The sequence below is a fragment of the Kocuria sp. WN036 genome (assembly GCF_002287015.1).
GTDB lineage: Bacteria > Actinomycetota > Actinomycetes > Actinomycetales > Micrococcaceae > Kocuria > Kocuria rosea.
Map to the genome: position 1 here is coordinate 1 of NZ_NSKF01000001.1, position 55,627 is coordinate 55,627.

52 protein-coding genes, 1 pseudogene and 3 riboswitches (1 of these 56 cut by a window edge) are annotated in these 55,627 nt (G+C 73.3%); of the genes and pseudogenes, 28 read left to right on the forward strand and 25 right to left on the reverse strand.

Translation table 11 applies throughout. The annotated features are described in order from the left end of the window. From CK505_RS18315 to CK505_RS00020, 4 genes and pseudogenes are all read right to left on the reverse strand, one after another. Positions 1-352 (reverse strand): annotated as a pseudogene (locus CK505_RS18315) (anti-sigma factor); the annotation flags it as partial. Continuing rightward, positions 336-899, reverse strand: a complete 564-nt coding sequence (locus tag CK505_RS00010) for an RNA polymerase sigma factor (protein WP_095649788.1) — start codon at positions 897-899, stop codon at positions 336-338. The pseudogene CK505_RS18315 and the gene CK505_RS00010, both read right to left, overlap by 17 nt. Before the next feature lie 129 nt (positions 900-1,028). Further along, positions 1,029-1,715, reverse strand: a complete 687-nt coding sequence (locus tag CK505_RS00015; RefSeq protein WP_052132985.1) for a class F sortase — start codon at positions 1,713-1,715, stop codon at positions 1,029-1,031. Positions 1,716-1,816: 101 nt separating this feature from the next. Beyond that, a complete protein-coding gene (locus CK505_RS00020) occupies positions 1,817-2,635 on the reverse strand; it encodes a DUF4397 domain-containing protein (protein WP_095649789.1) in 819 nt (272 codons plus the stop codon). Positions 2,636-2,789: 154 nt separating this feature from the next. On the opposite strand from CK505_RS00020, the gene CK505_RS00025 reads away from it, so the two are divergent. Continuing rightward, positions 2,790-3,101 carry an SDR family oxidoreductase gene (locus CK505_RS00025; protein WP_342353069.1) on the forward strand — a complete coding sequence of 104 codons (312 nt, stop codon included), beginning with the start codon at positions 2,790-2,792 and terminating at the stop codon, positions 3,099-3,101. Positions 3,102-3,140: 39 nt separating this feature from the next. Here CK505_RS00025 and CK505_RS00030 read toward each other — a convergent pair whose 3' ends face one another. Further along, a complete protein-coding gene (locus tag CK505_RS00030; RefSeq protein WP_017833866.1) occupies positions 3,141-3,359 on the reverse strand; it encodes a hypothetical protein in 219 nt (72 codons plus the stop codon). A 160-nt stretch (positions 3,360-3,519) separates the two neighbouring features. On the opposite strand from CK505_RS00030, the gene CK505_RS00035 reads away from it, so the two are divergent. Beyond that, the gene (locus CK505_RS00035) at positions 3,520-4,650 is read left to right on the forward strand and encodes a Vms1/Ankzf1 family peptidyl-tRNA hydrolase (protein ID WP_017833865.1); all 1,131 of its coding nucleotides are present in this window, start codon (positions 3,520-3,522) and stop codon (positions 4,648-4,650) included. A gap of 93 nt (positions 4,651-4,743) precedes the next feature. Here the strand turns inward: CK505_RS00035 and CK505_RS00040 are convergent, their stop codons facing one another. From CK505_RS00040 to CK505_RS00050, 3 genes are all read right to left on the reverse strand, one after another. After that, entirely contained in the window at positions 4,744-6,162 is a 1,419-nt protein-coding gene (locus CK505_RS00040; RefSeq protein ID WP_017833864.1) for an LLM class flavin-dependent oxidoreductase, read from the reverse strand. Between the two features lie 78 nt (positions 6,163-6,240). Continuing rightward, positions 6,241-6,355: riboswitch (SAM riboswitch) on the reverse strand. 142 nt (positions 6,356-6,497) lie between these two features. Beyond that, positions 6,498-6,962 (reverse strand): CoA-binding protein, encoded by a 465-nt coding sequence (locus CK505_RS00045; RefSeq protein ID WP_017833863.1) that lies wholly within the window; start codon positions 6,960-6,962, stop codon positions 6,498-6,500. A gap of 84 nt (positions 6,963-7,046) precedes the next feature. Continuing rightward, the gene (locus tag CK505_RS00050) at positions 7,047-7,724 is read right to left on the reverse strand and encodes a maleylpyruvate isomerase N-terminal domain-containing protein (RefSeq protein WP_095649791.1); all 678 of its coding nucleotides are present in this window, start codon (positions 7,722-7,724) and stop codon (positions 7,047-7,049) included. A gap of 107 nt (positions 7,725-7,831) precedes the next feature. Continuing rightward, positions 7,832-7,936, forward strand: a riboswitch (SAM riboswitch). 5 nt (positions 7,937-7,941) lie between these two features. On the opposite strand from CK505_RS00050, the gene CK505_RS00055 reads away from it, so the two are divergent. From CK505_RS00055 to CK505_RS00085, 8 genes are all read left to right on the forward strand, one after another. After that, the gene (locus CK505_RS00055) at positions 7,942-8,775 is read left to right on the forward strand and encodes an ABC transporter ATP-binding protein (protein ID WP_095649948.1); all 834 of its coding nucleotides are present in this window, start codon (positions 7,942-7,944) and stop codon (positions 8,773-8,775) included. 95 nt (positions 8,776-8,870) lie between these two features. Further along, on the forward strand, positions 8,871-9,914 hold the full coding sequence (locus tag CK505_RS00060; RefSeq protein ID WP_017833860.1) for an aliphatic sulfonate ABC transporter substrate-binding protein: 1,044 nt from the start codon (positions 8,871-8,873) through the stop codon (positions 9,912-9,914). Then, positions 9,911-10,732 (forward strand): ABC transporter permease, encoded by an 822-nt coding sequence (locus CK505_RS00065; protein WP_095649792.1) that lies wholly within the window; start codon positions 9,911-9,913, stop codon positions 10,730-10,732. The genes CK505_RS00060 and CK505_RS00065 overlap by 4 nt, the downstream gene beginning before the upstream one ends. A 59-nt stretch (positions 10,733-10,791) precedes the next feature. Beyond that, positions 10,792-12,918 (forward strand): AMP-binding protein, encoded by a 2,127-nt coding sequence (locus tag CK505_RS00070; RefSeq protein ID WP_095649793.1) that lies wholly within the window; start codon positions 10,792-10,794, stop codon positions 12,916-12,918. Between the two features lie 219 nt (positions 12,919-13,137). Continuing rightward, positions 13,138-13,896: a succinate dehydrogenase gene (locus CK505_RS00075; protein ID WP_255250849.1), complete on the forward strand. Its 759-nt coding sequence runs from the start codon at positions 13,138-13,140 to the stop codon at positions 13,894-13,896. A gap of 5 nt (positions 13,897-13,901) precedes the next feature. Continuing rightward, on the forward strand, positions 13,902-14,024 hold the full coding sequence (locus tag CK505_RS18735) for a hypothetical protein (protein WP_017833856.1): 123 nt from the start codon (positions 13,902-13,904) through the stop codon (positions 14,022-14,024). Further along, positions 14,021-14,743 carry a 2Fe-2S iron-sulfur cluster-binding protein gene (locus CK505_RS00080; protein WP_017833855.1) on the forward strand — a complete coding sequence of 241 codons (723 nt, stop codon included), beginning with the start codon at positions 14,021-14,023 and terminating at the stop codon, positions 14,741-14,743. The genes CK505_RS18735 and CK505_RS00080 overlap by 4 nt, the downstream gene beginning before the upstream one ends. A 79-nt stretch (positions 14,744-14,822) precedes the next feature. Further along, entirely contained in the window at positions 14,823-16,442 is a 1,620-nt protein-coding gene (locus CK505_RS00085) for an SLC13 family permease (RefSeq protein WP_095649795.1), read from the forward strand. Positions 16,443-16,511: 69 nt separating this feature from the next. Here the strand turns inward: CK505_RS00085 and CK505_RS00090 are convergent, their stop codons facing one another. Then, positions 16,512-17,579 carry a tartrate dehydrogenase gene (locus CK505_RS00090; RefSeq protein ID WP_017833128.1) on the reverse strand — a complete coding sequence of 356 codons (1,068 nt, stop codon included), beginning with the start codon at positions 17,577-17,579 and terminating at the stop codon, positions 16,512-16,514. A 333-nt stretch (positions 17,580-17,912) separates the two neighbouring features. Between CK505_RS00090 and CK505_RS00095 the strand changes: the two genes are divergently transcribed. Together CK505_RS00095 and CK505_RS00100 are read left to right on the forward strand one after the other, a co-directional pair. Next, the gene (locus CK505_RS00095; protein ID WP_095649796.1) at positions 17,913-19,325 is read left to right on the forward strand and encodes an O-acetylhomoserine aminocarboxypropyltransferase/cysteine synthase family protein; all 1,413 of its coding nucleotides are present in this window, start codon (positions 17,913-17,915) and stop codon (positions 19,323-19,325) included. Further along, positions 19,322-19,816 carry a CoA-binding protein gene (locus CK505_RS00100; RefSeq protein WP_095649797.1) on the forward strand — a complete coding sequence of 165 codons (495 nt, stop codon included), beginning with the start codon at positions 19,322-19,324 and terminating at the stop codon, positions 19,814-19,816. The genes CK505_RS00095 and CK505_RS00100 overlap by 4 nt, the downstream gene beginning before the upstream one ends. A 66-nt stretch (positions 19,817-19,882) precedes the next feature. Here the strand turns inward: CK505_RS00100 and CK505_RS00105 are convergent, their stop codons facing one another. The 3 genes from CK505_RS00105 to ilvD form a co-directional block, all read right to left on the reverse strand. Next, entirely contained in the window at positions 19,883-20,404 is a 522-nt protein-coding gene (locus tag CK505_RS00105; protein ID WP_206539742.1) for an OsmC family protein, read from the reverse strand. 71 nt (positions 20,405-20,475) lie between these two features. Beyond that, complete coding sequence (locus CK505_RS00110) at positions 20,476-21,960, reverse strand: sodium:alanine symporter family protein (RefSeq protein WP_095649798.1); 1,485 nt, start codon at positions 21,958-21,960, stop codon at positions 20,476-20,478. 157 nt (positions 21,961-22,117) lie between these two features. After that, positions 22,118-23,950 (reverse strand): dihydroxy-acid dehydratase, encoded by a 1,833-nt coding sequence (gene ilvD, locus CK505_RS00115; protein ID WP_017833123.1) that lies wholly within the window; start codon positions 23,948-23,950, stop codon positions 22,118-22,120. A 217-nt stretch (positions 23,951-24,167) separates the two neighbouring features. On the opposite strand from ilvD, the gene CK505_RS00120 reads away from it, so the two are divergent. Continuing rightward, complete coding sequence (locus tag CK505_RS00120; protein WP_095649799.1) at positions 24,168-25,694, forward strand: gluconokinase; 1,527 nt, start codon at positions 24,168-24,170, stop codon at positions 25,692-25,694. Positions 25,695-25,939: 245 nt separating this feature from the next. After that, a complete protein-coding gene (locus tag CK505_RS00125) occupies positions 25,940-26,233 on the forward strand; it encodes a hypothetical protein (RefSeq protein WP_095649800.1) in 294 nt (97 codons plus the stop codon). A 69-nt stretch (positions 26,234-26,302) separates the two neighbouring features. Here CK505_RS00125 and CK505_RS00130 read toward each other — a convergent pair whose 3' ends face one another. The 4 genes from CK505_RS00130 to CK505_RS00145 all read right to left on the reverse strand — a co-directional run bounded on the left by CK505_RS00130 (position 26,303) and on the right by CK505_RS00145 (position 31,144). Next, a complete protein-coding gene (locus tag CK505_RS00130) occupies positions 26,303-27,670 on the reverse strand; it encodes a short-chain fatty acid transporter (RefSeq protein ID WP_035927904.1) in 1,368 nt (455 codons plus the stop codon). Between the two features lie 116 nt (positions 27,671-27,786). After that, positions 27,787-29,007: a fumarylacetoacetase gene (gene fahA, locus CK505_RS00135; protein ID WP_035927909.1), complete on the reverse strand. Its 1,221-nt coding sequence runs from the start codon at positions 29,005-29,007 to the stop codon at positions 27,787-27,789. 41 nt (positions 29,008-29,048) lie between these two features. After that, positions 29,049-29,921 (reverse strand): hypothetical protein, encoded by an 873-nt coding sequence (locus CK505_RS00140; RefSeq protein ID WP_255250850.1) that lies wholly within the window; start codon positions 29,919-29,921, stop codon positions 29,049-29,051. Further along, positions 29,918-31,144, reverse strand: coding sequence for a homogentisate 1,2-dioxygenase (locus CK505_RS00145; protein WP_095649802.1), 1,227 nt, complete (start codon positions 31,142-31,144; stop codon positions 29,918-29,920). Before CK505_RS00145 ends, CK505_RS00140 begins: the two co-directional genes overlap by 4 nt. 97 nt (positions 31,145-31,241) lie before the next feature. Between CK505_RS00145 and CK505_RS00150 the strand changes: the two genes are divergently transcribed. Together CK505_RS00150 and CK505_RS00155 are read left to right on the forward strand one after the other, a co-directional pair. Further along, the gene (locus tag CK505_RS00150; RefSeq protein WP_095649803.1) at positions 31,242-31,841 is read left to right on the forward strand and encodes a MarR family winged helix-turn-helix transcriptional regulator; all 600 of its coding nucleotides are present in this window, start codon (positions 31,242-31,244) and stop codon (positions 31,839-31,841) included. A gap of 247 nt (positions 31,842-32,088) precedes the next feature. Beyond that, entirely contained in the window at positions 32,089-33,006 is a 918-nt protein-coding gene (locus CK505_RS00155) for a type IV toxin-antitoxin system AbiEi family antitoxin domain-containing protein (RefSeq protein WP_095649804.1), read from the forward strand. Positions 33,007-33,079: 73 nt separating this feature from the next. On the opposite strand, the gene CK505_RS00160 is transcribed toward CK505_RS00155, so the two are convergent. The 3 genes from CK505_RS00160 to CK505_RS00170 are packed head-to-tail and all read right to left on the reverse strand — an operon-like array spanning position 33,080 to position 35,702. Continuing rightward, positions 33,080-34,270 (reverse strand): acetyl-CoA C-acetyltransferase, encoded by a 1,191-nt coding sequence (locus CK505_RS00160; protein WP_035927922.1) that lies wholly within the window; start codon positions 34,268-34,270, stop codon positions 33,080-33,082. Continuing rightward, on the reverse strand, positions 34,267-34,968 hold the full coding sequence (locus CK505_RS00165; RefSeq protein WP_017833114.1) for a CoA transferase subunit B: 702 nt from the start codon (positions 34,966-34,968) through the stop codon (positions 34,267-34,269). Before CK505_RS00165 ends, CK505_RS00160 begins: the two co-directional genes overlap by 4 nt. After that, positions 34,965-35,702, reverse strand: a complete 738-nt coding sequence (locus CK505_RS00170) for a CoA transferase subunit A (protein WP_017833113.1) — start codon at positions 35,700-35,702, stop codon at positions 34,965-34,967. Before CK505_RS00170 ends, CK505_RS00165 begins: the two co-directional genes overlap by 4 nt. A gap of 142 nt (positions 35,703-35,844) precedes the next feature. On the opposite strand from CK505_RS00170, the gene CK505_RS00175 reads away from it, so the two are divergent. Further along, on the forward strand, positions 35,845-36,624 hold the full coding sequence (locus CK505_RS00175; RefSeq protein WP_035927930.1) for an IclR family transcriptional regulator: 780 nt from the start codon (positions 35,845-35,847) through the stop codon (positions 36,622-36,624). A 103-nt stretch (positions 36,625-36,727) separates the two neighbouring features. On the opposite strand, the gene CK505_RS00180 is transcribed toward CK505_RS00175, so the two are convergent. Then, on the reverse strand, positions 36,728-37,492 hold the full coding sequence (locus CK505_RS00180) for a 3-hydroxybutyrate dehydrogenase (RefSeq protein ID WP_035927934.1): 765 nt from the start codon (positions 37,490-37,492) through the stop codon (positions 36,728-36,730). Positions 37,493-37,684: 192 nt separating this feature from the next. Further along, a riboswitch (SAM riboswitch) is annotated at positions 37,685-37,788 on the forward strand. A gap of 13 nt (positions 37,789-37,801) precedes the next feature. On the opposite strand from CK505_RS00180, the gene CK505_RS00185 reads away from it, so the two are divergent. The 4 genes from CK505_RS00185 (at position 37,802) to CK505_RS00200 (ending at position 43,720) form a co-directional block, all read left to right on the forward strand. Further along, complete coding sequence (locus tag CK505_RS00185) at positions 37,802-39,004, forward strand: cobalamin-independent methionine synthase II family protein (RefSeq protein WP_095649805.1); 1,203 nt, start codon at positions 37,802-37,804, stop codon at positions 39,002-39,004. 40 nt (positions 39,005-39,044) lie between these two features. Then, entirely contained in the window at positions 39,045-40,262 is a 1,218-nt protein-coding gene (locus CK505_RS00190; RefSeq protein ID WP_095649806.1) for a cobalamin-independent methionine synthase II family protein, read from the forward strand. Positions 40,263-40,508: 246 nt separating this feature from the next. Then, complete coding sequence (locus tag CK505_RS00195) at positions 40,509-41,918, forward strand: MFS transporter (RefSeq protein WP_035927938.1); 1,410 nt, start codon at positions 40,509-40,511, stop codon at positions 41,916-41,918. A 137-nt stretch (positions 41,919-42,055) separates the two neighbouring features. After that, positions 42,056-43,720 carry a thiamine pyrophosphate-binding protein gene (locus CK505_RS00200; protein WP_095649807.1) on the forward strand — a complete coding sequence of 555 codons (1,665 nt, stop codon included), beginning with the start codon at positions 42,056-42,058 and terminating at the stop codon, positions 43,718-43,720. Between the two features lie 60 nt (positions 43,721-43,780). Here the strand turns inward: CK505_RS00200 and CK505_RS00205 are convergent, their stop codons facing one another. Further along, positions 43,781-44,584, reverse strand: a complete 804-nt coding sequence (locus tag CK505_RS00205) for an alpha/beta fold hydrolase (RefSeq protein ID WP_031282842.1) — start codon at positions 44,582-44,584, stop codon at positions 43,781-43,783. Between the two features lie 86 nt (positions 44,585-44,670). Between CK505_RS00205 and CK505_RS00210 the strand changes: the two genes are divergently transcribed. Together CK505_RS00210 and CK505_RS00215 are read left to right on the forward strand one after the other, a co-directional pair. Then, on the forward strand, positions 44,671-45,984 hold the full coding sequence (locus tag CK505_RS00210) for a condensation domain-containing protein (protein WP_095649808.1): 1,314 nt from the start codon (positions 44,671-44,673) through the stop codon (positions 45,982-45,984). 103 nt (positions 45,985-46,087) lie between these two features. Further along, a complete protein-coding gene (locus tag CK505_RS00215) occupies positions 46,088-46,360 on the forward strand; it encodes a hypothetical protein (protein WP_052132991.1) in 273 nt (90 codons plus the stop codon). A gap of 24 nt (positions 46,361-46,384) precedes the next feature. On the opposite strand, the gene CK505_RS00220 is transcribed toward CK505_RS00215, so the two are convergent. From CK505_RS00220 to CK505_RS00230, 3 genes are all read right to left on the reverse strand, one after another. Continuing rightward, entirely contained in the window at positions 46,385-46,765 is a 381-nt protein-coding gene (locus CK505_RS00220) for a DUF1622 domain-containing protein (RefSeq protein WP_017833103.1), read from the reverse strand. A gap of 78 nt (positions 46,766-46,843) precedes the next feature. Then, entirely contained in the window at positions 46,844-48,553 is a 1,710-nt protein-coding gene (locus CK505_RS00225) for an FAD-dependent monooxygenase (protein WP_095649809.1), read from the reverse strand. Between the two features lie 43 nt (positions 48,554-48,596). Further along, complete coding sequence (locus tag CK505_RS00230; protein ID WP_017833101.1) at positions 48,597-49,565, reverse strand: MBL fold metallo-hydrolase; 969 nt, start codon at positions 49,563-49,565, stop codon at positions 48,597-48,599. Between the two features lie 229 nt (positions 49,566-49,794). Between CK505_RS00230 and CK505_RS00235 the strand changes: the two genes are divergently transcribed. The 4 genes from CK505_RS00235 to CK505_RS00250 all read left to right on the forward strand — a co-directional run bounded on the left by CK505_RS00235 (position 49,795) and on the right by CK505_RS00250 (position 53,461). Then, positions 49,795-51,003: an acetyl-CoA C-acyltransferase gene (locus tag CK505_RS00235; protein WP_017833100.1), complete on the forward strand. Its 1,209-nt coding sequence runs from the start codon at positions 49,795-49,797 to the stop codon at positions 51,001-51,003. Continuing rightward, positions 51,003-51,788 carry an enoyl-CoA hydratase/isomerase family protein gene (locus tag CK505_RS00240; RefSeq protein WP_095649810.1) on the forward strand — a complete coding sequence of 262 codons (786 nt, stop codon included), beginning with the start codon at positions 51,003-51,005 and terminating at the stop codon, positions 51,786-51,788. Before CK505_RS00235 ends, CK505_RS00240 begins: the two co-directional genes overlap by 1 nt. Positions 51,789-51,801: 13 nt before the next feature. Then, the gene (locus CK505_RS00245) at positions 51,802-52,671 is read left to right on the forward strand and encodes a 3-hydroxyacyl-CoA dehydrogenase family protein (protein WP_095649811.1); all 870 of its coding nucleotides are present in this window, start codon (positions 51,802-51,804) and stop codon (positions 52,669-52,671) included. 79 nt (positions 52,672-52,750) lie between these two features. Further along, positions 52,751-53,461 carry a tyrosine-protein phosphatase gene (locus CK505_RS00250; protein ID WP_095649812.1) on the forward strand — a complete coding sequence of 237 codons (711 nt, stop codon included), beginning with the start codon at positions 52,751-52,753 and terminating at the stop codon, positions 53,459-53,461. A gap of 59 nt (positions 53,462-53,520) precedes the next feature. On the opposite strand, the gene CK505_RS00255 is transcribed toward CK505_RS00250, so the two are convergent. Next, positions 53,521-53,958: a PaaI family thioesterase gene (locus CK505_RS00255; RefSeq protein WP_017833096.1), complete on the reverse strand. Its 438-nt coding sequence runs from the start codon at positions 53,956-53,958 to the stop codon at positions 53,521-53,523. Positions 53,959-54,115: 157 nt separating this feature from the next. Between CK505_RS00255 and paaZ the strand changes: the two genes are divergently transcribed. Continuing rightward, a protein-coding gene (gene paaZ / locus CK505_RS00260; RefSeq protein WP_017833095.1) for a phenylacetic acid degradation bifunctional protein PaaZ crosses the window boundary here: on the forward strand, positions 54,116-55,627 show its 5' portion. Its footprint extends 579 nt past the window's final position; 1,512 of the gene's 2,091 nt are visible here — the first part of the coding sequence; its start codon is at positions 54,116-54,118; the stop codon falls past the right edge of the window.

The following is a 55,627-nucleotide window of genomic DNA, read 5'->3' on the forward strand; positions in this document are numbered from 1 at the left end:
CGCGCCCTGCGCCGTCGTCGCCCCGCGGGCCGGCCGCGGAGCCCGTGGGGGCGCCGACGGTGCCGGCGCTGTCCTCGGCGGCGGTGTCGCCGCGGGCGCCGTCCCGGGTGCCGGCGAGCGGATCCGCCGCGACCTCGTCGGAGAGGCCCAGCTCGGCGTGGATCGCAGCCCAGACCCCGGGGCCGGGCGCCGTCACGGCGGGCGCCTCGGCCCGGCCGGCGTGCACGACGCGCTGCAGGGACGCGAGCTCGGCCGTGCAGTCCGCGCAGGAGGCGACGTGCTCCCGGCTCTGGGGGTCGAGGGCCTCACCCAGAGCCAGGAGCGTCAGCGACTCCTCACTCAGGTGTGCCATGACCGTCTCCCAATCGTGTTCGTAGGTTCGTGAGGCCGCGCCTCAGATGACTCTTGACCGTGCCGAGGGGCAGGTCCAGGTGCTGTGCGATCTGCTGGTGCGTGAGCTCCTCGTAGAACGCCAGCGCCATGATCGTCGACTTCGGGGGCCCGAGCCGCTCGACCTCCGCCCGCACCACGAGCCGGTCCACCAGCAGGTCCGACTCCTCGTGCCGCGGCTTCCGGTCGGTGCGCACCGCGTCCGCCTGGCGCCGCTCCGCCTCGCGGCCGGCGGTCCTCGCGGCGTCGGCGATGCAGTTGCGCGCGATCCCGATGAGCCAGGCGGGGGCCGAGGAGTGCTCGGGGCGGTAGCCGGACCGGTACTTCCACGCCCGGATGAAGACCTCCTGCACCACGTCGTCGGCACCCGCGTCGTCGCGCAGCGCCCGGAGGGCGAGACCCCGGATGACCCCGGCGCAGTGCCGGTACGCGGCACTCAGCGCCTGCTCGTCCCCCGCGGCGAACGCGGCGTCGAGCTCGGGTCCCCAGTCCGGGGGCGGCGGCGGCATCGTGGAAGGGCTCCTCGTGGGGCGGAGGTCGTGGTCGCGGGCGACCGGGCGGTGCCCGGGCGCACGAGTCGTGCCCAGCCTAGTGGACACCGGCCATCCGGTCATGCGCCTCTCGCCTCCCTCCGCCGCTCAGGGCACCGGGACCGCCCGCAGCACCACGTTGTCCTCGTAGTCCCCGATCTCCTCGAGCCACTCCCCGCCGCACGTCACGAGGTGGAGCACCGGCTCGCCGGTCCGGCGGAACAGGTCCGCCTCCGCGAGGGACTTCTTGTGCACGTGCTGGACGGACTCGGTGCGGTAGCGCTGGACGCTCCCGTCCGCGCGCTCCACGCGGACCTCCGCCCCGACCGGCACGTCCTTGAGCTGCGCCATCGGCGTGACCTCGGTGAGGGTGTCGACGTGGCCGGCGACGACCGCGGCGCCCTCGTCCGCCCCGGGGGACGGACCGTACCGGTACCAGCCCAGCTCCACGTGGTTGTCCGGGATGGTCATGGCCCCGTTGTCCTCGACCCCCACCGGGACCACCGGCATGTCGATCGGGGAGCCGTCCACGACCACCCGCACGGGGGCGGGTACCTTCTCGGCGGGCGCCTGGGTGGCGGGAGCGACCGGGATCTCCGCGGGTGCCGCGGCGGACTGCGCCGGGGCCTCCGCGGAGACCGGACGGTCGAGGCCGGCAATTGCCGGCACCGCCTCCTCGCCCTGGTACGGTCCCGCCGCCAGGGAGTTCGCGGGCGGCACGGCCCCGCTCTCCGGGAGAGCGGTGACGGCCGCTGCCGCGAGCAGGGACACCGAGGCGACCGCCCCGGCACCCACCGCCGCCAGACGACGACGACGGGTGCCGGGAGTTGTCGGTCCGGGCGCGCGGTGGGCCGCAGCCTGCCGCGCACCCGGACCGTGCCTGTCAGGACCGCTCACTACCGGCGGTTCCCCGCGAGCACCCGGCGGGCACCGTACGCCGCGCCGATCAGCCCGAGCGCACCGGCGGCCGCGAGGCCGGCGGTCAGCATCGTGCGCTGCTCCTGGGCCGCGAGGCCGGACCGGCCGCCCGGCACGGCCTCGGGCGCCTGCTCCATGCCCTCCAGGGTCTGGACGGCGAGGTCCAGGTTCCCGGCCTCGAGGGAGCCCCACGCGTACACGATGTTGTGGGTGCCCTCGGCGAGCTCGAGATCGGCGGGGCCGATGACGGGCTCGGTGGTGCCCGCGGCGGCCACGGACGCCGAGACCGTGCCGGCGTCGACCGGGAGGGTCTCCTCGTTCGGGTTCTCGAGCCCGGTGATGATCGCCTGGTCGCCCGCGAGGACGTCCACGGCCGGGGCCGCGGCCACGTGCCGGACGGTCAGGTGCGACTTTCCGGCCTCGATCTCGGACATGTCGTTGGTGAACAGCGCGGCCGTGGGGTTGCCCTCGGCGTCGAGGTGGGCCGCGGCCGTGTAGCTCATCCCGGTCTGCAGGTCGGCGGTGACGGGACCGATGATCGGCTCCGAGGCGTCGGCGGCGTCGGGGGCCGTGATGGCCAGGTCGTAGCTGCCGGCGGGCAGCTCCAGCGGGCCGGCCAGGGTGCCCGGCTCGAAGTCGTCGAGGGTGAGTTCACCGTTGACGTAGACGTCCACGACGGTGTCGGGGACGCCGTGGAGCACGGAGAGCTCGGCGTGCTCGGCGGCGAACGCCGGGCTCATGCTGAGGGCACCGGCACCGAGGCCGAGGACTGCTGCGGCGGAAAGGGTCTTGCGCATGGTAACTGCTCCTTGAACGGGCTCCCTGGCGGAAGCGGAATCGACCTTGCACCCGTACTACCGCCGTGGACCCATCCGTGGATGCAGCAGGTCACATTTTTTTCCGGGAAGTTTTTCCGGGCCCGTTCCGCACCACCATGAAGAGGGCGGCGCCGTGGCCCGCGCGGCGATCCCGCTGCTCCGGGCCTCCGGACGGGACGCGATCGTCAACGTGGCCTCCGAGGCGGCCCTGCGCGGCTCCGCCGCGGGCGCGGCCTACACCGCCTCCGAGCACGCCGTGGCCGGGCTGACGAAGAGCACCGCCCTCACGCACGCCGCGGACGGCATCCGCACCAACGCGGTCGCCCCCGGTGCCACGGCCACGGCAGAGCAGGTCGCCGCCGTCATCGCCTTCCTCGCGAGCGACGACGCCTCCAACGTCAACGGCGTGATCATGCCCTCGGACGGCGGCTGGTCCGCGGTGTGACGCACCGCGCGGGGTCCGTGCCCCCGCGCGGTGCGCGGCTCACTCCTCCTCGAGCGTGGAGACCTCCTGCGGCTCGTCGAGGACGACCTCCTGGTCCTGCTCCACGAGGTCGTCGGGGTTCGCCTCGAGGGAGGACGCCTCCGAGCGGTCGGGCGCGTGCACCGGAGCCTCCTCGTCCTGGTCGTCGAGATCCTGCTGATCGGCGTCGATCGACTGCTCGAGCCGGTCGGCCTCGTCGTACTCGGGTACGTCGCTCATGACTGCCTCCTGCGTCGTGGGACCTGCGGGACCACCGGCCGTGGGGCCGGTCGTGTGCCTCCGACCCTACTCGTCGGGTCGTCTGTTCCCAGCCCCCTGGTGGTCGGATAACGTGGTCTGCACCACAGGAAGCACCGCTCAACAGCAGGAGTTGTCGATCATGACGAGCCGATTCCACCGCTACGCCGAACTGTTCAAGAGCAAGGGCCCCTGGTGCACCGTGTACACGGACATCAGCACCGGCACCGTCGACTCGCTGCACGCCATCGACGTGCTTCCGGAGAACATCTGCCGAGAGCTGGAGCGCCAGGGTGCGAGCAAGGCCGACCTCGCCGCGGTGGAGGCCGCCGTGCGCCCGGCCGAGGGCGTGCCGGACCCGGTGTGCCGGTACCTGCTGGTGCGCGGAGGCACCGTGGAGATCGACGAGGTCCTCCCCGGGCCCCGGGCCGGCAGCGGTGTCGTCCAGGTGGAGGACGTCCCCGATCTCACTCCCCTGTTCCGGCACCGCCCGGACGACTTCCCGTACGTGGTCGCCGAGGTGGGCCGGGACGGCGGCGAGATCTGCCTCCAGCACGCCAGCCGCGTCCGGGCCGCGGACGAGCAGCAGATCGAGGGCGAGACCGAGCACCTGAAGAAGTTCCCCGGGGGCGGCTGGTCGCAGGGGCGCTGGCAGCGGCACACGGAGGACGTGTGGCGGCGCAACACCGAGCAGGTGGCCGAGCAGATCGACAAGGTCGTGGCCGAGAGCGGGGCCCAGCTCGTCGTCCTGGCCGGGGACCTGCGGGCCCGGGGCCTGGTCGAGGAGCAGCTGTCCAAGGCGAGCCGAGGGATGCTGAGCGTCGTGGACGCCAACACCCGGGCGGAGGGCAGCAAGTCCGCCGACTTCGACCACCAGGTCGAGGAGCGCGTGGCGGAGGTCGTGGCGCACCGCCAGCAGGCGCTGCTCGAGCGGCTCGCCGAGCAGCAGGGACGCGCGGACCCCACCGCCGTCTCGGGGATGGCGCCCGTGGTCTCCGCCCTGCAGCAGGCCCAGGCGGAGACGCTGCTGATCGACGACACCCACCTGGACACGGAGCAGCAGCTCATCGCCCTGGACGCCGAGCCGTGGATCGCCCTGGAGGAGTCGGAGGCCGTGGGCGCCGGCGTGCTGGGCCGGGTCTCCGCCGACGCCGCGCTGGTGCGCGCCGCGGTGCTGACCGACGGCCGCCCCGTCTTCGTGCCGCCGGGGGCGCTGCCCCACGGCACGGACGTCGCGGCCCTGCTGCGCTGGAGCGCCGCACCGGCGTCCTGACCCGGCACGGACGAGGGGCCCCCGCACGCGGGGGCCCCTCGTCCGTGCCCTGCCCCGTGCTCCCGGCGGAGCCGCGGGGTCAGGGGACGGGGGTCAGAGGGCCAGCTGGCGGGCGGGGGTGTCCGCGGCGGAGGGCCTGCCCGCGTAGGCGCCCCGGAACGCGGCGGCGGGGTGGGTGCCGAGCACCTTGGTCTGCCCCTTGCCGTAGAGGTTCTCGCGCAGCGTGGTGCCCTCGTAGCCGGTGCGGTAGCGGCCGCGCTTCTGCAGCTCCGGCACGACCCACTCCACGAAGTCCTCGAACGAGCCCGGGGACACGTGGTAGGCGAGGTTGATGCCGTCCAGCCCGCCCTCGTCGATCCACCGCTCGAGCTCGTCGGCCACGGTCTGCGGGGACCCGACGATCGGCACGCCCATGCCGCCCATCGAGATGTGCTTGGCGACCTCCTTGATCGTCCACTTCTTGTGCGGGTCGGCCGTGGTGAAGGGGGTCAGGAAGGACTGGATCGAGTCGGTCTTGATGTACTCCAGGACGTCGTTCTCGTCGTAGCGGCCCAGGTCCAGCCCGGACCAGCCGCCCACGAGGCCCAGCGCGCCGTCGGTGTCCGCGTACCGCTCGTAGTCGCGGCGCTTCTGCTCGGCCTTCGCGTCGGTCTCGTCGACGATCACGTGCAGCATGGCGAAGATCTTGAGGTCGTCCCGGTTCCGCCCGCCGGCCTCCGCCTCGTCGCGCAGCTTGTCGGTCACCACCCGGGTCAGGTCCGGGCGGATGCCGCCCACGAACACCGCCTCCGCGTGGCGGCCGGCGAACGCCCGCCCGCGGGAGGAGGCCCCGGCCTGGAAGATCAGCGGCGTGCGCTGCGGGGACGGCTCGGTCAGCCCGATGCCGGGGACGTCGAAGTACCTGCCGTGGTGCTGGATCGGGTGGACGAGCGCCGGGTCGGCGAAGACCCCGTTGACCCGGTCGCGCCGGACCGCGCCGTCCTCCCAGGAGCCCTCCCAGAGCTTGTAGCAGACCTCCATGAACTCCTCGGCGATCTCGTAGCGCTCGTCGTGGGAGATCTGCTCCGTCAGCCCGTGGTTCTCGGCGGCCGACTTCAGGTAGGACGTCACCACGTTGAAGCCCATCCGGCCCTTCGTGAGGTGGTCGAGGGTCGCGAACTTCCGGGCGAGTGGGTACGGCTGCTCGTAGGTGATCGCGCTCGTCACGCCGAAGCCGAGGTGCTTCGTCACGGCCGCCATCGCGGAGATCTGCATGAAGGGGTCGTTGACCGGGATCTGGGTGGCGTCCCGGATCACCGGGGCCGCGGAGTTCTGGTAGACGTCGTAGTACCCGACGACGTCCGCGAGGAACAGCGCGTCGAAGAGCCCCTTCTCCAGGACCTGGGCGACGTCCGTCCAGTACTCGATCGTGTTGTACTCGTCCGCCCGGGAGCGGGGGTGCTTCCACAGACCGGGGGCCTGGTGGCCCACGCAGGTCATGTCGAAGGCGTTCAGGGCGATGCGCTTGCTCATGGGGTGTTCCTCCCGGGTCGATGCCGACCCGCGCCCGTGCGTCGTGGAGACCTGCCCGCGGGTCCGACGCACTGGTGGGCGCCGTACTTGCCGCGGAGCACGTGCACCGCGGCCCGATGTTCATCTGGGGCACCCCGCTACGGGAGAGGGTTGCCGCCCGACCAGCCAGAGCTTCGTGTCGGGACTCGTCATCGTCGTCGGGGGACAGCTTAGCGGGTGGCCCCTGACCGGGTGCAACCCCTGTGCGGTCCCGCCGCACGGGGACGGTCCCGGCCCGCATCGGGCCTGCGCCCACCCGGTTCGGGCGGCTCCGCCGGGTCGCTCAGCCGGGTCGTTCAGCCGGGCGGGGCGAGCGGCGGGGTCCGGCCCGGGTCCAGGGTCCAGCCCCGCCGGAGCAGGGACCGGAGCTCGATCAGGGGGCAGGTGTCCATGACCACGTCGAGGCCGGCCCGCTCCGCCCGGGCGGCGGCGTCCTCGTCGACGACGCCCAGCTGCAGCCACACCGCGGCGGCGCCCACGGCGATGGCCTGGTCCACCACCGCGCCGACGCGGCGGGAGTTCACGAAGCAGTCCACCACGTCGATCGGCCCCGGGACCTCGGCGAGCGTGCGGTGGCCGGGCTCGCCGTGCACCGGCTCGCCCTTCGGGTTGACCGGGACGATCGTCATGCCGAGGTCGTCCCGGATCCGCTTCGCCACCGAGTGCGCCGGACGGGCCGTGTTGCCGGTCAGCCCCACCACGGCCCACCGGCCGGGCCGTGTCATGAGGCGGTCGATGACGGCGGGGTCGTTGCGGCTCATGCCCCCAGCCTGGCACGGAACCCGTTCCCCCTCCTTCTTCCTCCGCGGGATTGCACGTGTCGGCGACCTCGCGGAGGGGGAGGGTCAGGAGAAGAGCGGCAGGAGGTCCGCGTGCGCGCCCAGCTCCGCACGCTCCTGGGCGGTCAGCTCCGCCCGGCCGGTGCCCACGCGGGCGAAGTGCTCGTCGCTCCAGTGCTCGAGCGGTTCCCGCTCCCACAGGTCGGTGAGGACCCGGCGGACCTCGGCGAGCCCGTCCACGGCGGGACCCGGGGAGCCGTCCAGGTGCTGGATCAGGTCCAGGTGGTGGACCGTGGCCTCCACCGCGAGGGTGCTCAGCAGGTCCTCGACGCGCAGCACGTGCCCCTGGGTGCGGACCGCGCCGTCGCCGCAGTGCTGCGCGGCGTGCACGAGCGCCCGGGTGGTCTCGCGGTGGAGGGCGCGCACCGGCTCCCAGTCCAGGACCATGGACGCGGCCACGCGGGTGTGGCGCCGGGCCTCGGCGGCCCCCGCGGGATCGCCGCCCCAGTCGGTCCAGTAGGTCGCGGCGTCCCGGTCGGGGCGGGCGGTGGTGGGCGTGTGCAGCGCGACCAGCCCCCGCAGGGCGTCCATCGCGCAGTGGTGGGTGAGGTCCCGGACCGACCACCCCGGGCAGCCAGTGGCGGCCCAGGAGTCGTCGTCGCCGAGCCCGTCGAGGACCGCGCCGAACGCCGCGCAGGCGTCGCATACCAGGTCCGCCCGGGCCGGGCTTCTGCGGCTCGTCATGGGTCCATGGTGGGGCACGGAGGGCTCCCGTGCCAGCGATGTGTCGCGATCACCACGGATGCGACGGATTTGCCAGGGAACACGCCGAGGACGTTCAATTGGTGGTGTAACCATCCGGAGCGGCTGAGAGACCTGGCTCGTCGACGTCGCAGCAACCGGCACGGATCCGTCTGATCCTCCGTGCGAGGTGCTAATGCCAGGACCGATGGAGTTGATCATGAGCACTTCCCTGCTGGGCTCTGCGCCGGCCACCGCACCGGGCACCGCGAAGCGCGCCTTCTCCGTGGCCTTCGAGCACGTCGGCAAGGCCTTCCCGTCCGGCCGCGAGACCCACCACGTCCTGCAGGACGTCGACGTCACGGCCCGGCCCGGCGAGGTCCTGGCGGTCCTGGGGCCCTCGGGGTGCGGCAAGTCCACGCTGCTGCGGGCCGCCGCGGGGCTCGACACCGCCTCGGCCGGACGGGTGCTCATCGACGGCACCCCCGTGTCCGGCATCGACCCGCGCTGCGCGGTCGCCTTCCAGGAGCCCCGCCTGCTGCCGTGGCGCTCGGTGCGCGAGAACGTCCGCCTGGGCCTGCCCCGCGGACTCCCCCGGGACGAGGGGGACGCCGTGATCGACGACCTGCTGCGCCTGGTGGGGCTCACCGCGCACGCCGGCCACCGTCCCCGCGCGGTCTCCGGCGGCATGGCCCAGCGCGCGTCCCTGGCCCGGGCCCTGGCCCGCAATCCCGGGGTCCTGCTGCTCGACGAGCCCTTCGGCGCGCTCGACGCCCTGACCCGCCTGCAGATGCAGGACCTGCTGCTCACGATCCACGCGGCCCAGCCCACCACCGTCCTGCTCGTCACCCACGACGTCGACGAGGCGCTGCAGCTCGCGGACCGGATCGTGGTCCTGGGCCGGACCGGGCCCACCGCCCCGGCCTCGATCAGCACGATCCTCGCCGTCCCCGGCGAGCGCCCCCGGGACCGGGCCTCCGAGGTCCTCGCCGAGCTGCGCGTGCAGCTCCTCGGCCACCTCGGCGTCGACACCCACCACCCCGCGACCCGCTGACGCGGCCCGCCCCCACCCCGACTCCCCTCCCCGGACCAGCGGCGGCACCCGCCCGCGCCGCCCGGCACCGTCCGTCCACCACGAAAGGCTCCGCCATGCCCCTGCCCCAGCGCTCCGTCCGCACCGTCCCCGCACTCGCCGCCGTCCTGGCCCTCGGCCTGACCGGGTGCATGGCCGGTGAGGGCTCCGGTGAGCCGCCCGCGGAGGCCGCCGGGGACGGCACCGTCCGCGTGGACTGGGCCACCTACAACCCGCTCTCCGTGGTGATCAAGGAGAAGGGCTGGCTCGAAACCGCGTTCGCCGAGGAGGGCATCGAGGTGGAGTGGGTGCAGTCCGCCGGGTCGAACAAGGCCAACGAGGCGCTGCGTGCGGAGGCGGTGGACATCGGCTCCACCGCGGGCTCCGCGGCGCTGCTGGCCCGCAGCAACGGCACCCCGATCCGGGTGATCGACCTCTACTCGCAGCCGGAGTGGTCCGCCCTGGTCACCACCGCCGGCAGCGAGGTGCAGGAGGTCGCGGACCTCGAGGGCCGCACCGTGGCCGCGACCAAGGGCACCGACCCGTACTTCTTCCTGCTCCAGGCCCTCGACGAGGCCGGGGTGGACGCCGGGGACGTCACGATCCAGAACCTGCAGCACGCCGACGGCCGCGCCGCCCTGGAGAACGGCCAGGTGGACGCCTGGTCCGGGCTCGACCCGATCATGGCCGCCGCGGAGGAGAACGGCGCGGAGCTGTTCTACCGCAACGTCGACTTCAACACCTACGGCTTCCTCAACGCCCACGAGAGCTTCCTCGAGGAGCAGCCCGAGGCCGCCCAGACCGTGGTGGACGTCTACGCCTACGCCCGGCAGTGGGCGCAGGAGAACACGGAGGAGACCGCGCAGCTGCTCGCCGAGGCGGCCGGGATCGAGCTGTCCGTGGCCGAGAAGGTGCTCGAGCGCACCAACCTGGACATCGACCACGTGCCGGGCGACGAGCAGCTGGCGGTCCTCGAGAAGGTCGGGCCGATCTTCGTGGAGTCCGACGACGTGGCCGGCCAGGAGCAGATCGACGAGGCGCTCGGGAGCATCGTGGAGAGCTCCTACGCCGAGAACGCCGACGCCTCCCGCGCGGCCGAGCTGGTCGGGGCCGGGCAGTGACGCAGCCCCTGGCCCCCGCCGAGGAGGCGCAGCGTCTCGAGGACGCCCCCGCCGCGGCCCCCCGGCGGCGGCCGCTGCTGCGCACCGGGCTGGGCCTGCTGCTGCCCGCCGCGCTGCTGGTGCTGTGGCACGTGCTGTCCACCGCCGGCGTCTTCAGCGCCGTGCAGCTGCCGGCCCCGCTCGCGGTGCTCGAGGCCGGGATCGGCCTGCTGGCCGGCGGGGACCTGTGGACCCACGTGGGCATCTCGACCCAGCGCGTGCTGATCGGCTTCCTGATCGGCGCCGGGCTCGGCCTCGTGGCCGGGTCCTTCATCGGCCTCTCCCGCTGGGGCTCCACACTGGTGGGCCCCACGATCGGGGCGTTCCGCGCGGTGCCGTCCCTGGCGTGGGTGCCGCTGCTGCTGCTGTGGATCGGCCTCGGCGAGGACTCCAAGGTCACGCTGGTGGCCATCGGCGCGTTCTTCCCGGTCTACACCACCGTCTCCGCGGCCCTGCAGCACGTGGACCGCAACCTCATCGAGGCGGCGCGGGCGTTCGGGCTGCACGGGCTGCGCCTGCTCACCACGGTGCAGCTGCCGGCCGTCATGCCGTCGGTCATCTCGGGGCTGCGCCTGGCCCTGGCCCAGGCGTGGCTGTTCCTCGTGGCCGCCGAGCTGCTGGGCGCCTCCATGGGCCTGGGCTGGCTGCTCACCGACTCGCAGAACAACGGCCGCACCGACCGCCTGCTCCTCGCCATCGTGCTGCTCGCGGTGCTCGGCAAGGCGACGGACGCGCTGCTGGGAGTCTTCGAGAAGTGGGCCGCCAAGAAATGGGCCTGACACGTGCGCCTGGCACAGTGGAACCGTCGTCCGTGCCGGCCGGAAAGGACAGCAGCACCGTGAGCTTCAGCTGGAGCGACCCCTCCTCCCCCATCCCCAATCCCGCCCTGGTCTCGGACGAGGCCCGGATCGCCTTCTGGGAGGCGCAGGCGTCGCGCCTCGACTGGGCGCGGCCGTGGACCACCGCGCACCGCTTCGAGGCCCCGCGGCGGCTCGGGACGGACGAGCAGGGCGGCCCCACCTGGTCGGTCCCGGAGATCGCGTGGTTCGAGGGCGGCAGGCTCAACGTGGCCCACAACTGCGTGGACCGCCACGTCGAGGCCGGCCGCGGCGCCCACGTGGCCCTGTACTTCGAGGGGGAGCCCGGGGACCGGCTGGTCTACACCTACGCCGACCTGCAGCGGGAGGTCTCCCGCGCCGCCAACGCCCTGCTCGCCCTGGGCGTGGAGCAGGGCGACCGGGTGGTGATCTACCTCCCCGTCATCCCGGAGACCGTCATCATCACGCTGGCCTGCGCCCGCATCGGCGCGGTGCACTCCCTGGTCTTCGGCGGGTTCTCCGCCGAGGCGCTGCGCTTCCGCGTCGAGGACACCGGCGCCAAGGTCCTCGTGACCACGGACGGGCAGCACCGGCGCGGCGCCGTGGTGCCCGTGAAGGCCGTGGCCGACGAGGCCTGCAGCGGTGACAACGCGGTCGAGCACGTCGTCGTCGTGCGCCGCACCTCCCGGCCCGGGCGCACGGACCTGCCGCGGGGCACCCGGGGGACGCACTCCAAGGAGGAGGACGCGGTCCCGTGGACGCGCGGGCGGGACGTGTGGTGGCACGAGCTGGTCGCCGACCAGTCCGACGTGCACGTGCCCGAGGCGTTCGACGCCGAGACGCCGCTGTTCATCATCTACACCTCCGGGACCACCGGACGGCCCAAGGGCCTGGTGCACACGATGGGCGGCTATCTCGTGCAGACCGCCTACACCCACGCGCTGCTGTTCGACCTGCTGCCCGACGTCGAGGACGAGGACGGCGTGCTGCGCCCGGACGAGCTGGCCACCGTCAACGACCCCGCGAAGGTGGACTCGACGGTCCACTGGTGCACCGCGGACCTCGCGTGGGTCACCGCGCACACCTACGAGATCTACGGGCCGCTGGTCAACGGCGTGTCCGAGGTGATCTACGAGGGCACCCCGAACACCCCGCACTGGGGCCGGCACTTCGAGGTGGTCGAGCGCTACGGGGTCACCGCCTACTACACGGCGCCCACGCTGATCCGCTCCCTGATGGGCGCGTTCCCGAAGGGCGTCCCGCCGCTCTACAACCTCAACTCGATCCGGCTGCTCGGCTCCGTGGGCGAGTCGATCAACCCCGAGGCCTGGCGCTGGCTGCGCGCGCAGCTGGGCAGGGACGAGGTGCCGTTCGTGGACACGTGGTGGCAGTCCGAGACCGGCGCCACCGTGATGTCCCCAAGGCCGCACGACCCCCAGTTCGCGCCCCCGGGGACGTTCGACGACGGAGCCCCGCGCACCGCGCTCAAGCCCGGCTGCGCGACCCGGGCGGTCCCGGGGATCTCCACCCGCGTGGTCGACGAGGCCGGGGAGACGGTCCCGCCCGGGGTGCAGGGCTTCGTGGTGGTGGACCGGACCGGTCCCTCGATGGCCCGCACCGTGTGGGGCGACCCGCAGCGCTACCTGTCCTCCTACTGGGAGGCATACGCGGAGCAGGGCTGGTTCCTGGCCGGGGACGGCGCCCGCTACGACGAGGAGGGGGACATCTACATCCTGGGGCGGGTCGACGACGTCATCAACGTCTCCGGGCACCGGCTGTCCACCATCGAGATCGAGTCGGCGCTCGTCACCCACCCGTGGGTGGTGGAGGCCGGTGCCGCGCCGGTGCGCGACGAGCTGACCGGGCACGCGGTGCTCGCCTACGTGGTGCTGACCCCCGAGGCCGCCCGGGTCCCGGCGGAGGAGCTGACCGCGGCCCTGCGCGAGCACGTGGCGCACGAGATCGGGCCGATCGCCAAGCCGCGGGCGGTCGTGGCGGTCCCGGACCTGCCGAAGACCCGGTCCGGGAAGATCACCCGGCGGCTGCTCGCGCAGCTGTGGGAGGGCGCCCCGCTCGGCGACCGGTCCTCGCTGCAGAACGAGGAGTCCCTCGAGCGCATCGCCGACGTCCTGGCCGCACGGCGCTAGCCCCCGCCGCGAGGGGTCGCTTCCGGCGCTCCTCCGGCCGCGGGGGGTTGCTTTCGGTCGGAATGAGCTGCTCGCACCGGCGGAAAACGACCCCTCGCGCCGGCGCGGAGGCGGGCGCGGAGGCGGGAAACGACCCCTCGGCGCGGCTCCGTGACGGTCCGCGACCCCCTCCGCAAGGACGTTGAGACTTGTGACGTCTCAGCCCGCACCGCCCCTAGGATGAATGCCGTGAACGACTCCCCCCGCCCCGCAGGCACGGCCCGCTCCGCGCCGGACGGGCTGCTGCCCGCCCTGCCGAACACCGACCTCAAGCTCGCGATGGCCGCCTCCGGCGCCCTGTTCTCGGGCTACGTGCTGGTGCACATGCTGGGGAACCTGAAGGTCTACCAGGGCGCGCAGAAGTTCGACGCCTACGCCGAGCTCCTCCGCACGGCGGGCGCCCCCGTGCTGCCGCGCGGCACGGTGCTCTGGGCGGCCCGCGGCGTGCTCGCAGCCGGCCTCGTGGTCCACACGGGCGCCGCCGCGGTGCTCACCGCGCGGTCCTGGGCGGCGAACGGGACGCTGCTGCCGCGCACCGGCCGGCGTCCGCGGGGCCGTCGTCGCTCCCCGTGGACGGTGGCGAAGCGCTCGATGCGCAGCACGGGCGGCGTGCTCGGGCTGTTCACCCTCTTCCACGTGCTCGACCTGACCCTGGGCGCCCGGCCCGCCGCGGCCCGGGGCTTCGAGCACGGCAGCGCCCACGCCAACCTCGTGGCCAGCCTCTCCCGCCCGCCGGTGGCCGCCGCCTACGCCCTGTCCATGGCGGCGCTGGCCGCCCACCTGGTGCACGGCATCCCGGAGATCGCCAATGACGTGGGCGTGGGCGGTGACCGGCGCTTCCAGCGGCGGCTGCAGATCGCCGCGAACGCGTTCGGCGCCGCGGTGGCCGCCGGCAACACCACGATCCCGGTGGCCGTGCTGACCCGCGCGGTGCGCTGAGCCCCGTGGCCGCCCTTCCCCGCCTGCGGGACGACCTCCCGCGGGACGCCCTGCTGCGGGACGACGTCCTGCAGGACGACCTTCTTCGAGACGACTTTCTTCGAGACGACAAGGACCCGAGCGAGTGAGCACCTTCTCCCTGACCGTGGACGTGTGGCGCCAGCCCTCCCCGGAGGAGCCCGGGGACTTCACGGCCTACGACGTCCCGGACGCGAGCCCGGACATGACCGTGCTCGAGCTGCTCGACCGGATCAACGCGCAGCTGGAGGCCGCCGGCGAGGACCCGGTGGTCTTCGACGACGGCTGCCGCGAAGGGGTCTGCGGCAAGTGCGGGGTGACGGTCGACGGCGTGGCGCACGGCCCCGAGCGCAACGCCGCGAGCTGCATGCAGCACCTGGGGGCCTACCGGGACGGGGACCGCGTGCGCATCGAGCCGCTGCGGGCGGCGTCCTTCCCGGTCAAGCGGGACCTCTCCGTGGACAAGAAGGCGCTGCGCCTCGTGGCGAAGGCGGGCAAGTTCCCGGTGGCGATGAAGGCCCTGGCCAACGGCGGCTGCATCAGCTGCGGGGCGTGCGTGGCGTCCTGCCCCAACGGGTCCGGCCAGCTGTTCGTGGGCACGATGCTGCGGGAGCTGCCGCCGCTGGCCAAGGACGACGCCGAGCGCCGCGAGCGTTCCGCCCGGGTGATCGACGCCTCCGAGGAGCAGTTCGGGCCCTGCTCCCTGCTCGGCGACTGCGTGGAGGTCTGCCCGGCAGGGCTGCCGATCGAGAACCTCTCCGCGGTGGCGCAGGAGAACCTGCGCAACCGTTTCCCGCGCCGGAGCAGGGACGCCCCGGACCCCGGATGACCCGGCGCGGCGCGCCTTGCCGCCCGGTGACGTGACTGCTACCTTTCGGGCACGCCCCCGAGACCATGAGGTGGATCACATGAGCGAGCGCCCCGGAAAGATCGTCCCCGAACAGGGCGAGTTCGACTACGAGCCCGACGACCGCGAACCTGCCCGCCCGGCGGCGAAGACCTGGCTCTTCCGCGGCCTCGGCCTGCTGCTGGCCTTCCTGGTCTGGTTCCTGCTCGGCGGCGCGGACGTCTCGGCCGACGCCCGGGTGGTGGGTGCGGTCGCCACGCTGATGGCGGTCTGGTGGATGACCGAGGCGGTGCCGCTGTCCATCACCTCGCTGCTGCCCATCGTGCTCTTCCCGGTGCTCACGGCGCTCACCGTGGCCGAGACGACCGCACCCTACGCCAACCCGATCGTGTTCCTGTTCCTCGGCGGCTTCCTGATCGCGATCGCCATGCAGAAGTGGAACCTGCACCGCCGGATCGCGCTGCTGACCCTGCGCCGGGTGGGCACCCACCCGCGGCAGATCATCCTCGGCCTGATGATCTCCACAGCCTTCCTCTCCATGTGGGTCTCCAACACCGCGACCACGCTGATGATGCTGCCGATCGGGCTGTCCGTGCTGACCCTGGTGGTCGAGAACAGCCGCAACGCCGGCACCCGGGCCGAGACCGAGGCCATGGGCGAGGACATCCGCGGCGGCAAGGCCATCAGCGACGTCATCGACGACCGCGACGTGCGCCTGTTCGGCGTGGCCCTGGTCCTGGCGATCGCCTGGGCCGCCACCATCGGGGGCCTCGGCACCCTGCTGGGGTCCCCGCCCAACGCCATCGTGGCCGGCTACATCAGCGACGAGCTGGACCGGACCGTGGGCTTCGCGCAGTGGATGATGCTCGGCGTGCCGATCGTGGTGGTCTTCATCGGTCTCGCCTGGCTGCTCATCACCCGCGTCATCTTCCGCTTCAACCTGGCGGAGGTGCCCGGCGGCAAGGAGCTGATCAACGAGGAGATCGCCGCCCTGGGGCCCATGAGCAAGGGCGAGAAGACCGTCCTCGTCGTGTTCGTCATCGCCGCGTTCTTTTGGATCGTCCCGGGGCTGCTGTCCGGCATCGGCACCATCGGCGAGCAGCTGCCCTGGCTGGACCTCTTCGACGACACGGTGGTCGCCATCGGCGCCGGCGTGCTGCTCTTCCTGCTCCCCGGGGACAAGCAGGGCAACATGACCCTGGAGTGGAAGGACGCCGAGGAGGGCCTCCCGTGGGGCGTGCTCCTGCTCTTCGGCGGCGGTCTGTCGCTGGCCGCCGCCGTGGCCGGCACGGGCCTGGACGCCTGGTTCGGCGCGCAGGTCTCCGGGCTCGGCGCGCTGCCGATCGTCCTGCTGCTCGCGGCGGTGGTCACGATCGTCCTGCTCCTGACCGAGATCACGTCCAACACCGCCACGGCGGCCACGTTCATCCCGATCCTGGGCGGCGTCGCCGTCGGCATCGGGGTGGACCCCATGACGCTGCTCATCCCGGCGGCGCTGGCGGCCACGTGCGCGTTCATGCTCCCCGTGGGCACCCCGCCCAACGCCATCGTCTTCGCCACCGGCCAGGTCAAGATCGCCGAGATGGTGCGCGGCGGCATCGTCCTCAACATCGTGGGCGTCATCCTGATCACGATCTTCACCGTGCTCATCGGGCCCTTCGCCCTGGGCCTGGTGATCTAGCCCGTCCTCGTCCCGGCACAGGGGGGCCCGTGGGTGTCCACGGGCCCCCCTGTCGTGCCACCTCCTGCGTCAGGGGGCGTCGGTGCACCGGGCCAGCACGGCCTGCGTGAACTGCTCCGTGCTCGCCGTCCCGCCGAGGTCCCCGGTCAGGGTGCCGCCGGCCATGGTCTGCTCGAAGGCGGACTCCAGGTGCCGGGCCGCCCCGGTCTCCCCGAGGTGGTCCAGCATCATGGCGGCCGCCCACATCGTGCCCACGGGGTTGGCGATGCCCTGTCCGGCGATGTCGGGGGCGGAGCCGTGCACCGGCTCGAACATGGACGGGTGGGTCTTCTCCGGGTTCAGGTTCGCGCTGGGGGCGACACCGATCGAGCCGGCCGCCCCGGCGGCGAGGTCGGAGAGGATGTCGCCGAAGAGGTTGGAGGCGACGATCACGTCGACGCTCCGCGGCTTGAGGACCATCCGGGCGGCCAGCGCGTCGATGAGGACCTTCTCGACCGTCACGCCCGGGTACTCGGCGACCGTGGCCTCCACGACCTCGTCCCAGAACGGCATGGTGTGGATGATGCCGTTGGACTTCGTGGCCGAGACCAGCCGGCCCGTGCGGCGCTGGGCCAGCTCGGCGGCGTAGCGGGCGATCCGGGTGACGCCGGCGCGGGTGAACACGGACTCCTGGACGGCCATCTCCTCGGGCCGGCCGCGGTAGAGCCGGCCGCCGACCTCGGAGTACTCGCCCTCGATGTTCTCGCGGACGACGACGAGGTCCAGCTCGTCGAGCCCGCGCAGGGGCGAGGTCACGCCCGGGAGGATCCGGATCGGCCGGAGGTTGACGTACTGGTGGAACTCGCGGCGGATGGGGATCAGCAGGCCCCACAGGGTGACGTCGTCGGGGATGTCCGGGGCGCCCACCGCCCCGAGCAGGACGCCGTCGCCGGAGGCGAGCTGCTCGATGCCGTCGACGGGCATCATCCGGGAGTGGGCCCGGTAGTGGTCGGAGCCCCACCCCCGCTCGCGCCAGTCGACGGTGAAGCCGTGCGCCTGCGCCAGCGCGTCGACGCAGCGCAGCGCGGACGGCATGACCTCCTGGCCGATGCCGTCACCGGCGATCACGTCGATGGTGTAGTGCCGTGTCCTCGTCACCAGGTCCTCCGCAGCGTCGTGGGCGCGGGAAAGGCGGGCGCCTTCCGCGCATGGCGCAGATCATAGCGCCCCGGCCGGCCCGCCCGGGGTGCGGGCGGCGCCGCCCCGGGCCGGCGGTTGGCGCGGGGCGGCCCCGGGCAGCACAATGGGAGGCAGCCATCCCGAGCGGCCGAGGGACCTGGACCGACGACGCCGCAGCAACCGTGGTCGACGTCGCAGACCGCACGGTGCTACCGCCAGGACCGATGGGGCACCGCACCCCCGGCACCCCCGCCGGGACCCTCCTGACGCCCGGGACCGTCCAGCGGCACCACTCGCACGAGGAGCTTCCCCATGGCCGACCACCAGTTCGGGTTCCGCACCCGCGCCCTGCACGCCGGGGGCACCCCCGACGCCGAGCACGGCGCCCGCGCGGTCCCGATCTACCAGACCACCTCGTTCGTCTTCAAGGACGCCGACGACGCCGCCAACCTGTTCGCCCTGCAGAAGTACGGCAACATCTACTCCCGCATCGGCAACCCGACCGTCGCGGCGTTCGAGGAGCGCATCGCGTCCCTCGAGGGCGGCATCGGCGCCGTGGCCACCGCCTCCGGCATGTCCGCCGAGTTCCTCGTGTTCGCCGCGCTCGCCCAGGCCGGGGACCACATCGTGGCCTCCGCCCAGCTCTACGGGGGCACGGTCACCCAGCTGGACGTCACCCTGCGCCGTTTCGGGATCGAGACCACGTTCGTCCCCGGCACCGACCCCGCCGACTACCGGGCGGCGGTGCGCCCGGGCACCAAGGCCGTCTACACGGAGGTCGTGTCCAACCCCTCCGGCGACGTCGCGGACCTGGAGGGCCTGGCGGCGGTCGCGCACGAGGCCGGCGTGCCGCTGGTCGTCGACTCGACCATGACCCCGCCGTACCTGGTCCGCCCGATCGAGCACGGGGCGGACATCGTCATCCACTCGGCCACCAAGTTCCTGGGCGGGCACGGCACCACGCTGGGCGGCGTCGTCGTCGAGTCCGGCCGCTTCGACTGGGCGAACGGCAACTTCCCGTCCATGACGGAGCCGGTGCCCACGTACAACGACGTCACCTGGTGGGGGAACTTCGGGGAGTACGGATTCCTGACCCGGCTGCGCACCGAGCAGCTGCGGGACATCGGCCCCGCCCTGGCGCCCCAGTCCGCCTGGAACCTGCTCCAGGGCGTGGAGACGCTGCCGCAGCGCATGGACGCGCACCTGGCCAACGCGCGGGCCGTCGCGCGGTGGCTGGAGGAGGACCCCCGGGTCTCCTACGTCAACTGGGCCGGGCTGCCGAGCCACCCCCATCACGAGCGGGCCCGGCGGTACCTGCCCCTCGGCCCGGGCTCCGTGTTCGCGTTCGGGGTCTCCCCCACGGACCGGCTCGGAGGGCGGGAGGTCGGCGCTCGCTTCATCGAGAACCTGCAGCTGGCCAGCCACCTCGCCAACATCGGGGACGCCCGCACCCTCGTCCTGCACCCCGCCTCCACCACGCACCAGCAGCTGAGCGCCGAGCAGCTGGTCGGCGCGGGGGTGCGGGAGGACCTCATCCGCCTGTCGGTGGGCCTCGAGGACGTCGAGGACATCCTCTGGGACCTCGACCAGGCCCTCACGGCGGCCACCGGCCTGCCCCGGGAGACCCCCGGCCGCGCGGCCGGCGCCCCGGCCGGCGCCACCGCCGACGACACCGCTGCTGCCGACGCCGACGCCGACGTCACGACCGAAGGAGCGCTCCGATGACCGCCGAGACCCGCACGTGGACTGGGCCGAGCGCGCCCGAGCGGCTGAGCATCCTGCACGGCACCGAGTCGATCGCCGTCGTGGGCGCGTCCGACAAGCCGTCCCGCGCCTCCTACTTCGTCTCGACCTACCTGCTGTCCTCCTCGCCGTACCGGGTGTACTTCGTCAACCCGGCGCTGCGGGAGATCATGGGCCGGCCCGTCTACCCGTCCCTCGCGGACCTGCCGGAGACGCCCGATGTCGTCGACGCGTTCCGGCGCCACGACGACCTCCCCGGCGTGGCCCGCGAGGCCGTGGCCGTCGGGGCGCGGACCCTGTGGCTGCAGCTGGGGTCCTGGCACGAGGAGGCCGCCCGGATCGCCGAGGAGGGCGGGCTCTCCGTGGTCATGGACCGCTGCCTGAAGATCGAGCACGCCCGCTTCCACGGCGGGCTCCACCTGGCCGGCTTCAACACCGGGGTCATCTCGTCGAAGCGCCAGGTCCTGTCCTGAACGCGGAACGGCTCCGTGCGCCCTGGGGCGCACGGAGCCGCTCCGCGTCCGGCGAGGATGCGGCCGCTACACGCGCTCGACGACGAACGCCACGTCCGTGTTCAGGCTCTGGCTGACCACGCAGTACCGCTCGGTCGACTTGGCCAGCCGCTGGAGGGTGGCGTCGTCGGCGTCGGTGTCGAGGCGGACAGTGAGGACGACGTCCTGGACCCCCACGGCCACGGACCGGTCCAGGCCCAGCGTCCCGCGGGCGTCGAACATGCCCTCCGCGCGGAGCTCGGCCGACCGGATCGGCACGCCCATGGCCGTCGCCACGCTGCGCAGGGTCACGCCCGCGCAGGCCGCGAGCGCGTCGAGGAGCATGTCCCCGGAGCAGGCGTCGCTGCCGTCACCGCCGGTGGCGGCGTGCAGGCCGGCCCGCACCGGCCCGGCCCACGAGTCGACGGTGGTCGTGAGCCCGGGATCGCGGAAGTCGCCGCGGGCGTGCAGGGGTGTGCGGGCCTCCTCGGGGTGCTCCCGGTAGCGTTCCTTGAGGGGGGCCTGCAGCTGCCGCAGGGCCGAGGCGTCGATGTCCGTACGAGATTCCATGACCTCACTGTAGAGGGGCCGGGGCCGGGGCCGCCACGCGGTCCCGGCCCCGGCCTGCTGCTCCGTGCCCGTCAGCGGGTCCTCGTGGGCTTCTGCGCCAGCTCGTCCCAGTAGCCGCGGGTGGTCACCACGTCGGTGCCGTCCCACGCGCCGAGCCCGGACAGGCCCGGGACGTCGCCGCTGTGGAAGATCGGCTCGAGGCCCTGCTTGCGCTGGGCCTCGTAGTTCCGGAGCACCCGGACGGCCACGCCGGCGAGCAGCACCAGGGCCACCAGGTTGATGGTGGCCATGACCGCCATGAACAGGTCGGCCAGGGACCAGACGAGGTCCAGGGCCAGCACGGCGCCGCCGAAGACGAACACCAGCACGAGCACGCGGTAGGCGGTCATCGCCGCGGGCGAGCCCGTGAGGAAGCGGACGTTGGACTCGCCGTAGTAGTAGTTGCCGATCACGGAGGTGAACGCGAACAGGAAGATCGCCACGGTCAGGAAGTGCACCGCCCAGTTGCCCAGCTGCAGGGCCAGCGCGGACTGGGTCAGGGACGCGCCCTCCCGGCCGCCGAACTCGGGGTTGGAGAGGAGCACGATGAACGCGGTGATCGAGCAGATCAGCCAGGTGTCGAAGTACACGCCGAGCGCCTGCAGGAAGCCCTGCTTCGCCGGGTGGGACACGGACGCGGTGGCGCCGGCGTTGGGGGCCGACCCCATGCCGGCCTCGTTGGAGAACAGGCCGCGCTTCATGCCCTGGATGATGACGCCGATCAGCCCGCCGGTGACGAACTCGCGGATGCCGAAGGCCCCCTCGAGGATCTGGCCGAGCACGGCGGGGACCTCGCCGAGGTTCAGGAAGACCACGAGCAGGCCCAGCAGGAGGTAGAGCACCGCCATGATCGGGACGACGATCTCGGAGACCGCGGAGATCCGGCGGATGCCGCCGAAGATGATCGCGGCGGTCAGCCCCACGAGCACGGCGCCGACCAGGATCCGGAACCACAGGGCCTCCGCCGCCGCGATGTCCACGCCCAGGGAGCCGCCGAGCGCGTCCACGATCGAGTTGGACTGCACGGAGTTGAACACGAACCCGTAGGTAAAGGTGATGACGACCGCGAAGAGCAGCCCCATCCAGCGGGCGCCGAGGCCGCACTCCATGTAGTAGGCGGGCCCGCCCACGTAGCCGGTGGGCGCCTTGATCTTGTAGAGCTGGCCCAGCAGGGACTCCGTGAACGCGCTGGCCGCGCCGATGCCGGCGATCACCCACATCCAGAACACGGCGCCCGGCCCGCCCAGGCTGATGGCGATCGCGACGCCGGCGATGTTGCCGGTGCCCACCCGGGACGCGGCGGAGACGGTGAAGGCCCGGAACGCGGAGATGCCCTTCTGGCCGTCCTCGGCCAGACCGGGCTTGTCGTTGAGCACCCGGAACATCTCCGGGACCAGCCGCAGCTGCACGACGCCGGTGCGGACGGTCAGGTAGAGGCCCACCCCGATGAGGATGGTGAAGACCACGTTCCACACCCAGCCGCCGAGGGTGCCCACGAGATCGGTGACGAGTTCCATTGCAGCTCCGAACTGTGACGGACGCGGGTCCCCGGCGTGGGGTCTGCGGGGCCCGCGTGAAAGACCGGGCGCAGCGGTTGCGCGCCCCGACGGAACTCTAGTGGAAGTGACCCGCGTCTCGGTGCCCTGCGGGCGCCGGAATCACGGCCGGAGGGGGTCAGATCACGCGCACGGCGCCCTTGTCCGCGGAGGTGACCATCGAGGCGTAGGCGCGCAGGGCCTTGGAGACCTGGCGCTCGCGCGGCTTCGTGGGGTACCACGGGGCCGGCCCCCTGGCCTGCCGCCGGGCGGCCAGCGTCGCGTCGTCCACGTTCACGCGCAGCACGCGCCGGGCGACGTCGATCTCGATCTCGTCGCCGGTCTCGATGAGGCCCACGGCGCCGCCGGCGGCGGCCTCCGGGGAGATGTGCCCGATCGAGAGGCCGGAGGTGCCGCCGGAGAAGCGGCCGTCGGTGATGAGCGCGCACTCCCGGCCGAGGCCGAGGCCCTTGAGGTAGGAGGTCGGGTAGAGCATCTCCTGCATGCCCGGTCCGCCCTTGGGGCCCTCGTGGGTGATGACCACGATGTCGCCGGGCTCCACGTTCTTGGACAGGATCTCGAAGACGGCCTCGTCCTGGGACTCGACCACGAAGGCCCTCCCCACGAAGTGGAACAGCTCCTCGTCGATGCCGGCGGTCTTGATGACCGCCCCGTCCTCGGCGATGTTGCCGTAGAGGATCGCCAGGCCGCCGTCCCGCGTGTAGGCGTGCTCCACCGAGCGGATGCAGCCGTCCTCGCCGTCGAGGTCCAGGGACTCGAACGTGTTGGCCGTGGAGAACGCCTGCGTGGTGCGCACGCCGCCGGGCGCGGCGTGGAAGAGCGCCCGGGCGCGCTCCGAGGACCGCCCGCTGCGGACGTCCCACTCGTCCAGCCAGGTGGCCAGGTCCGGGGCGTGCACCGAGTGCACGTCCTCGTTGAGCAGGCCTGCGCGGCGCAGCTCGCCGAGGAGCGCGGGGATCCCGCCGGCGCGGTGCACGTGCTCGATGTGGAACCGCGTGGAGTTCGGCGCGACCTTGCACAGGCAGGGCACCCGGCGGGACAGGGCGTCGATGTCCGGGAGGGTGAAGTCGACCTCGCCCTCCTGGGCCGCGGCGAGGATGTGCAGGATCGTGTTGGTGGACCCGCCCATGGCGATGTCCAGGGCCATGGCGTTCTCGAACGCGGCCTTGGTGGCGATGTTGCGCGGGAGCACGGACTCGTCGTCCTGCTCGTAGTACCGGCAGCACAGGTCCACCACCCGGCGGCCGGCCTCGAGGAAGAGCTCCTTGCGGGCCACCTGGGTGGCCAGCGTGGTGCCGTTGCCGGGCAGGGACAGGCCGAGGGCCTCGGTGAGGCAGTTCATGGAGTTGGCGGTGAACATGCCCGAGCAGGACCCGCAGGTGGGGCAGGCGTTGCGCTCGATCTGGCCCAGCTGCTCGTCGGTGACGGACTCGTCGACGGCCATGGACATCGCGTCCACGAGGTCCAGGCGGTGCTCCACGACGCCCTCGACGGCCTCGCCGGACTCCATGGGCCCGCCGGAGACGAAGACCACCGGGATGTTCAGCCGCAGCGCGGCCAGCAGCATGCCCGGCGTGATCTTGTCGCAGTTGGAGATGCAGACCAGGGCGTCGGCCCGGTGGGCGTTGACCATGTACTCCACGGAGTCCGCGATGATGTCGCGGGAGGGCAGGGAGTAGAGCATCCCGTCGTGGCCCATCGCGATGCCGTCGTCGACCGCGATGGTGTTGAACTCCTTGGCCACGCCCCCCGCCTCCCGGATCGCGGAGGCCACGAGGTCGCCCATGTCCTTGAGGTGCACGTGGCCCGGCACGAACTGCGTGTAGGAGTTCGCGATCGCGACGATCGGCTTCCCGAAGTCGTCGTCGCCCATGCCGGTGGCGCGCCACAGGGCGCGGGCGCCGGCCATGTTGCGGCCGTGGGTCGAGGTGCGGGAGCGGAGGTGGGGCATGGCGGAGCTGGGTCTCCTCGGTCGGGGATGTCCGGTGGCGGGGCGGGCGGCGCACGGGCCGTGGGGCACCCGGGCCGGCCGCCGGCGGTCCGCCGTCCAGAATACGCTTTTCGACCGCAACGTCCTGGTGGGCGGACCCGCGTCTCACGATGTGACCGTCGCGCCGCGCCGCCTCCTACACTGGGGCCAGCCGCGCAGCCCCCAGGAGGAGCCGACCATGAGCCACCACCCGACGCCCCCACGGCCGGACGACGGCGCCGCGTTCAGCGTGGACCTGCGCGAGGCCCTCGATCCGCTGGTGATGGCCCTGGACGTCGGCTCCACGGGCAGCCGGGGCGGTCTGCACGACGCCACGGGGACCCCCGTGCGGGGCTACCGGCACAAGATCGAGCACGAGTTCACCACCGCGGCGGACGGGACCTCCGTGATCGACCCCGACCAGGTGACGGAGGAGCTCGCGGCGGTCCTCGACCTCGTCCTGGCCGACCCCGCACTGGCCGGCCGGGTCGCGGGCGTCGCCCTGGACACCTTCGCGTCCTCGCTGGTCGGCGTCGGGGCCGACGGCGCCGCGGTCACCACGTGCTTCACCTACGCCGACTCCCGGTGCGCCGAGCAGCTGGCCGGGCTGCGCGGCGAGCTCGACGAGCCCGCCGCCCTGCAGCGCACGGGCGCCCGCCTGCACACCTCGTACCTGGCCCCGCGGCTGCGGTGGCTCCGGGAGACGGACCCGGAGGCGTGGGGGCGGGCCCGGCGGTGGATGTCCCTGGGCGAGTACGTGCACCTGCGCCTGCTGGGCACCGCGCGCGCCGGGACCGCCACGGCCGCGTGGACCGGGATGCTGGACCGCCGCACGGGCCGGTGGGACGAGCCCCTGCTCCTGGCCTGCGGGCTGGACGCGGAGCAGTTCAACCCGCTCGCCGACCCGCACGAGCCGATCCCGGACGTCGCCGCGTCCGTGGCCGAGCGCTGGCCGGTCCTCGAGGGCGCGGCGTGGTTCGCGCCGGTGGCCGACGGGCTGAGCGCGAACCTCGGCACGGGCGGCACCGACGCCTCGACGATGGTCGTCTCCACCGCCACCTCGGGGGCCGCGCGCGTGCTGCTGCACCGGATCCCCGAGCGGGTGCCGCCGGGGCTGTGGTGCTACCGCGTGGACGGGGCACGGTGCCTGCTGGGCGGCGCCCTCAACGACGTCGGCCGGGCGCTCGCCTGGCTCGAGCGCACGGTGATCCTGCCGGAGAGCACCACGCTCGCGGACGTCGCCGCCGCGGACGTGTCCGGATCCACCCCCGTGGCCCTGCCGTTCTTCACGGGCGAGCGCTCGACGGGCTGGGCCGGCGGCGCCCGGGCGGTGTTCGCCGGCGTCTCGGCCTCCAGCACCGGGGCCGACCTGGCCCGCGGGGTGCTCGAGGGCGTCGCGGTCTCGTACGCCCGGGTGGCCGAGCAGCTCGAGGACGCCGCCGGCGGCGTGGACCGCGTGGTGGCCTCCGGCAGCGCGTCGCAGGACGTGCCGGAGCTGCTGCAGCTGCTCGCCGACGCCCTCGGCAAGCCGGTGGCGCGGGCCGAGTTCAAGCGGGCGACCCTGCGCGGCACCGCCCTGCTCGCCCTCGAGAGCCTCGCCCCGGACGTGGAGCGGGCCTCCCCGCCCTACGGGCCGGAGCACCGGCCGGTGCCCGGACGCGCGGAGCACTACCGCACCGCGCGCGCCCGCTTCGAGGAGCTCTACGGGGCGGTCGTCGGCTCCTGACCCGGCCGGGCGGCTCGGCGTCGCCTGGGTGCCGGCCGGGTGTTCCCTCACACTCGGACACAATGGTGTACCTCCGCTAATACCGTGGTCCCGGCACGGCCGCTTTCCTACCGTGGAGCCTGTGGGTGCGGGTGCGTGCTCCCTCCGGAGCTCGGGCACCCTGCTTCCGCACCCCCTACCCCCGCACCCCCGCACCCCCGCACCGCCGCACCGCCGCACCGCCGCACCGCACGGAAGGAACCACGATGGAGGACTCCCTGGGCCGGGAACAGACCGTCGGACTGCACCAGGCGCTCGAGCGGGCGTCGATCGGGCACCGCCGGCTCTGGGTCCGCTACCTGTACCTGGGCGGGACGGCCGACGAGCTCGAGGTCAGCGCGTACCTGCACCAGTGCCTGGACCTGCCGGTCCGCGAGCGGGACCTGCTGAGCTGGGCGGCCAACACCCTCCTCGACCGCCGGTACCACCCGCGCGTGCCCTCGAGCGCCGACTTCCTGCGCCACGGCACCGGCCGCGGCGCCCCGGAGCGCACCGCCTGAGCACACGCTCCCCGGCCGCCGCGGCACGGATCCAGCGGCACGGAGCCGGCGGCGCGGGCCGAGGCCCGTTCAGCCCGCGCCGACGAGCAGCAGGGTCGCCCCGAACACCAGGCCCGAGACCACGAGCACCACGGTGGTGTAGCCCAGGATGTCGCGGATCTTGAGCCCGGCGATGGCCAGCAGCGGCAGCGCCCAGAACGGCTGGATCATGTTGGTCCACTGGTCGCCGTAGGAGATCGCCATGATCACCACGGCCGGGTCCACGTCGAGGCGGGCGCCGGCGTCCAGCAGGATCGGGGCCTGCACGGCCACCTGCCCGCCGCCGGAGGGGACGAAGAAGTTCACGAGCCCCGCCGAGAGGAAGGCGAGCAGCCCCAGCGTCTGGGGCGTGGCGACGGCCACGACCGAGTCGGAGAGCACCTGGATCAGGCCGGTCGCCGCCATCATCCCCATGATCCCGGCGTAGAGCGGGAACTGCAGGAGGATGTCGCCCACGTTCGCGGCGGCGTTCTTGATCAGCGCCATGACCTCGAAGGCGTTGCGCGCGAGCAGGAAGATCAGGCCCAGGAACATCCAGTTCACGACGTCGAGCGTCACCGTCCCGCCCTCGGCGAAGTGCAGCACCAGGTAGCCGGCGAGCGCCAGTCCCACGACCAGGGTGGGGACGCGGCTGGCGTCGAGCCGGTCGGCGGGGGTGACGACCTCCTCCTCGGTGACCGTCTGCTCCGAGGCGGCGAGGGCGGCTGCGGTCATCCGGTGGGCGGGGTCCACGGCCCGGGGCGCGATGAGCCACAGGGCCAGCGCGACGAGGACCACGGTGGCGACGACGGCGGTGAGGTTCCAGGCGGAGAACGTGGTCTCGGTGATGGGCACGGTGCGTCCGAGCTGCTCCTCGATGAAGGAGCCGGGGGTGGCCGCGGTGAGCGGCCCGGACCCGGAGTAGCCCATGTGCCAGACCACGAACCCGGAGAAGCCGGAGGCCACGAGCATCGGGAAGCTCAGCTCCAGGCCGCGTCGGTCCCCCGCGGCGGCGACGTCGCGGGCGAGCAGGGCGCCGACGACGAGGCCGAGCCCCCACGTGATGAGGGAGGCGACCGCCGCCACCAGGAACACGAACACGTACGCCTGGAGGGGCGTCCGGGGCACCTGCGCCAGGGCGCCGAGCAGCCGGCGCACAGGACGGGTGTTGGCGAGGGCGTGGCCCAGCAGCAGGATCAGCGCCATCTGCGTCATGAACGCGAGCAGCCCGGCGAGCCCCTCGCCCCAGCCGCGCAGCACGTCGGCGGGTCCGGCGTCGGTGAGCAGCAGGGCCATGAGCCCGACGGCGACGCTCAGCAGGATGGCGAAGTTGAGCGCGGACGGGATGTACTTCTCGACGACCGAGTTGACGGGCCGCATCGCCCGGGCGATCGCGGGTTCACGGGTGCCGGTGCTCATGGCGGGGACTCCTGCTGTCGGCGGGCGCTCGGGCGGCCACGCCCTCCCCCGCCGGCCGCGGCGCGGCGGGGTCGGCGGGGGTGATCGTGGTCACCGGCGGGGGACGGGACCAGTATTCAGGTGGCGGGCAGGATCGTGGCGGTGCACTCGCCGAAGTCGATGACGGAGCCGCCAGGGCCGGGCGCGGTGCCGGTGAGGGTCACGCTCTGGCCGTCGGCCAGGAACGTCATCTCGGTGCCCCCGGGCAGGGCGAACGGCTCCTTGCCGCCCCAGGAGAGCTCCAGGAAGGACCCGCGCTGGTCCTTCTCCGGGCCGGAGACGGTGCCGGAGCCGAAGAAGTCCCCCGGGCGCAGGGACGCGCCGTTGACGCTCATGTGCGCGACCATCTGGGGTGCGGTCCAGTACAGGGTGGACGCCGGGGGGTGCGAGACGGTCCGGCCGTCCACGCTCACGCCCAGGGTGATGTCCAGTCCCCACGGCTCCTTGCCCTCGTCGTCGAGGTAGGGGGCGAGCTCGTGCTCGCGCGCCGGGGGCGCCACGCGGGCCGCGGTCAGGGCCTGCCAGGGCACGACCCACAGCGAGATCGAGGACGCGAAGGACTTGCCCAGGTAGGGGCCCAGGGGGACGTACTCGTAGGCCTGGATGTCGCGGGCGGACCAGTCGTTGAACAGCACCACCCCGAAGAGGTGCTCTGCCGCCGCCTGCTCCAGGGAGACCTCCCCGGCCGGGGCCGCCCCGCCGAGGACGAAGCCGAGCTCCGCCTCGATGTCCAGGCGGCGGGAGGGGCCGAAGCTGGGCGGCCCGTCCTGCTCGGGGCGCAGGCCCTTGGGCCGGGGGAAGTCCTTGCCGGAGGGGATCACGGTGCCGGCCCGGCCGTGGTAGCCCACGGGCAGGTGCTTCCAGTTGGGCAGCAGCGGGGCCTGGTCCGGACGGAACATCCTCCCCACGTTGGAGGCGTGGTGCTCGGAGGCGTAGTAGTCGACGTAGTCGGCCACCGTGAACGGCATGTGCAGGGCGATCCCGTCCACCGGATGGGAGGCCTGCTCCACCGTGTCCGCGAGCCCGTCGGCGGTCACGACCTCGACGAGCCAGGCCCGCAGCGCGGTCCAGGTCCCGTGGCCGGCCGCGAGCAGCGCGTCCAGGTTCGGGGCCGACACCGCCGTGCGCGCGGCGTCGTCGAGCCCCTCCACCGTGGCGGCCAGGGCTGCGACGTCGATCGCCCGGTCCCCCAGGCGCACCCCCAGGCGCGGGTCCCCGCCGGTGGGCGAGAAGGAGGCGTAGGGCAGGTTCTCGGGGCCGAAGCCCTCGGCGGCGAAACGGTCGGCGGCGGTGCTCACGGGGTGGATCTCCTTGGACGTGGGGGGACGGTGGCGCCGTGTCAGGTGAGGCCGTGCGGGAAGAGGCCGAGGCGCTCGAGGCTCGCGGCGGGCTCGCCCACGCTGCACGTCCCGAAGGACGTGAAGGACCCGCGCCAGGACCCGTCGGAGGACCGGGCGAGCTCGACGAGCGGTGCCGGGTCGGTCTCGGTGAGCAGCCGGGCCACCCGCTCGGCGGGCTCGTGGGCGCGGGCGGCCTCGGTGGCCATCGCGACGTTGAGGAAGCCGTGGTGGGTGAACCCCGTGGCGGGGTTCGTGTACCGCACGGCCTCGTGCAGCCCGGCGGTGAGCTTGAACGGGATCCGGGCGGCCACGGCCTCGGTGAGCACCGCGGCCAGCTGCTCGGGGCTGGGGAACAGGTGCGCCTCGATCCCGCCGGTGCGGTGCTTGAGGCGCAGCCCGGTGCCCTCCAGCAGCTCCAGCGCCCCGCCGCGGACCTGGTCCGCGGTCAGCTCCACGTAGACCGGGACGTCCTGCACCCGGGCCGCCTCGGTGATCTGCGCCTGCCAGGCGTCGGTGTCCGACGGGTCGGTCCTGAGCTCGACCGAGACGACCCGCAGCTCGGGCCCGGTCTGCTCGACGGCGTCCAGTGCGGCCTGCAGCTGCCCGGTTGGCGTCACGACGGAGACCTCGACCGCCCGGCCGCCGCGGTCCAGGCCGGCGGCGATGCGCCGGGCCTCCGGCAGGTCGTCGAGCTTCAGCACGGCCGGACCCACGGCGGCGACGAGCGGGTCCGCCCACCGCGCCACGTGGTCCGTGACCGCCTTCTCCAGCGGGGCGAGTCCCGGCGGGAAGGTCGCGGCGTCGTCGAAGAACGCAACGAACTGGGCCGGGACGCGCCGCTCGGCGGTCTCCGTGGTCGGGGCGGCGCTCACGAGTTCGACCAGAGCCCGCCGGTCCACTCCCGGCCGGGGGTCCAGGACGTGACGTACTTGCCGTCGTCGCCGGCCAGGCCTGCCTCGCCCAGCTCCAGCGGGGCGAAGGTGTCGACCATGACGGCGGTCTCGTCGAAGTACTCCACGCCCAGGGACTTCTCGATCGCCCCGGGCTGCGGGCCGTGCGGGTGCCCGCCCGGGTGCAGGGAGATCGACCCCCTGCCGATGCCCGAGCCCTTGCGCGCCTCGTAGTCCCCGTCCACGTAGAACATGACCTCGTCCGAGTCCACGTTCGAGTGGTAGTAGGGCACCGGGACGGCCAGCTCGTGGTAGTCGACCTTCCGCGGCACGAAGTTGCAGATCACGAAGTTGCGCCCCTCGAAGACCTGGTGCACGGGCGGCGGCTGGTGCACCTTGCCGGTGATCGGCATGTAGTCCTTGATGTTGAAGGTGTACGGGTAGAGGCACCCGTCCCAGCCCACCACGTCGAAGGGGTGCTGCGGCAGGACGTGGACCGTCCCGTCCAGGCCCGAGGGGCCGCGGCCGCGGTGCTTGACGTAGACGTCCACGTCGGTCTCGTCCCGCAGGAGCACTCCGGTGGGACCGTGCAGGTCGCGCTCGCAGTAGGGGGCGTGCTCGAGCAGCTGCCCGTACTTGGAGAGGTAGCGGTGCGGCGGGGTGATGTGGGAGTTCGCCTCCACGAAGTAGAGCCGAGCCGTCTCGCCCTCCCGCAGCACCCAGCGGTGGATCGTGGCGCGCGGGATCATGACGTAGTCGCCCTCGACGGCCTCGAGCGGGCCGAACTGGGTCTCCACCAGGGCGGAGCCGCGCTCCACGTAGACGCACTCGTCGCCCACGGCGTTCTTGTATAGCGGGGACGTCTTCCCCACCCAGGCGTAGGAGAGCCGCACGTCCGCGTTGCCCATCACCAGCCGGCGGCCGGTCACCGCGTCGGTTCCGGCTGCCTGCTCCTCGGTGAACAGCTCGTGCAGCTTCAGGTGCCGCGGCAGCAGGGGGTCGTTGGGGGTCAGGGTCTGTTCGGGCAGCTCCCAGCCGCGGGTCCCGACGATCGCCGAGGGGATGTGCCGGTGGTAGAGCAGCGACGAGTCGGAGGAGAAGCCCTCCTCGCCCATGAGCTCCTCGTAGAGGATCCTGCCCTCGTCGTCCTTGAACAGGGTGTGACGCTGCCGGGGCACCGGGCCCAGCTGCCGGTAGTAGGCCATGGCCGTCTCCTTGCGTGTGGCGGTCTGTGATCCAGCTCTCCCCCAGATAGTAAAGCGTTGTATTATATGGGGCAACCCCTCCCCTAGAATCGACGCCATGCCCCTCGCCGACCGCACCGAGCCCCCAGCGACGCCCACCGGGGCGTCCACCGAGGCGTCCTCCGCGACGCCCTCCGCCGCCGCGCTGCCCGACTACTGGTCCTTCGTCCAGGCCGCCCAGCGCCGGATCTCCGAGGAGTTCCCCGACGCCGATCTCGCGGCCAACCGGGTGTTCCTCTCGCTCAACCGGTCCTCGTCCACCGCGGTCTACGACTTCGAGTCGTCGATCCACCGCCCCGCCGGCGGGACCTGGTCGAGCTTCCGGCTGCTCCTGGCCCTCTGGGTGGCCGGTCCCCTCAACCCCCACGAGGCCGCCCGCCTCACGGGGATGAGCCGCGCGGCGGTCTCCAACCTGACGGGCACGCTGGTCGGCAAGGACCTGCTCCGGCGCGAGGCCTCCGCCGCCGACGGCCGGTCCGTGACCCTGCACCTCACCGATGCCGGGCAGGAGAAGATCCGCACGGCGTTCCGGGCCCAGAACGACCGGGAGAGCCAGTGGGCCGAGGCCCTCACCGAGGAGGAGCAGCACACGCTCGTGACGCTGCTGGAGAAGCTCATGGAGCAGCGCGAGCGGATCGGCGCCCGCGCCCGCAAGTAGCCCCGCGGGCGGAGCACCGCCGGGACCGCAGATCACCCCCTCGCCGGATGACCCGCTGGGGCCCGGGTGACCACGATTTTTCGTGGTCACCCGGGCCCCAGCGGGTCATCGGATCATTCCGGGATCAGGCGCGTCAAGTTCCGTCCGCACTGCACGCCGGGCGCTCACGCATCCCCCTCCCGGGCACCGTCCCCGTGCCGGGCCGGACCTCGGACGGGCGGGCCCCGCCGCGGTGAGCCTGACCCCCATGACCACGCTGCCCGGCCGGCTCCTGACCCTTGAAGCGCTGCAGGACCTCGGCCTCTCGCCGTCCACCGTCACCCGGGCCGTCCGCCGGGGCGACCTCCTCCGGATCCGGCAGGGGGTGTACGCGACACCGTCCTGGTGGCGGGACCTGGGAGCGGAGGGACGGCTGCGGCAGATGCACGCCGCCCTGGCCCTGCGCGCCGCCAGTGCCCCGGTGTTCGGGCACTCCTCGGCGGCCCTGCTCCACGGCCTGGACCTGCTGCACCGACCGGCGGCACCGCACGTCGTCTCTCCGCCCGGCCACGGTTCCCGGAACAACCGGACCTGCGTCCACCACTGGGCCGAGCTGCCGCCGGAGCACGTCGTCCGAGTGGGCGGGCTGCTGGCCACGTCCGTGCCCCGCACCGTGCTGGACTGCGCGTCCACCCTGCCCCTCCGCGAGGCGGTGGTGACCGCCGACCACGCCCTCCGCCGGGGCACCGAGCGCGCGGAACTCCTCGCCCTGCTCGAGCGCCGCGCCGGCGCGCCGGGGTGCCGCCGGGCCCGGCGGATGCTCGACCTCGCCGACGGTCGCTCCGAGTCGCCCGGCGAGACGCTGACCCGGCTGGTGCTGCTTCGCGCGCGACTGCCCCGGCCGGAGCTGCAGGTGCGCATCCGGACGCCGCGCGGCCTGTATCGCGGGGACTTCGGGTGGCGGGCGCAGCGCCTGCTCCTGGAGTTCGACGGCGACACCGAGTACTACGACCACGGCCCCACCGACCGGGTCCTCGTGCAGGAGCGGCGGCGGGAGAAGGACCTCGCCAACGCCGGATGGCGGATCCTGCGGACGGACTGGGCCACCGTGGTGCATCGGCCGGACGACCTGGTGGCTCTCGTGCGCCGGGAGCTCGCCGCGCGTGACCGCAGGATCATCGAATGACCCGCGGGGGCCCGGGTGACCACGAAGAATCGTGGTCACCCGGGCCCCCGCGGGTCAGCGGAGGGGGCGGGGGTCAGTCGCGGTAGAGCAGCAGCGCCTCGCCCTGGCCGCCGCCGCCGCACAGCGAGACCGCGGCCCGGCCGGAGCCCCGGCGAGAGAGCTCGAACGCCGCGTGCAGCGCCAACCGGGCCCCGGAGGCGCCGATCGGGTGCCCGACGGCCACAGCGCCGCCGTGGATGTTGGCCTTCTCCACCGAGTAGTCGAGGTCGCGCAGGGACTGGATCAGCACGGACGCGAACGCCTCGTTGATCTCGATGAAGTCCAGGTCCTGCACGGACCAGCCGGCCCGCTCGAGCGCGGCCTCGATCGCCCGGGACGGCTGGGAGTGCAACGAGGTGTCGGGGCCGGCCACCTGGCCCGGGGCACCGACCACGGCCAGGTACTCGAGGCCGTGGCGCTCGGCGTACTCCCGGCTGGTCAGGACCACGGCGGCCGCGCCGTCCGAGAGCGGCGAGGAGTTGCCGGCGGTGATCGTGCCGTCCTTCGCGAACGCGGGGCGCAGCCTCGCCATGGACTCCGCGCTGGAGTCGGGGCGCACGCCCTGGTCGGTGTCGACGACGAGCGGGTCGCCCTTGCGCTGCGGGACGGACACGGGGGCGATCTCGTCGCGGAAGACGCCCTCCTCCGCGGCGCGGGCCGCGCGCTGGTGGCTCAGGGCAGCGACCTGGTCCTGCTCCTCGCGGGAGATCGAGCGCTCGCTGTTGCCGGACTCGGTGAGCGAGCCCATGGACACGCACGCGGCGACGTCGACGAGCCCGTCCTTGGCCACCGCGTCCTCGAGCTTGAGGTCGCCGTAGCTCTTGCCCTGCCGCACGCCCATCGCGAGGTGCGGGGCGTTGGTCATGGACTCCTGGCCGCCGGCCACGACGATCTCGGCCTCGCCCGCGCGGATCATCCGGGCGGCGTTGGTGATGGCCACGAGCCCGGAGAGGCAGACCTTGTTGACGGTCTCGGCGGGCACGCTCAGCGGGATGCCCGCGGTGACGGCCGCCTGGCGGGCCGGGTTCTGCCCGGCGCCGGCCTGCAGGACGTGGCCCATGAGCACGTAGTCCACCTGCTCGGGGGCGATCCCGCCGCGCTCGAGCGCGGCCCGGATGGCGTGGGCGCCCAGCTCGGCCGCGGTGAAGGACGCCAGGTGGCCCAGGATCTTGCCCTGGGGCGTGCGGGCGCCGGACAGGACGACGACGTCGGTGGCGGTGCTCATCGGTTCTCCTCAGCGCCGCCGGCGGCGGCGGTCTCGGTGGGGACGGTGTCGGGGGTGACGTCCTGCAGGTCCGTGCGGAAGGACGCCTCGGTCTTCTCGCGGATCTCGTCCTCGGTGACCCCGGGGGCGAGGCTGCGCAGCACGAGCTCGCCGTCCTCGACGTCGAACACGCACAGGTCCGTGACGATGCGGTCGACCACGCGCACCCCGGTGAGCGGGAGATCGCACTCGGTCTTGATCTTGGCGGAGCCGTCCTTGGTGACGTGCTCGGTCAGCACGACGACGCGCGGGGTGCCGGCCACCAGGTCCATGGCGCCGCCCATCCCCTTGACCATCTTGCCGGGGATCATCCAGTTGGCGAGGTCACCGGTGCCGGAGACCTGCATGGCGCCGAGGATCGCGATCTTGACGTGGCCGCCGCGGATCATCCCGAAGGACGTGGCGGAGTCGAAGATGGAGGCCCCGGGCAGCAGTGTGATGGTCTGCTTGCCGGCGTTGATGAGGTCCGGGTCCTCGTCGCCCTCGTAGGGGAACGGGCCCATGCCGAGCACGCCGTTCTCGGACTGCAGCACCACGTCGACGCCCTCGGGCAGGTTGTTGGCCACGAGGGTGGGGATGCCGATGCCGAGGTTGACGTAGTCGCCGTCGGAGAGCTCGACGGCGGCGATCGCCGCCATCTCGTCGCGGGTCCAGCTCATGCCTGGTCTCCGTTCTGCTGGGCGGCCCGCCCGGCGGGGCGGGGGCGGACGGTGCGCTGCTCGATGTCCTTGGGCGCGCCGCTGTACTGCGCGACGTGCTGGACGTAGACGCCCGGGGTCACGATGTGGTCGGGGTGGATCTCGCCGACCGCCACGACGTGCTCGACCTCGGCGAAGGTGACCTTCCCGGCGGTCGCGACGATCGGGTTGAAGTTGCGCGCGGTGTAGCGGTAGACGAGGTTGCCGTCGGCGTCCCCGGTGTGGGCGTGGACCAGGGCGATGTCGGCGACGATGCCGCGCTCCTGCACGTAGGTCTCGCCGTCGAACTCGGCGTGCGGCTTGCCCTCGGCCACGAGGGTGCCGACCCCGGTCTTCGTGTAGAAGGCGGGGATGCCCGCGCCGCCGGCTCGGAGCCGCTCGGCGAGGGTGCCCTGGGGGTTGAACTCGACCTCGAGCTCGCCGTCCAGGTACTGCTGGGCGAACAGCTTGTTCTCGCCCACGTAGGAGGCGAGGACCTTCTTCACCTGGCGGTTCTCGAGCAGGACCCCGAGGCCCTTGCCGTCCACGCCCATGTTGTTGGAGACCACCGTGAGGTCCGTGACCCCGGAGTCCCGCACCGCGTCGATGAGATCCCGGGGGATCCCGCTCAGCCCGAACCCGCCCACGGCGAGCGTCATGCCGTCCCGCAGGCTCTCCGCCAGCAGCTCGGCGGCGTTGTCTCTGACCTTGGACACCCTTGTCCCTTCCTCTCGTCGGACTGTGACCCAGCACTCAATCTAGGGAGCCTCCACATGCCGGTCAACAGATCCGGCGGCACGACTGCGCTTCTCCTCAGCATCCGGCCATTCGTCCCCTGACTGTCCATATAGTGGAGTCATGGGACAGGAGCGGACGACGGGCCAGGGGACCCAGGTGGTCCACCGGGTGGGGCAGCTGCTGCGGGCCGTCGCGGGGCGGGAACGGGGCAGCACGGTGGCGGAGCTCGCCGCCGAGACCGGGCTGACCCGCCCCACTGTGCACCGGTTGCTCACGGGACTGGCCGAGGAGGGCCTCGTGGACCGCGACGCCGGGACCGGGGCCTGGCAGCTGGGCCCCGAGCTGTACGTGCTGGGCGCGGTGGCGGCCCACCGCTATCCGATCCGGGAGCTGGCCGGGCCCTCGCTGCGCCGGCTCGCGGAGGCCACCGGCGAGAGTGCGTTCCTCTCGGTCCGCCGCGGGCTGGAGACGGTCTGCCTGGCGCGCGTGGAGGGCGCCTTCCCCATCCGCTCCCACGTCCTCTACGAGGGGCTGCGGCTGCCGCTCGGCGTGGCCTCGGCGGGGCTGGCGGTCCTGGCCCACCTCCCGGACGCGGAGGTGGACCGGGTCCTCGCGGCCACGGCCGGGGCCCGCGCCGAGTGGGGCCCGCTGCACACGCCCGAGCGGATCCGGGAGCTGCTCGCGGACGTCCGGCGGGAGGGCTTCGCCGTGAACCCGGGGCTGATCGTCGAGGGCAGCTGGGGCATGGCCGCCGCGGTCTTCGACGCGACGGGCGCGCCGGTCTACGCGCTGAGCCTCACGGGCATCGAGCCCCGGTTCAGCGGCGAGCGCCGGCAGCTCCTGGGCCGGGCCCTGCTCACGGAGGCCCACCGGCTCTCCCGGGAGCTGGGTCACCGCTGAGCGACCCGGACCGGCGGCGGACCGTCCGGACCACCAGGTCAGTCCGGGCCGCCGGGGTGTCCGGACGCGGCGCCGCAGTGCGCCGCCGCGGCCCGAGGCGGGCTCAGCGCGCCGTCCAGCCGCCGTCCATCGTGTAGGAGGCCCCGGTGACCATGGACGCGTGCGGTCCGGCCAGCCACGCGACCAGGCTGCCGACGTCCTCCGGGTCCACGAGCTTCTTGATCGGCGTCTCGCCGAGCATGATCCGCTCCACCACCTCGGACTCGGGGATCCCGTGCACCCTCGCCTGGTCGGCGATCTGCTTCTCGACGAGCGGGGTGCGCACGTAGCCGGGGTTGATGCAGTTGCTCGTCACCCCGTGGGCCGCGCCCTCCACCGCGACGGTCTTGGACAGCCCCTCCAGGCCGTGCTTCGCCGAGACGTAGGCGCTCTTGTAGGGGGACGCCCGCAGCCCGTGCACGGAGGAGACGTTGATGACGCGCCCCCAGCCCCGCTCGTACATGTGCGGCAGCGCGGCGCGCACCAGCAGGAACGGGGACTCCAGCATCAGCACCAGGATCCGGTGGAAGTCCGCGGGGTCGAACTCCTGGAGGGGGGCGACCTTCTGGATGCCGGCGTTGTTGACCAGCACGTCGACCTCGAGGCTCAGCTCGGCGAGCGCCGCGGTGTCGAGCAGGTCGACGGCCCACGCGCGGCCGCCGAGCTCGTCCGCGACGCGCTGCGCCCCGGCCTCGTCGACGTCGGCCACGACCACGTGCGCGCCGGAGCCGGCGAGGGCCCGGGCGGCGGCCAGGCCGATGCCGCTCGCGCCACCGGTGACGAGCGCCGTGCGGCCCTCGAGGTCCTGCTGCTGGGGCGTCTGGGACATGGGGGTCCTTCCTCTGGTCCGTCGTGCCCGCGGGGTGAGGGGCACGGATCACCGCCACGGTATGTGATCCAGGCCATGTTCGCGAAGGACAGCTCCTCCCGGGAGTGCGCGCCGGGTCGCGTCACACGGCGTCATGTCCGTCATCCGGGCGCCGAATGGCGCAGCGCGCACGGGTGCGCTTGGATGACAGGGTCACCATCCAGAGCGGCCGAGAGATCTGGCTCGACGACGCCGCAGCAACCCGGGCGACGGCATCCCCGTCCCGCCTCCGGTGCTACCGCCAGGACCGATGGAAAGGACGCACGACCCATGCTGCGAAGCGCCGACCGCATCCGCACGACCCACGCCGGGTCCCTCCCGCGCACCCCGGCGCTGCTCGAGGCCAACCGGGCGAAGGGGGCCGTCCCGGAGGCGGAGTACGACCGGCTCCTGCAGGACTCGGTGGTCGACGTGGTCCGCCGACAGCGCGAGCTCGGGATCGACGTGGTCAACGACGGCGAGTACGGCCACGTCATGGCCGCGGAGGTCGACTACGGCGCGTGGTGGCACTACGTCTTCGCCCGGATCTCGGGCCTCACCCCCGGCGACGTGGACCTGTGGGAGCAGGAGCCGCAGCGCTCCTCGCCCGGCAGGGTGGTCCTGACGAGCTTCGGGGACCGCCGGGACCGCCGGCTCTTCCACGAGGCGTACACGGACCCCTCCTCGGGCATCACCACGGGCAAGCAGGCGCCGTTCCCGAAGATCACCGGGAAGCTGGAGTACACGGGCCACGCGGCGCTGGAGGCGGACATCCGCAACCTCAAGGCCGGGCTGCAGGCCACGGGCGCGAGCGAGGGCTACCTCGCCGCGCTGTCCCCGGGCTCGTGCGCGCGGCTGGAGAACACCCACTACGCGGACGAGGACGAGGTGCTGACCGCCTGCGCCGAGGTGATGCGCGAGGAGTACCGGGCGATCACCGACGCCGGGCTGATCGTGCAGATCGACGACCCGTCCATCGCGGAGAACTGGGACCAGGTCAATCCCGAGCCCGACGTGGAGGACTACCTCGCGTTCACCCGCAAGCGGGTCGAGGCCCTCAACTACGCCCTCGAGGGCATCCCGGAGGAGCAGGTGCGCTTCCACCTGTGCTGGGGCTCCTGGCACGGCCCGCACACCACGGACCTCGGGTTCGAGCACCTGGTGGAGCTCATGCTCTCCATCAGGGCCGGCGGCTACAGCTTCGAGGCCGCCAACGCCCGGCACGAGCACGAGTGGAAGGTCTGGCAGGACCACGAGCTGCCTGAGGGCAAGATCATCATCCCGGGGATCGTCTCCCACGCCACCAACGTGGTGGAGCACCCGGAGCTGGTGGCCGACCGGATCGAGCGCTTCGCCCGCCAGGTGGGCCGCGAGAACGTGATCGCCTCGACCGACTGCGGCCTGGGCGGGCGGATCCACCCGCAGATCGCCGCGGCGAAGCTCGAGACCCTCGCCCGCGGGGCCGAGCTCGCCTCCCGCCGGCTCTGGTCCTGACCGGCCCCCGACCTTCCCGCAGACCCTCAGGAGGACACGCATGACCATGCAGAACACCGACCACGTGCAGACCACCCACGTGGGCTCCCTGCCGCGGACCCCGCGGCTGCTCGAGGCCAACCAGCGGCACGCCGAGGGCGCCATCACGTTCGAGCAGCTCACCGACGAGCTCGCCGTGGGCGTCGAGGACGTGGTGCGCCGGCAGCGCGAGAGCGGCGTGGACGTGGTCAACGACGGCGAGTACGGGCACACGATGTCCAGCGCGGTCGACTACGGCGCGTGGTGGAACTACTCTTTCTCCCGCCTCGGAGGGCTCACCCCGACCGACGAGGACCGGTGGGCGTCCACGGAGAAGAGGCGCTCCTCGCCCGGCCACATCGTGCTCACGAGCTTCCCGGACCGCCGGGACCGCGAGCGCTTCCGGGAGGCGTACGAGGACCCGGCGTCGGGCATCCTCACCGGGCGCTCCTCGACCACGCAGCCCAAGATCACCGGGCCGCTGACCTACACGGGACAGGAGGCCGTGGCCTCGGACGTCCGCAACCTCCGGGCGGCCATGGCGGCCACCGGGGCGCAGACCGGGTTCGTGGCCGCCCTCTCCCCCGGCTCCGCCGCGCGCGTGACGAACGAGTACTACAGGACCGACGAGGAGCTCGTCTACGCGTGCGCCGACGCGATGCGCGAGGAGTACCTGGCGATCACGGACGCCGGGCTGACCGTGCAGATCGACGACCCGTCCATCGCGGAGTCCTGGGACCAGATCAACCCCGAGCCCACGGTCGAGGACTACCTGGCGTTCACGCGGCTGCGCGTCGAGGCGCTCAACCACGCGCTGCGGGGGATCCCCGAGGAGCAGGTCCGCTTCCACCTGTGCTGGGGCTCCTGGCACGGCCCGCACACCACGGACCTCGAGCTGAAGCACCTCGTGGACCTGATGCTGACCATCAACGCCGGCGGCTACACCTTCGAGGGCGCCTCCGCCCGGCACGCCCACGAGTGGAAGGTCTGGAAGGACCACGCGCTGCCCGAGGGCCGCGTGATCATCCCGGGCGTGGTCTCCCACTCGACGAACGTGGTGGAGCACCCGGAGCTGGTGGCCGACCGGATCGAGCAGTTCGCCTCGGTCGTGGGCCGCGAGAACGTCGTCGCGTCGACCGACTGCGGTCTGGGCGGGCGCCTGCACCCGCAGATCGCCTGGGCCAAGCTCGAGTCCCTCGTCGAGGGAGCGCGCCTGGCCACGGAGCGGCTCTACCGCTGAGCCGCATCCCGGCGTCCCCGACGCCCCTGCCGCGCCGCCGGGCCCGGTCCTCCTGCGAGGGCCGGGCCCGGCGGTTTCCATCCCCGGTGGTCTGTGTCACATTAGTGATACATGGTTTGATTATTCCGTCCGGAGGGTGACAGGCGTCACTTCCGCCCGTAGTATCGCAATGCAATACCGAACGTTCGGTCATGATGCGTTCGGTTCCGCCGCGGACGTCGCCGTCCCCGATTCCCTGGAGATCCCATGGCGCACCCATCCTCCGCCCCGGCCGGGCGGCACGAGATGTCGCGCGAGGAGCGCAAGGTCCTCGCCGGCACCCTCGTGGGCACCACCATCGAGTGGTACGACTTCTTCATCTACGCCCAGGCCGCGGCCTTCGTCCTTGCGCCGCTGTACTTCGCGCCGCTGTCCGAGGAGAACGCCGGCCTCGCCCAGGTGGTCGCGTGGGCCTCCCTGGGCATCAGCTTCCTCTTCCGCCCGCTGGGCGCGGTGGTCGCCGGCCACCTCGGCGACAAGTACGGCCGCAAGATCGTCCTGGTCCTCACCCTGGTGGGCATGGGTGCCGCGACGATGCTGATCGGCATGCTCCCCACCTACGCGACGATCGGCATCTGGGCCCCGATCTTCCTGGTGCTCCTGCGCATCATGCAGGGCTTCTCGGCCGGCGGCGAGTGGGGCGGCGCGGCCCTGATGTCCGTGGAGCACGCCCCGCGGAACAAGCGCGGGCTCTTCGGCGCCTACCCGCAGATCGGCGTGCCGCTGGGCATGCTGCTCGCCACGTCCTTCATGTTCGCCCTCACCTCGATGATGTCCCCCGAGGACTTCCAGGCCTGGGGCTGGCGCATCCCGTTCCTGTCCTCCGTGGTGCTGATCGTGGTCGGCTACCTGATCCGCAAGACCGTCGACGAGTCCCCGGTCTTCAAGGAGATGCAGCTGCGCAAGAAGGAGTCCTCCGCTCCCCTGGGCCAGCTGTTCAAGCACCACAAGAAGCCGGTCACCCTCGCGGCCCTGATCTTCGCCGCCAACAACGCCGCCGGCTACCTGGTGATCGCGTTCTTCGCCTCCTACGGCTCCAACGTGCTGGGCATGCCGCGCTCGCAGACCCTCATCGCCTCCCTGATCGGCGGCGTGGGCTGGCTCGTCTTCACGATGTTCGGCGGCTGGATCTCGGACCGGATCGGGCGCGTGCGCACCTTCCAGATCGGCTACGCCATCATCATCCTGTGGGCCGTGCCGATGTGGTTCCTGCTGGACACCGCGTCCCTGCCGCTGTTCGCCCTGGCGATCGTGATCCTCACCGTGGGACTCGGCCCGTCCTACGGCCCGCAGTCGGCGCTCTACGCCGAGATGTTCCCGGCCCGCGTGCGCTACTCGGGCGTCTCGATCGGCTACGCGTTCGGCTCCATCATCGGCGGCGCGTTCGCCCCGATGATCGCGCAGCTGCTGCTCAACGAGACCGGGATGTCCTGGACGATCGGCGTCTACATCGCCGGCATCGCGATCGTCTCCTTCATCGCCGTCTCGATGGTGCCGAAGGACATCCAGGAGATCGACCTGCACGTCGAGGAGGTGCACGAGGACTACGTCGCCGAGCACCCCGAGGCCGCCGAGATCCTCGCGGCCGCCCAGGCCGCCGAGAAGCAGCGCGACTGAGCGCCGCCCCGGCCGAGGACCGAGCCGCCCGCCGGCACCCACGGGTGCCGGCGGGCGGCTCCGCTCGTGCGGGCACCCCGAGCACACCCCGCTCCCACCCCGGGCTCCCACCGGAGCCCCGCCGAAAGGACTCCTCCATGACCACCGGCCTCCTGCTCCCCACGGTCTCGACGGCCGTGGCCGACGTGCTCGCCGAGCGCACCGACCACCTGTTCGGCCTGATGGGCAACGGCAACGCGCACCTGATCAGCTCGCTGACCTCCCGCGGCTTCGGCTTCACCTCCGCCCGGCACGAGTCCGCCACCGTTGCCATGGCCGACGCCTACCACCGGGCCACCGGGCGGACCGGGGCCGCCACGACCACCTACGGTGCCGGGTTCACCAACACCTACACCGCCCTGGCCGAGGCGCGGCTGGCCCGGATCCCCCTGGTCCTGGTCGTCGGCGACGCCCCGACCACCGGGCGGCGGGCCTTCGACGTCGACCAGACCACCGCGGCCGCCGCCGCCGGGGTCACCACCCTGGTCGCGGCCCCGGACAACGCGACCGCGATCACCCACCGGGCCTTCGACCTCGCCGCCCAGACCGTGCAGCCGGTGGTGCTGGCCCTCCCCTACGACCACGCCACCGCCCCCCTCACCAAGCAGACCGTCCTGGAGCCGCTGCCGGTCAAGCCCACCTTCACCGCCTCCACCGAGGACCTCGACCGCATCGCCGGGCTGCTGCGCGCCGCGAGCAGGCCCCTGATCCTCGCCGGGCGCGGAGTGCTCCTGGCCGGGGCCACCACCCCGCTCACCGAGATCGGGGACCGGCTCGGGGCGCTGTTCATGACCTCCGCCATGGCCACCGGGGTCTTCGGCTCCCCGTGGGACCTGGGCATCGCCGGGGGCTTCACCCGCGCCCACCGTCTGGAGCTCGCCCGGCAGGCCGACGTCGTGCTGGTCGCCGGGGCATCGCTGAACGCCTTCCAGCTGCGCTACGGCACGCTCTTCGCCGAGGGCACCCGGGTGATCCGCATCGACAACGAGCCCGAGGACCGCACGCCCCCGGTCACCGACTACGTGCGCGCGGACCTGGGACCGTTCCTCCAGGGACTCACCGGCCGGATCTCCGCCGCCGCCCCGGAGAACACCTGGCGGGCGGCCGCCCCGGAGGTCGCCACCGACGCCTTCCGCGGCTCCGCCCCGGTCGAGGACCCGGCCGAGTTCGGCCCGGACGGCCGGCTCAACCCCCGCGCCGTCGTCGCCGCCCTCGAGCACGTCCTCCCCGCCGAGCGCTCCGTGGTGATGGACGGCGGCCACTTCATCGGCTGGGCCCCGATGTACCTGACCGTGCCGGACCCGCAGGCCATGGTCCTGGTCGGCACCGCCTTCCAGTCCATCGGCCTCGGCTTCGGCTCCGCCGCCGGGGTCTCGGTGGCCCGCCCCGACCGCACCACCGTGTTCGTCACCGGCGACGGCGGCGGGCTGATGGGCCTGGCCGACCTCGAGACGTTCCTGCGCGCCACGAAGCGCGGGGTGATCGTGGTGCTCAACGACTCCGCCTACGGCGCCGAGCTGCACCAGTACGCGTCCAAGGGCCTGGACCCCACCGCGATGCTCATCGACGAGGTCGACTTCGCCGCCGTGGGCCGGGCGATGGGCGCGGCCGGGGCCAAGGCGCACACCCTGGCCGACCTCACCGCGCTCACCGACTGGCTGGCCACCCACGACGAGGGCGTCTTCGTCCTCGACGTGGCCATCTCCCAGCAGGTCGTCGCCGAGTTCATGTCCGCCTCCCTCACCGCCGGCCGCCGGCTCTGACCCGCCGGCCCCGGCGAGGCCCCGGCGAGGCCCCGGCGGACCCCTGCGGACCTTCGCGGATCAGCCGGGCGAACCGGCCCCCCGGTCCGCCTCCACCGCCCGGACGAAGTCCGCGCACCGGCGCGGCCACTCGGCCAGCTCGGCGGGCGTGCCGGCCACGTGCAGGGCGTCGCCGGGCAGGGCCGCGCGCAGCGCCTCGGCCGTGGACAGCGGGTGGGTGGCGTCCTCGGACCAGGCCAGCACCAGGGTCGGCACGCCGATCCGCGACAGCTCCTCGACCGGCGGGAGGTCGGTGCCGGCCGCGCCGCGCAGCACGGCGGGCAGCAGGCCGGGGCCGACGCGCGGCGGGTGCACCGGCCGGTCCGCCACGGCGGGCGGCCGGGTCGCGGCCTGGCCGGCCCGGAGGTAGGCCTCGAGGCCGTGGCGCTCCACCAGGTCCGCGCCCTGCCGGTAGGTCCCCGCCTGGCCGCGGCGCGAGGCCCAGGCCGTGGAGGGCACGCAGAGCGTCAGCGAGCGGAACCGCCCGGGCTCGGCGAGGGCGGCGTGCAGCAGCGTGGCCGCCCCCATGGACGGGCCGATCCCGTGGACCGGCTCACCGGGCGCCACGGCGTCCAGCAGGCGCAGCAGGTCCTCGGCCAGCCGGGGCCAGGTCCAGTCCGCGGCCACGGGCTCCGCGGCGGAGCCGCCGTGGCCCCGGGCGTCGTAGCGCACCGTCCGGTGCCCGCTCAGCTCGGCCGCCAGGTCCAGACCGCCCGCGGTGTTGGCGGCCCGGTCGGACAGCAGCCCGTGCAGCTGGACGGCAGGCGGGCCGGAGCCGGTCACGTCGTAGGTCAGGCGGCAGCGGGGGAGCTCGAGCGTCGGCATGCCGCCACGGTACGCGTAGATTGTGACCACCCGTGGACCGGACGCGTCCTCGGCGGCCGGCCCCCCGGCCCGACCAGGAGGTGCGCATGCGGCTGACCAGCATCACGCACGCCCGGCTGCCCGAGGGCCGCCTGTCCAGCTGCACCGTCCCCGCCGAGGGCGCCGGCCGGCCGCTGCCGGTGTCCTTCGACCAGGGCATGCACGTGGGAGCCGGTCCCCGCCCGGGGTCCTGGATGGCCGTGGCCGTGGAGCTTCCCGCGCCGGTGGACGCCGCGCACCTGGGCGAGGCCTGGGCGGGTGTCGTGCGGCGGCACCACACGCTGCGCACCGTCTTCTCCGCCGACGACGACGGCCGCGTCCGGCTGCACGAGATCGCCGACGCCGTGCGCCCCGTGTGGACCCGGCACGAGGTCGGCGCCGCCGGGACGCGGGCGGCCCTGCAGGCGGTGGCCGACGCCGCCTGCTCCCCGCTGGCCCGGCCCTCGCACCGGCTGTGCCTGATCGAGCCCGCGGCCGGGCCCGCCGTCGTCGTGCTCGCCGCCGACCACGCGCACGTGGACGCCTGGTCCCTGCCCCTGCTCGCCCGGGACCTGCTCGACGGGCTGGACGATCTCCGCGCCGGCCGCCCGGCCGGCGCGGGCCGGGCGCCCGCGGCGTCCTTCGCCGAGCACACGCGGGAGCTCGCCGCCCGTCCCCCGGCACCGCCGCACGTGGTGCGGCGCTGGGCGCGGATCCTCGCGGACGGCGACGGCGCCCTGCCCGTCTTCCCCCTGCCGCTGGGGGAGCCCGGCGCCCCGGCACCCGAGACGGTGACCACGCACGACGTCCTCGACGCCGAGGGCCTGGCCCGCCTGGAGGCGCGCGCCGACGGGCTGCACGTCCGGCTGCTGGTCCTGGTGGTCTCGGTGCTGACCCGGGCGACCGCCGAGCTGGCCGGCCGGCCCCTGCGCGCGGTCCTGCCCGTGCACAGCCGCACCGAGCCGCACTGGCGCGACGCCGTGGGCTGGTTCATCACCAACTCGGTGCTCGAGTGCTCGGACCCCGATCCGCAGGCCTGCCGCGCCGCCGTGCGCGAGACGCTGGAGCTGGGCTCGCACGCCCTGGAGCCGATCCTGCGGCCCCACGGCGGCATGCCCGTCCCGCCGGGGATGTTCATGCTGTCCTACCTCGACTACCGGCGGCTGCCCGCCACCCTGGCGCCGGAGCTGCGGGCGCAGCACATCTCCGCGTCGGCGCCGACCACCGGGGTGCAGGTGTGGTTCGTGGTGGGCGAGGGCGGCCTGCACCTGCGGGCGCGCTACCCGGGCACCGGGCAGGCCCGCTCGTCGGTGGAGGCGTGGCTGGGCGCCGTCGGCGCGGGGCTGCGCACGCAGGCGCGCCCGGAACCGGACCGCGGATAGCCGCGGGCCCGGACGCCCCCGAGGGCCCGGTCCGGGTACCCGTGCGCCCTGCCCCCGCCCCGGTCCGCCGACTATCCTGGTGGCAGCGGGCAGAAGGGGTCAGATGGACGACCGGACGATCGCCAGGACGCAGGCCAGGTTGATCCGCACCGCGCTGACGAGCACCGGGCTGGGTGCGCGCGACCTGTGGCTGCGGTACGTCCACCTGGGCGGAGAGGTCGGGGAGCTGGAGCTCGACGCCTACCTGCACCACGCCCTGTACCTGCCGCCCCGGCACCGGGACAGCCTGGCGCGGGCCGCCAACCAGCTGGTGCCCGGCCACCGGGTCCCGTGCAGCCGGGACCTGCGCCCGGAGGAGTACCCGCCCGAGGCCTGAGCGCCCGGCCGGGGCCCGGCGGGCCTACGCGGCGCGCTCGGGCAGGGGCGCCGCCTCGCCCTGCTTCTTCTGCCACGGCCACCGCCCGCTGATCTCGAGCTCGAGGGACCAGCTGAGGAAGGTCCGCACGACCACGATGAGCGCCAGCACCCCCACCGACTCGAACGTGGGGGTGATGGCGACGGTCTTGATGATGTCCGCGGCCACGAGCAGCTCCAGGCCCAGCAGGATCGAACGGCCGAGCCGCTGCCGGTAGCTCTCGTAGGTGTCGCGCTCCCCGCTCCCCCGCCCCAGCAGGTCCCGCCCGGCCAGGAGGGTCGCCACCACCGTCCCGACGACGATGGCGACCACGCCGGCGACGTCGACGGCCTCCCCGACCAGCTCCATGGACTCCTGGAACGACATCCTGCACCTCCGGTGACCCCGGCGGGACGCGCCGGCTCGAGTCTGCGATGAGGACGCCAGGATCTCACGGGTCCGCCGTCAGCCGGCGGCGGCGACCTCCTGGGGCACGGTCTCCGGCACGGAGCCCCGCCGCCTGGGGGGCCCCGGCGGCCGCTCGCGCTCGGCGAGGACCCGGGCCGCCTCCGAACCGGGGGCGGCGACGGTGTTCTGCAGGGCCCGGCTCAGCGCACGGGGGTCCGTGCCGTCCACCACGGCCGCGATGTGCGAGTCGGGGCGGATCACCCACACGTCGGTCGGCTCCGGCTTCAGCGCCTCGGCGAGCTTGCCGGTGGTGTCGATGTCCGCGATGGCGTGCAGGCGCAGCGGGGACCGGATGGCGGCGAGCGCGGTCCCGCGCACGAGCTCCTGGTCGACCGCCGGGCCGGTGAGGAGCAGGATCCCGAAGCGGGCGAGCTCGCGGACGCGGTCGGCGGCGATGCCCGGGACGGCGACCGGGACGTCCGGCAGCAGCACGCCGGGGACGGGGTCGGGGACCTCCCCCTTGGGCGGGCGCCCGGCGAAGGTCCGGGTGGGGTGCGGGGTGGTGAGCGGGGAGTCGACGTACCAGAAGGGCTCGGCCAGGCGCCCGGAGTCCACGTAGGTGGACGCGGCCGGGTCGCCGATCGCCCGCTCGAGCTTGGCGAGCCGCTCGGCCAGCTGCTCCTCGGTGCGGGGCACGAGGAAGTCCATGGTGGCCTCGGTGACCTCGAGGTTCTCGACGGCGGCGGCGCGGCGCTCGACGTCGTAGGACTCCAGCAGCGCCGGATCGGCGTTGCCGCGCAGCACCGAGGTCAGCTTCCAGGCGGCGTTCTCGGCGTCGCCCACGCCCGAGTTGAGCCCGCGGGCGCCGAACGGGGAGACGATGTGCGCGCAGTCCCCGGCCAGCAGCACCCGGCCCACCCGCATCCGGGAGGCCAGCCGGGCGTGGAAGCGGTAGACGGACTTCCAGACGATCTCGTAGTCCGTGTCCCCGATGATCTGGCGGATCCTCGCGTCGAGGGCCCCGGAGGCCTCCTCGGCGTCGAGGTCGTAGTCGCCGGGCACCTGCCAGTCGATCCGGAAGGTCGAGTCCGGGCACGGGTGGATGAGCACCTGCCGGCCGGGGTTCCACTCGGGGTCGAAGTAGAAGCGGCGCTCGGTGGCCCAGCCGGGGATGTCGGCCCGGATGTCGCAGATCAGGAACTTGTCCTCGAACGAGCGGCCGTCGAAGCTCACCCCGAGCTGGTCGCGCAGCCAGCGCGCCTTCGAGCCGAGCGCGGCGATCGCGTAGTCGGCCACGATCTCGGCCCGGCCCCCGTCGCGGCAGGAGCACACCACGGTCACGGAGCGCTCGTCCTGGGTGATCGAGACGATCTCGTGGCCCCAGACCTCCTCGATCAGCGGCTCGGCGGCGATCTTCTGCGCGAGCAGCTCCTCGGTGCGGGTCTGCGAGATGTTCACGAACGGCGGGAACGGGGACTGCCCCCTGTCCCGGAAGGGCTGGGCGAACAGCTCCTTCTCCCGGTAGAAGGTGCGCGCGGTGTCCCACGTGACGCCCTCGGCGGCCACCTGCCGGCCCACGCCCACGGCCTCCCAGACCTCCAGGACGTCGCGCTGCTGGCAGATCGCCTTGGACCCGATGGGGTCCCGCTCGGCGCGGGCGTCCAGGACCGTGACGGGGATGCCCCACCGCGCCAGCAGCAGCGCCGCGGTCTGGCCCACGGGCCCGTTGCCGAGCACCAGCACCTTGCCGGAGTCGAATCGTCTCACTGTCGCCCTCCTCGTTCTCGTGTCGCTGCTCGTGGGGACCGGGTCAGCCGTTCTGGAGCTGGTCCCAGACCTCGCGGTCGCGCTCGGCGGTCCAGATGACGGGCCGCTCGATGCCCGAGAGCTCGTCCCACAGCCGGGAGACGTCGAAGGGCAGGCAGTGCTCGAAGATCGGCCAGTGGCCGAAGTCGTCGTAGAGGGCGGTGTGCACGGCCTCGAAGGCGTCCTTGAGCGTCCCGCCGTTCTTCTGGACGGTGCCGACCTCCTCGATCATGACGTCCAGGAAGCGGCGGGTCTGCTCGATCGCCGCGTCCACGGCCTCCCGGCCCCTCGAGACCGCCCCGCGCCCGCCCACGAGCTGCTCCGCACCCAGCGCCTTGACGGCGTCGAGGGTGTGGCTCGCCCAGTCGCGGTGGAAGGCGTCCCCGGTGTAGAGGGCGGCCTCGGCCTCGACCAGGTCCCCGGCGAAGAGGATCTTCTGCTGGGGCAGCCAGGCGACGATGTCGCCCTCGGTGTGGCCGCGGCCGAAGTGCTGGAGCACGAGGTCCCCGCGGTCCCCGCCGAGGTCGATGGTCAGCTTGTCCCGGAAGGTCACCGTGGGCCAGGTCAGGCCCGGGACGGTGTCCGCGCCCTTGGCCAGGCGCGGCATGCGGCCGAACTCGGAGGCCCAGTCCTCCTTGCCGCGCTCCACGATGAGGTCGTAGGTGTTCTCGTGGGCGACGATCGTCTCGGCGTGGAAGGCCGAGGCGCCGAGCACGCGCACCGCGTGGTAGTGGGAGAGCACCAGGTAGCGGATCGGCTTGTCGGTGTGCTTCCGCAGCTCCGCCAGCCACTCGGCGGCCACCACGGGGGTGGCCAGGGCCTCGAAGCAGACCAGGAAGTCCTCCCCCTCGATCGCCCCGATGTTCGGGTCCCCCTCGGCCGTGAGGGCGTAGACGCCCTCGGCCAGGATCTCGAGGGTCTTCTGCTTCTCGCCGAGGTCCGCCGAGGACGCGAACGACTTGGTGGTGCCCATGTGCCGTCTCCTTCGTGGGGCCGCGCAGGGCCCGAGATAGTCAAATGCTGTATTAGTTCCACGGTAGCCCCCGGACCTTGATTTGTGAAGCAGGCCACAGGCGATTGCTGTCGCAGCTCTGTTGACCCCGCGGGCGCACGCGTGGGAAGGTTTGATGAACGATCGGTCGGTAAATTCGGGCGACGATGCCCGGACGCCGGCCGCACCCCGTCGCGACAGGAGCCCACCCATGCCCGCAACCCCTCAGGCCCTCCTCGTCGGCGGGGCCCGCACCCCGGTGGGCCGCTACGGCGGCGCGCTGGCGAGCGTGCGCCCCGACGACCTCGCCGCCCTCGTGGTCAGGCACGCGGTGACCGACGCCGGGATCGACCCGCACGACGTCGACGAGGTGATCCTCGGCAACGCCAACGGCGCCGGCGAGGAGAACCGCAACGTCGCCCGCATGGCCTGGCTGCTCGCCGGCTTCCCCGACACCGTCCCCGGCATCACCGTCAACCGGCTCTGCGCCTCCGGGCTCTCGGCCATCATCATGGCCTCCCACATGATCAAGGCCGGCGCCGCCGACATCGTCGTCGCCGGCGGCGTGGAGTCCATGTCCCGGGCCCCCTGGGTGATGGAGAAGCCGGCCAAGGCGTTCGCGAAGCCCGGCGACGTCTTCGACACCTCCATCGGCTGGCGCTTCACCAACCCCGAGTTCAAGAAGCAGGACAAGATGACCTACTCGATGCCGGAGACGGCCGAGGAGGTCGCGATCGTCGACGGGATCTCGCGCGAGGACGCCGACGCCTTCGCCGTGGCCTCCCACGAGAAGGCGATCGCCGCGATCGACGCCGGGCGCTTCGCCCCCGAGATCGTCCCGGTGACCGTCACGGGCCGCAAGGGTGCGACGACCGTCGTCGACACGGACGAGGGCCCCCGCCCGGGCACCACGATGGACGCCCTCGCGAAGCTGCGTCCCGTGGTGGACCACGGGACGGTCGTCACCGCCGGCAACGCCTCCTCCCTCAACGACGGCGCCTCGGCGATCCTCGTGGTCTCCGAGCGCGCGGCCGAGAAGTACGGGCTGGCCGCCCGGGCCCGGATCGTCGACGGCGCCTCCGCCGGCGTGGCCCCGGAGATCATGGGCATCGGCCCTGTCCCCGCCACCCAGAAGGTGCTCGGGCGCACCGGGTGGGGCATCGGCGACCTCGGGGCGGTCGAGCTCAACGAGGCCTTCGCCTCCCAGTCCCTGGCCTGCATCCGCCGCCTCGGCCTCGACGCCGGCACCGTCAACAACGACGGCGGGGCGATCGCGCTCGGCCACCCCCTGGGCTCCTCCGGCTCCCGGCTCGTGGTGACGCTGCTGGGCCGGATGGAGCGCGAGGGCGCCGACCGCGGCCTGGCCACCATGTGCGTGGGCGTGGGCCAGGGCACCGCGATGCTCGTGGAGAAGCTCTGATGGTCGGGCCCAGCGAGATCCTCGGCGCGGAGTTCACCGCCCTGCGGCTCGAGGAGCGCGAGGACCGCCTGCACGTGGTCCTGGACCGCCCCGCCGTGCGCAACGCCATCGACGCGACCATGGTCGAGGAGCTGCACACCGTGTGCGGCCACCTCGAGCGGCACCCGAAGATCCTGATCCTCTCCGGCACCGAGGTGAACGGCCGGGGGATCTTCGCCTCCGGCGCCGACATCGCGCAGCTGCGCGAGCGCCGCCGCGACGACGCCCTGGCCGGGATCAACTCCCGGATCTTCGACCGGATCCACAAGCTGCCCATGCCGGTGATCGCCGCGATCGACGGCTACGCCCTGGGCGGCGGCGCGGAGCTGGCCTACGCCGCGGACTTCCGCATCGCCACCCCGCACCTCACGATCGGCCAGCCGGAGACGAACCTGGGCATCATCGCCGCCGCCGGCGGGCTGTGGCGGCTCAAGGAGCTGGTCGGCGAGGCGATCGCCCTGGACATCCTGCTCGCCGGCCGGCTCCTCGGCGCGGACGAGGCCCTGGCCCTGCACCTCGTCACCGAGCTGCACGAGCCCGCGGAGCTCGTCGGCGCCGCGCACGCGCTCGCCGACCGGATCGGCGCCCAGGACCCCCTGGCCGTGCGGATCTCCAAGCGGGTCTTCGCGGCGCCCCCGTCCGCCCACCCGCACATCGACGAGCTGGCCCAGGCCGTGCTCTTCGAGTCGGAGGCGAAGTTCGACCGCATGCAGGCCTTCCTGGACCGCAAGAAGAACAAGAAGTAGGAGCATCCCGACCATGACCGAGAAGCACGCACTGGCCGTTCCCGCCGTCGTCGGCGTCCTGGGCGGAGGCCGCATGGGCGCAGGCATCGCCCACGCCTTCCTGCTCGCCGGGGCGAGGGTGACCGTGGTGGAGCGGGACGGGCAGGCCGCGGAGGCCGCCCGCGAGCGGATCGAGCGGGACCTCGCCAAGTCCCTGGAGCGCGGGGGCGTGGACGGCAACCTGGACGAGTGGGCCGAGAACCTGACCGTCTCCCTCGACCACGCCGACTTCGCGGACTGCGAGCTCGTCGTCGAGGCCGTCCCCGAGGCGTGGGACCTGAAGGTCACGGCCTTGCAGGAGGTCGAGCACCACCTCGCCGAGACCGCGTGGCTGGCCACCAACACCTCCTCGCTGTCCGTGGACGGGCTGGCCGAGCAGCTGGGACGCCCCGAGCGGTTCTGCGGGCTGCATTTCTTCAACCCCGTGCCGGCCTCGAAGCTCGTGGAGGTCGTGAACTCGAAGCACACCGGCGAGGAGCTCAGGCGGCTCTCGGTGCAGTGGGTCGAGGGCCTCGGCAAGACCCCGGTGGTCGTCAACGACGCCCCCGGCTTCGCCTCGTCGCGGCTGGGCGTGGCGATCGCCCTCGAGGCCATCCGGATGGTCGAGGAGGGCGTGGCCTCTCCCGCCGACATCGACAACGCCATGGTCCTGGGCTACAGGTTCCCGGTCGGCCCCCTGGCCCTGACGGACATCGTGGGCCTGGACGTGCGCCTGGGCATCGCCGAGTACCTCGAGTCGCAGCTCGGCCCGCGCTTCGCCCCCCCGCAGCTGATGCGGGACATGGTGGCCCGCGGCGAGCTCGGCCGCAAGACCGGCAAGGGCTTCTTCGACTACGACCAGTAGCACCCGCCCCCTGCCGTCCCGCCCTCCCGGGCGCGGGCGGGCGGGACGCGCCGTCGGACGCGGGTCCTAGGGTGGGGGCATGCACGCACAGCCCGGGACCCCCGCCGCGTGGGACGGCGCGCTCAACGCCCGGCGCCTGGCCGGCGACGTGTGGCGGATGGGCCGCTCCGAGCGGCTGAGCCCCTCGGGGTGGCGCGCCGCCGCGGCGGACGGGGTGCGCACGGTCGTGGACCTGCGCAACGCGGACGAGCGGCGGCGCCGGCCCACGGACCCCGCGGACGACCCGGCCGCCCGCGCCGGCATCACGGTGCTGCACCGCCCCACCGAGGACCCCGCCCATCCGCAGTTCCCGCTGGTGGGCACGCCCTATCTGCACCACCCGCGCGGCTACCGCGACTACCTGCGGCTGTTCCCGGCCTTCCTGGCCGAGGCGGTGCGGGCGGTGGCGACCGCCGAGGGCGCCGTGGTGGTGCACTGCTCGGCCGGCCGCGACCGCACGGGGGTGCTCGCGCTGCTGCTCCTGGGGCTGGCCGGAGCGCCCCCGGAGCGCCTCGTCGCGGAGGACGAGGCCGCCGCGCGCGGGATCAACGAGTGGCACCGCGTCTCGCCCGTCCCCCACCCGGTCGAGCGCCACCACCCCGAGCACGAGCTCGCCCCGCTGCTCGCGGGGCGCCGCGCGGCCCTCGAGGAGCTGCTGGACGGGTTCGACGCCGAGCGCTGGCTCGTCGACGCCGGGCTGTCGCCCGAGGAGCTGGCCGCCCTGCGCCGGCGGCTCCACGGCCCGTCCTGATCCGCTCCCGTCCGGCGTCCTGACCCGCTGGCCGGCGGACCCCGGGCCTGGTTCCCGGTCTAGCCCTCGGCGGGGTTCGTGGCCTGCTGCGGCTTGTCCTTGAGGAAGTTCGTGATCCGCACGGTGCACAGCCGGGCGCCGTCCTCGTGCTCGAGGACCACCTCGTGGCACGTGAGGGAGCGTCCGAGCTGCAGGGCGGTGGCCGTGGCGGTCACGGTGCCCGTGCGGGACGACCGGTGGTGGGTGGCGTTGACGTCCACGCCCACGGCGACCTTGCCCATCGTGGAGGCGTGGATCACCGCGGCCCAGGAACCGACGGCCTCGCCGAGGGCCACCATGGCGCCGCCGTGGAGCAGGCCCAGCGACTGGCGGTTGCCCTCGACGGGCATGGAGGCGACCACGCGCTCCGCCGACTCCTCGAGGACGGTGACGCCCATCTTCTCGTCGAGCTCGCCCAGGACGATGCGCCAGGGCTCGTGGGTCTCGGTCGTGGTCATGGCACTCCTCGGGCGCTCGGCGACGGGGCAGGACCACCGTGGGGCAGTGGTCCCGGGGTGTGACGTAGGTTATCGTGGTCATAATACCGAACGATCGGTCAGGATGCGGGCGACGGACCGGCCGCCCGCGCGCACCCGAGCGAAAGGACCACGCACCGTGGCAGCACAGACCCAGACCATCCTCCCCAGCTACCTGAGGGGCCGGTGGTGGTCGCCGGAGAACCCGCAGAAGGTGACGGAGGTGGCCGACGCCTCGACCGGCGAGGTCGTGGCGCGCGTGTCCACGGACGGCATCGACATCGCCTCCGCCGTGGACTACGGCCGGACCGTGGGGCAGCGCTCCCTCGGGGAGCTCACCATCCACGAGCGGGCGCTCAAGCTCAAGGAGCTCGCCCAGTACCTCACCGAGCACAAGCAGGAGCTCTACGACGTCTCCTACTCGACCGGGGCCACGCTGAAGGACCACTTCTTCGACGTGGACGGCGGCATCGGCACCCTCTTCACGTTCTCCTCCAAGGGCCGGCGCGAGCTGCCCAACGCCAACGTCGTCGTGGACGGGGCGGTGGAGCAGCTCTCCAAGGACGGGTCCTTCCTGGGCGAGCACATCTACACCCGCATGCCCGGCGTCGCCGTGCAGATCAACGCGTTCAACTTCCCGGTGTGGGGCATGCTCGAGAAGTTCGCCCCCGCCTTCATCGCCGGCATGCCGACCCTGGTGAAGCCGGCCACGCCGACCGGCTACGTCACGGCCGCCTGCGTGCGCCTGATGATCGACTCCGGCATCCTGCCGGAGGGCTCCCTGCAGCTGGTCTCCGGCTCCGCCCGGGACCTGCTCGACCACCTGGACTACCGCGACCACGTGGCCTTCACCGGCTCCGCCGGCACCGCGCAGTCGCTGCGCCACCACGAGAACGTCATCGACGGCGGAGTGCGCTTCACCGCCGAGACGGACTCCCTCAACGCCGCGATCCTCGGCCCCGACGCCACCCCGGAGACCCCGGAGTTCGACGCCTTCGTGAAGGCGGTGTTCGTCGAGATCACCTCCAAGGCCGGGCAGAAGTGCACGGCCATCCGGCGCGTCATCGTCCCGCAGGACCGCGTGGAGGACGTCGTGGCCGCCGTCGCCGAGCGCGTGCAGCAGCGCGTGGTCATCGGCGACCCGCGCACCGAGGGCGTCACCATGGGCGCCCTGGCCTCCAAGGAGCAGCAGGGCGAGGTCCGCAAGGCCGTGGAGCGCCTGGTCGCCGCCGGCGGCACCGTCCGCCTGGGCGGCCCGGACGCCTCCGTCGGCGACGCCGACACCGGGGCGGGCGCCTTCTTCCCCGTCACGGTGCTGTCCTTCGACGACCCGGACACCCCGGAGGTGCACTTCGTCGAGGCCTTCGGCCCCGTCACCTCCGTGCTCGGCTACACCGACGTCGACGACGCCGTGCGGCTCGCCGCGCTCGGCGGCGGCTCGCTCGTGGCGACCGTGTGCACGAACGACGGCGCGACCGCCGCCCGGTTCACCGCGGGCATCGGCTCGCACCACGGGCGCGTGCACTTCCTCAACCGCCAGGACGCGAAGACCTCCACCGGCCACGGCTCCCCCATGCCGCACCTGGTCCACGGCGGCCCCGGCCGCGCCGGCGGCGGCGAGGAGCTGGGCGGCGTGCGCGGCGTCAAGCAC

Coding starts and splice junctions, on each gene's coding strand:
- CK505_RS00010 (WP_095649788.1), bottom strand. CDS start 899: ATGCCGCCGCCGCCCCCGGACTGGGGACCCGAGCTCGACGCCGCGTTC.
- CK505_RS00020 (WP_095649789.1), bottom strand. CDS start 2,635: ATGCGCAAGACCCTTTCCGCCGCAGCAGTCCTCGGCCTCGGTGCCGGT.
- CK505_RS00030 (WP_017833866.1), bottom strand. CDS start 3,359: ATGAGCGACGTACCCGAGTACGACGAGGCCGACCGGCTCGAGCAGTCG.
- CK505_RS00035 (WP_017833865.1), top strand. CDS start 3,520: ATGACGAGCCGATTCCACCGCTACGCCGAACTGTTCAAGAGCAAGGGC.
- CK505_RS00040 (WP_017833864.1), bottom strand. CDS start 6,162: ATGAGCAAGCGCATCGCCCTGAACGCCTTCGACATGACCTGCGTGGGC.
- CK505_RS00045 (WP_017833863.1), bottom strand. CDS start 6,962: ATGAGCCGCAACGACCCCGCCGTCATCGACCGCCTCATGACACGGCCC.
- CK505_RS00050 (WP_095649791.1), bottom strand. CDS start 7,724: ATGACGAGCCGCAGAAGCCCGGCCCGGGCGGACCTGGTATGCGACGCC.
- CK505_RS00055 (WP_095649948.1), top strand. CDS start 7,942: ATGAGCACTTCCCTGCTGGGCTCTGCGCCGGCCACCGCACCGGGCACC.
- CK505_RS00060 (WP_017833860.1), top strand. CDS start 8,871: ATGCCCCTGCCCCAGCGCTCCGTCCGCACCGTCCCCGCACTCGCCGCC.
- CK505_RS00075 (WP_255250849.1), top strand. CDS start 13,138: ATGAATGCCGTGAACGACTCCCCCCGCCCCGCAGGCACGGCCCGCTCC.
- CK505_RS00085 (WP_095649795.1), top strand. CDS start 14,823: ATGAGCGAGCGCCCCGGAAAGATCGTCCCCGAACAGGGCGAGTTCGAC.
- CK505_RS00095 (WP_095649796.1), top strand. CDS start 17,913: ATGGCCGACCACCAGTTCGGGTTCCGCACCCGCGCCCTGCACGCCGGG.
- CK505_RS00100 (WP_095649797.1), top strand. CDS start 19,322: ATGACCGCCGAGACCCGCACGTGGACTGGGCCGAGCGCGCCCGAGCGG.
- CK505_RS00105 (WP_206539742.1), bottom strand. CDS start 20,404: ATGGAATCTCGTACGGACATCGACGCCTCGGCCCTGCGGCAGCTGCAG.
- CK505_RS00110 (WP_095649798.1), bottom strand. CDS start 21,960: ATGGAACTCGTCACCGATCTCGTGGGCACCCTCGGCGGCTGGGTGTGG.
- ilvD (WP_017833123.1), bottom strand. CDS start 23,950: ATGCCCCACCTCCGCTCCCGCACCTCGACCCACGGCCGCAACATGGCC.
- CK505_RS00120 (WP_095649799.1), top strand. CDS start 24,168: ATGAGCCACCACCCGACGCCCCCACGGCCGGACGACGGCGCCGCGTTC.
- CK505_RS00125 (WP_095649800.1), top strand. CDS start 25,940: ATGGAGGACTCCCTGGGCCGGGAACAGACCGTCGGACTGCACCAGGCG.
- CK505_RS00130 (WP_035927904.1), bottom strand. CDS start 27,670: ATGAGCACCGGCACCCGTGAACCCGCGATCGCCCGGGCGATGCGGCCC.
- CK505_RS00145 (WP_095649802.1), bottom strand. CDS start 31,144: ATGGCCTACTACCGGCAGCTGGGCCCGGTGCCCCGGCAGCGTCACACC.
- CK505_RS00150 (WP_095649803.1), top strand. CDS start 31,242: ATGCCCCTCGCCGACCGCACCGAGCCCCCAGCGACGCCCACCGGGGCG.
- CK505_RS00155 (WP_095649804.1), top strand. CDS start 32,089: ATGACCACGCTGCCCGGCCGGCTCCTGACCCTTGAAGCGCTGCAGGAC.
- CK505_RS00160 (WP_035927922.1), bottom strand. CDS start 34,270: ATGAGCACCGCCACCGACGTCGTCGTCCTGTCCGGCGCCCGCACGCCC.
- CK505_RS00165 (WP_017833114.1), bottom strand. CDS start 34,968: ATGAGCTGGACCCGCGACGAGATGGCGGCGATCGCCGCCGTCGAGCTC.
- CK505_RS00175 (WP_035927930.1), top strand. CDS start 35,845: ATGGGACAGGAGCGGACGACGGGCCAGGGGACCCAGGTGGTCCACCGG.
- CK505_RS00180 (WP_035927934.1), bottom strand. CDS start 37,492: ATGTCCCAGACGCCCCAGCAGCAGGACCTCGAGGGCCGCACGGCGCTC.
- CK505_RS00185 (WP_095649805.1), top strand. CDS start 37,802: ATGCTGCGAAGCGCCGACCGCATCCGCACGACCCACGCCGGGTCCCTC.
- CK505_RS00190 (WP_095649806.1), top strand. CDS start 39,045: ATGACCATGCAGAACACCGACCACGTGCAGACCACCCACGTGGGCTCC.
- CK505_RS00195 (WP_035927938.1), top strand. CDS start 40,509: ATGGCGCACCCATCCTCCGCCCCGGCCGGGCGGCACGAGATGTCGCGC.
- CK505_RS00200 (WP_095649807.1), top strand. CDS start 42,056: ATGACCACCGGCCTCCTGCTCCCCACGGTCTCGACGGCCGTGGCCGAC.
- CK505_RS00205 (WP_031282842.1), bottom strand. CDS start 44,584: ATGCCGACGCTCGAGCTCCCCCGCTGCCGCCTGACCTACGACGTGACC.
- CK505_RS00210 (WP_095649808.1), top strand. CDS start 44,671: ATGCGGCTGACCAGCATCACGCACGCCCGGCTGCCCGAGGGCCGCCTG.
- CK505_RS00215 (WP_052132991.1), top strand. CDS start 46,088: ATGGACGACCGGACGATCGCCAGGACGCAGGCCAGGTTGATCCGCACC.
- CK505_RS00220 (WP_017833103.1), bottom strand. CDS start 46,765: ATGTCGTTCCAGGAGTCCATGGAGCTGGTCGGGGAGGCCGTCGACGTC.
- CK505_RS00230 (WP_017833101.1), bottom strand. CDS start 49,565: ATGGGCACCACCAAGTCGTTCGCGTCCTCGGCGGACCTCGGCGAGAAG.
- CK505_RS00235 (WP_017833100.1), top strand. CDS start 49,795: ATGCCCGCAACCCCTCAGGCCCTCCTCGTCGGCGGGGCCCGCACCCCG.
- CK505_RS00240 (WP_095649810.1), top strand. CDS start 51,003: ATGGTCGGGCCCAGCGAGATCCTCGGCGCGGAGTTCACCGCCCTGCGG.
- CK505_RS00245 (WP_095649811.1), top strand. CDS start 51,802: ATGACCGAGAAGCACGCACTGGCCGTTCCCGCCGTCGTCGGCGTCCTG.
- CK505_RS00250 (WP_095649812.1), top strand. CDS start 52,751: ATGCACGCACAGCCCGGGACCCCCGCCGCGTGGGACGGCGCGCTCAAC.
- CK505_RS00255 (WP_017833096.1), bottom strand. CDS start 53,958: ATGACCACGACCGAGACCCACGAGCCCTGGCGCATCGTCCTGGGCGAG.